Annotated in this window: 42 protein-coding genes and 1 tRNA gene (2 of these 43 only partly in view); 23 read left to right on the top strand and 20 right to left on the bottom strand. The window is 64.7% G+C overall.

Going from position 1 to position 57,671, the window contains the following annotated elements:
• The 5 genes from AC07NV_RS08970 to AC07NV_RS08950 all read left to right on the top strand — a co-directional run.
• On the top strand, positions 1-390 hold the 3' end of the coding sequence (locus tag AC07NV_RS08970) for a xanthine dehydrogenase family protein molybdopterin-binding subunit (protein ID WP_495165968.1). It extends 1,899 nt beyond the left edge of the window; 390 of the gene's 2,289 nt are visible here — the last part of the coding sequence; the start codon falls outside the window, past its left edge; its stop codon occupies positions 388-390.
• Positions 387-1,382, top strand: coding sequence for a ferrochelatase (gene hemH, locus AC07NV_RS08965; RefSeq protein ID WP_495165967.1), 996 nt, complete (start codon positions 387-389; stop codon positions 1,380-1,382). The genes AC07NV_RS08970 and hemH overlap by 4 nt, the downstream gene beginning before the upstream one ends.
• A gap of 95 nt (positions 1,383-1,477) precedes the next feature.
• On the top strand, positions 1,478-3,028 hold the full coding sequence (locus AC07NV_RS08960; protein ID WP_495165966.1) for a DUF1963 domain-containing protein: 1,551 nt from the start codon (positions 1,478-1,480) through the stop codon (positions 3,026-3,028).
• A 119-nt stretch (positions 3,029-3,147) separates the two neighbouring features.
• Positions 3,148-3,870, top strand: a complete 723-nt coding sequence (gene phbB / locus AC07NV_RS08955) for an acetoacetyl-CoA reductase (RefSeq protein WP_495165965.1) — start codon at positions 3,148-3,150, stop codon at positions 3,868-3,870.
• 176 nt (positions 3,871-4,046) lie between these two features.
• Entirely contained in the window at positions 4,047-4,283 is a 237-nt protein-coding gene (locus AC07NV_RS08950) for a ribbon-helix-helix domain-containing protein (protein ID WP_495165964.1), read from the top strand.
• Here the strand turns inward: AC07NV_RS08950 and AC07NV_RS08945 are convergent.
• From AC07NV_RS08945 to AC07NV_RS08930, 4 genes are all read right to left on the bottom strand, one after another.
• Entirely contained in the window at positions 4,280-4,678 is a 399-nt protein-coding gene (locus AC07NV_RS08945; RefSeq protein WP_495165963.1) for a hypothetical protein, read from the bottom strand. The two genes, AC07NV_RS08950 and AC07NV_RS08945, sit on opposite strands and share 4 nt — an antisense overlap.
• 5 nt (positions 4,679-4,683) lie before the next feature.
• Positions 4,684-5,547 (bottom strand): ATP-grasp domain-containing protein, encoded by an 864-nt coding sequence (locus AC07NV_RS08940; RefSeq protein ID WP_495165962.1) that lies wholly within the window; start codon positions 5,545-5,547, stop codon positions 4,684-4,686.
• A complete protein-coding gene (locus AC07NV_RS08935; protein ID WP_495165961.1) occupies positions 5,547-10,250 on the bottom strand; it encodes an NAD-glutamate dehydrogenase in 4,704 nt (1,567 codons plus the stop codon). The genes AC07NV_RS08940 and AC07NV_RS08935 overlap by 1 nt, the downstream gene beginning before the upstream one ends.
• 164 nt (positions 10,251-10,414) lie before the next feature.
• Positions 10,415-11,761, bottom strand: coding sequence for a PAS domain-containing protein (locus AC07NV_RS08930; protein ID WP_495166016.1), 1,347 nt, complete (start codon positions 11,759-11,761; stop codon positions 10,415-10,417).
• A 320-nt stretch (positions 11,762-12,081) separates the two neighbouring features.
• Between AC07NV_RS08930 and AC07NV_RS08925 the strand changes: the two genes are divergently transcribed.
• Positions 12,082-12,522 (top strand): DUF983 domain-containing protein, encoded by a 441-nt coding sequence (locus tag AC07NV_RS08925; protein ID WP_495165960.1) that lies wholly within the window; start codon positions 12,082-12,084, stop codon positions 12,520-12,522.
• Positions 12,479-13,882, top strand: a complete 1,404-nt coding sequence (locus tag AC07NV_RS08920; protein WP_495165959.1) for an aminotransferase-like domain-containing protein — start codon at positions 12,479-12,481, stop codon at positions 13,880-13,882. The genes AC07NV_RS08925 and AC07NV_RS08920 overlap by 44 nt, the downstream gene beginning before the upstream one ends.
• A 7-nt stretch (positions 13,883-13,889) precedes the next feature.
• On the opposite strand, the gene AC07NV_RS08915 is transcribed toward AC07NV_RS08920, so the two are convergent.
• The 4 genes from AC07NV_RS08915 to AC07NV_RS08900 all read right to left on the bottom strand — a co-directional run bounded on the left by AC07NV_RS08915 (position 13,890) and on the right by AC07NV_RS08900 (position 22,276).
• Entirely contained in the window at positions 13,890-15,938 is a 2,049-nt protein-coding gene (locus AC07NV_RS08915; protein WP_495165958.1) for a glycoside hydrolase family 97 protein, read from the bottom strand.
• Complete coding sequence (locus AC07NV_RS08910; protein WP_495165957.1) at positions 15,938-17,548, bottom strand: alpha-amylase family glycosyl hydrolase; 1,611 nt, start codon at positions 17,546-17,548, stop codon at positions 15,938-15,940. Before AC07NV_RS08910 ends, AC07NV_RS08915 begins: the two co-directional genes overlap by 1 nt.
• Before the next feature lie 47 nt (positions 17,549-17,595).
• Entirely contained in the window at positions 17,596-19,401 is a 1,806-nt protein-coding gene (locus tag AC07NV_RS08905; RefSeq protein WP_495165956.1) for an alpha-amylase family glycosyl hydrolase, read from the bottom strand.
• Between the two features lie 121 nt (positions 19,402-19,522).
• Positions 19,523-22,276 (bottom strand): TonB-dependent receptor, encoded by a 2,754-nt coding sequence (locus AC07NV_RS08900; RefSeq protein WP_495165955.1) that lies wholly within the window; start codon positions 22,274-22,276, stop codon positions 19,523-19,525.
• Between the two features lie 322 nt (positions 22,277-22,598).
• On the opposite strand from AC07NV_RS08900, the gene AC07NV_RS08895 reads away from it, so the two are divergent.
• Together AC07NV_RS08895 and AC07NV_RS08890 are read left to right on the top strand one after the other, a co-directional pair.
• The gene (locus AC07NV_RS08895; protein WP_495165954.1) at positions 22,599-23,633 is read left to right on the top strand and encodes a LacI family DNA-binding transcriptional regulator; all 1,035 of its coding nucleotides are present in this window, start codon (positions 22,599-22,601) and stop codon (positions 23,631-23,633) included.
• A gap of 238 nt (positions 23,634-23,871) precedes the next feature.
• Positions 23,872-25,380, top strand: a complete 1,509-nt coding sequence (locus tag AC07NV_RS08890; RefSeq protein WP_495165953.1) for an MFS transporter — start codon at positions 23,872-23,874, stop codon at positions 25,378-25,380.
• On the opposite strand, the gene AC07NV_RS08885 is transcribed toward AC07NV_RS08890, so the two are convergent.
• The 5 genes from AC07NV_RS08885 to AC07NV_RS08865 all read right to left on the bottom strand — a co-directional run bounded on the left by AC07NV_RS08885 (position 25,377) and on the right by AC07NV_RS08865 (position 32,865).
• Positions 25,377-26,786 carry an efflux transporter outer membrane subunit gene (locus AC07NV_RS08885; protein WP_495165952.1) on the bottom strand — a complete coding sequence of 470 codons (1,410 nt, stop codon included), beginning with the start codon at positions 26,784-26,786 and terminating at the stop codon, positions 25,377-25,379. The two genes, AC07NV_RS08890 and AC07NV_RS08885, sit on opposite strands and share 4 nt — an antisense overlap.
• A gap of 11 nt (positions 26,787-26,797) precedes the next feature.
• Positions 26,798-29,989: an efflux RND transporter permease subunit gene (locus AC07NV_RS08880; protein WP_495165951.1), complete on the bottom strand. Its 3,192-nt coding sequence runs from the start codon at positions 29,987-29,989 to the stop codon at positions 26,798-26,800.
• A 173-nt stretch (positions 29,990-30,162) separates the two neighbouring features.
• Positions 30,163-31,434: an efflux RND transporter periplasmic adaptor subunit gene (locus AC07NV_RS08875; protein WP_495165950.1), complete on the bottom strand. Its 1,272-nt coding sequence runs from the start codon at positions 31,432-31,434 to the stop codon at positions 30,163-30,165.
• Positions 31,435-31,822: 388 nt separating this feature from the next.
• Positions 31,823-32,434 (bottom strand): TetR/AcrR family transcriptional regulator, encoded by a 612-nt coding sequence (locus AC07NV_RS08870; RefSeq protein ID WP_495165949.1) that lies wholly within the window; start codon positions 32,432-32,434, stop codon positions 31,823-31,825.
• A gap of 50 nt (positions 32,435-32,484) precedes the next feature.
• Positions 32,485-32,865 (bottom strand): OsmC family protein, encoded by a 381-nt coding sequence (locus AC07NV_RS08865; RefSeq protein ID WP_495165948.1) that lies wholly within the window; start codon positions 32,863-32,865, stop codon positions 32,485-32,487.
• Between the two features lie 257 nt (positions 32,866-33,122).
• Between AC07NV_RS08865 and AC07NV_RS08860 the strand changes: the two genes are divergently transcribed.
• From AC07NV_RS08860 to AC07NV_RS08840, 5 genes are read left to right on the top strand one after another with little or no spacing between them, the layout of a single operon-like run.
• Positions 33,123-35,348, top strand: coding sequence for a TonB-dependent receptor (locus AC07NV_RS08860; RefSeq protein ID WP_495165947.1), 2,226 nt, complete (start codon positions 33,123-33,125; stop codon positions 35,346-35,348).
• 2 nt (positions 35,349-35,350) lie between these two features.
• On the top strand, positions 35,351-36,562 hold the full coding sequence (locus tag AC07NV_RS08855; protein WP_495165946.1) for a cytochrome P450: 1,212 nt from the start codon (positions 35,351-35,353) through the stop codon (positions 36,560-36,562).
• Positions 36,559-37,443: a helix-turn-helix domain-containing protein gene (locus AC07NV_RS08850; RefSeq protein WP_495165945.1), complete on the top strand. Its 885-nt coding sequence runs from the start codon at positions 36,559-36,561 to the stop codon at positions 37,441-37,443. Before AC07NV_RS08855 ends, AC07NV_RS08850 begins: the two co-directional genes overlap by 4 nt.
• Before the next feature lie 12 nt (positions 37,444-37,455).
• On the top strand, positions 37,456-38,568 hold the full coding sequence (locus AC07NV_RS08845; protein WP_495165944.1) for an NAD(P)-dependent alcohol dehydrogenase: 1,113 nt from the start codon (positions 37,456-37,458) through the stop codon (positions 38,566-38,568).
• A 27-nt stretch (positions 38,569-38,595) separates the two neighbouring features.
• A complete protein-coding gene (locus AC07NV_RS08840) occupies positions 38,596-40,026 on the top strand; it encodes an aldehyde dehydrogenase family protein (protein WP_495165943.1) in 1,431 nt (476 codons plus the stop codon).
• 294 nt (positions 40,027-40,320) lie between these two features.
• On the opposite strand, the gene AC07NV_RS08835 is transcribed toward AC07NV_RS08840, so the two are convergent.
• Both AC07NV_RS08835 and AC07NV_RS08830 read right to left on the bottom strand, forming a co-directional pair.
• Complete coding sequence (locus AC07NV_RS08835) at positions 40,321-42,021, bottom strand: sulfatase family protein (RefSeq protein WP_495165942.1); 1,701 nt, start codon at positions 42,019-42,021, stop codon at positions 40,321-40,323.
• Positions 42,022-42,055: 34 nt separating this feature from the next.
• Positions 42,056-44,320 carry a TonB-dependent receptor gene (locus AC07NV_RS08830; protein ID WP_495165941.1) on the bottom strand — a complete coding sequence of 755 codons (2,265 nt, stop codon included), beginning with the start codon at positions 44,318-44,320 and terminating at the stop codon, positions 42,056-42,058.
• A gap of 242 nt (positions 44,321-44,562) precedes the next feature.
• On the opposite strand from AC07NV_RS08830, the gene AC07NV_RS08825 reads away from it, so the two are divergent.
• Together AC07NV_RS08825 and AC07NV_RS08820 are read left to right on the top strand one after the other, a co-directional pair.
• Positions 44,563-45,258: a CerR family C-terminal domain-containing protein gene (locus AC07NV_RS08825; protein ID WP_495165940.1), complete on the top strand. Its 696-nt coding sequence runs from the start codon at positions 44,563-44,565 to the stop codon at positions 45,256-45,258.
• 159 nt (positions 45,259-45,417) lie between these two features.
• Positions 45,418-47,223, top strand: a complete 1,806-nt coding sequence (locus tag AC07NV_RS08820) for a diguanylate cyclase (RefSeq protein WP_495165939.1) — start codon at positions 45,418-45,420, stop codon at positions 47,221-47,223.
• A gap of 39 nt (positions 47,224-47,262) precedes the next feature.
• Here the strand turns inward: AC07NV_RS08820 and AC07NV_RS08815 are convergent, their stop codons facing one another.
• Positions 47,263-48,027, bottom strand: coding sequence for a sulfite exporter TauE/SafE family protein (locus AC07NV_RS08815; RefSeq protein ID WP_495165938.1), 765 nt, complete (start codon positions 48,025-48,027; stop codon positions 47,263-47,265).
• A 411-nt stretch (positions 48,028-48,438) separates the two neighbouring features.
• Between AC07NV_RS08815 and AC07NV_RS08810 the strand changes: the two genes are divergently transcribed.
• The 4 genes from AC07NV_RS08810 (at position 48,439) to AC07NV_RS08795 (ending at position 51,738) form a co-directional block, all read left to right on the top strand.
• Positions 48,439-49,338, top strand: a complete 900-nt coding sequence (locus tag AC07NV_RS08810) for a LysR family transcriptional regulator (protein WP_495165937.1) — start codon at positions 48,439-48,441, stop codon at positions 49,336-49,338.
• A 215-nt stretch (positions 49,339-49,553) separates the two neighbouring features.
• On the top strand, positions 49,554-50,183 hold the full coding sequence (locus tag AC07NV_RS08805) for an HAD family hydrolase (protein ID WP_495165936.1): 630 nt from the start codon (positions 49,554-49,556) through the stop codon (positions 50,181-50,183).
• A gap of 14 nt (positions 50,184-50,197) precedes the next feature.
• A complete protein-coding gene (locus tag AC07NV_RS08800; protein WP_495165935.1) occupies positions 50,198-51,328 on the top strand; it encodes an alanine racemase in 1,131 nt (376 codons plus the stop codon).
• 14 nt (positions 51,329-51,342) lie between these two features.
• Complete coding sequence (locus AC07NV_RS08795) at positions 51,343-51,738, top strand: RidA family protein (protein WP_495165934.1); 396 nt, start codon at positions 51,343-51,345, stop codon at positions 51,736-51,738.
• Positions 51,739-51,869: 131 nt separating this feature from the next.
• Here AC07NV_RS08795 and AC07NV_RS08790 read toward each other — a convergent pair.
• Positions 51,870-51,943 (bottom strand) — tRNA-Cys (locus tag AC07NV_RS08790).
• 266 nt (positions 51,944-52,209) lie between these two features.
• Between AC07NV_RS08790 and AC07NV_RS08785 the strand changes: the two genes are divergently transcribed.
• The 3 genes from AC07NV_RS08785 (at position 52,210) to AC07NV_RS08775 (ending at position 54,899) form a co-directional block, all read left to right on the top strand.
• On the top strand, positions 52,210-52,872 hold the full coding sequence (locus tag AC07NV_RS08785) for a protein-L-isoaspartate O-methyltransferase family protein (protein ID WP_495165933.1): 663 nt from the start codon (positions 52,210-52,212) through the stop codon (positions 52,870-52,872).
• Positions 52,873-52,907: 35 nt separating this feature from the next.
• Complete coding sequence (locus AC07NV_RS08780) at positions 52,908-54,395, top strand: TolC family outer membrane protein (protein ID WP_495165932.1); 1,488 nt, start codon at positions 52,908-52,910, stop codon at positions 54,393-54,395.
• A gap of 78 nt (positions 54,396-54,473) precedes the next feature.
• Positions 54,474-54,899 (top strand): DUF2497 domain-containing protein, encoded by a 426-nt coding sequence (locus AC07NV_RS08775; RefSeq protein ID WP_495165931.1) that lies wholly within the window; start codon positions 54,474-54,476, stop codon positions 54,897-54,899.
• Here the strand turns inward: AC07NV_RS08775 and nudC are convergent, their stop codons facing one another.
• The 3 genes in view from nudC to AC07NV_RS08760 are tightly spaced (each overlapping or abutting the next) and all read right to left on the bottom strand, a layout consistent with a single transcriptional unit that may run on beyond the window.
• Positions 54,900-55,769, bottom strand: a complete 870-nt coding sequence (nudC, locus tag AC07NV_RS08770) for an NAD(+) diphosphatase (protein ID WP_495165930.1) — start codon at positions 55,767-55,769, stop codon at positions 54,900-54,902. It lies immediately after the preceding gene.
• Positions 55,769-57,055: a serine hydrolase domain-containing protein gene (locus tag AC07NV_RS08765; RefSeq protein ID WP_495165929.1), complete on the bottom strand. Its 1,287-nt coding sequence runs from the start codon at positions 57,053-57,055 to the stop codon at positions 55,769-55,771. Before AC07NV_RS08765 ends, nudC begins: the two co-directional genes overlap by 1 nt.
• A protein-coding gene (locus AC07NV_RS08760) for an A/G-specific adenine glycosylase (RefSeq protein WP_495165928.1) crosses the window boundary here: on the bottom strand, positions 57,052-57,671 show its 3' portion. It continues 451 nt past the right edge of the window; only the last 620 of its 1,071 coding nucleotides appear in the window; the start codon falls outside the window, past its right edge; its stop codon occupies positions 57,052-57,054. Before AC07NV_RS08760 ends, AC07NV_RS08765 begins: the two co-directional genes overlap by 4 nt.

The raw sequence follows: 57,671 nt of genomic DNA, 5'->3' as shown, positions 1-57,671 counted from the left end.
CATATCGCGCTGATGGCAACCGCACGGCAAAGCGAGCGCGGGCTGCAGGTCGAGCAATTGGTCGCGGTGGTCGACGCCGGGCGGCTGGTGAACCCCGCCATTGCGCGGCAGCAGATCGAGGGCGGGCTGATCTTCGGCCTTGCCGCGGCGGTTGGCGCGACGACCGACTATGAAGGCGGCGTCGCGACCGCGCGCAAACTTGGCCAGCTTGGTCTGCCCGGCCTGTCGCAGACCCCGCAAATCCTGGTCGAATTTGTCGAGAGCGACCGGGAGCCCGGCGGCCTTGGCGAGATTGGCGTGCCCGTCGTCGCCCCCGCAATCGCCAATGCGATGTTCGCCGCGACCGGCCGCCGCATCCGCCGGATTCCGCTGTCGGCGCACCCGCTGTGACCCTGCCCCCTGACCATCCCGCGACCGTCGAGCCCCGCATCGGCGTGCTGCTGGTGAACCTTGGCACGCCCGATGCGCCCGATGCGCCGTCGGTGCGGCGCTATCTGGCGGAGTTTCTGTCCGACCGCCGCGTCGTCGAAATTCCGCAAATCCTGTGGCAGCCGATCCTGCGCGGCATCATCCTGACCACACGGCCGAAGAAATCGACGCACGCCTATGCGCAGGTGTGGACCGATGACGGATCGCCGCTCGCCGCGATTACGCGCACGCAAGCCAATGCCCTGGGGGCAGCGTTCGGAGAAACGGTACAGGTCGCCTATGCGATGCGGTACGGCGAACCCGCGATCGGCGCGGCGATCGATGCGTTGAAATCATTGGGATGCGAGCGGATTTTGATCGCGCCGCTTTATCCGCAATATTGTGCGGCGACGACGGCGACGGTGGTCGATGCCGTCGGCACGCATCTCAAGACGCTGCGCTGGCAACCAACGCTTCGTTTCCTGCCGCCCTATCACGACGATGCCGCCTATCTCGATGCGCTCAAGACGTCGGTCGAGACGGGACTCGCGGCCCTCGACTTCACGCCCGATGTCCTTCTGGCAAGTTTTCACGGCATGCCCGAGCGCACGCTGCAGCTCGGCGATCCCTATCATTGCCAGTGCCAGAAAACGGCGCGCCTGCTGGCGGATGCGCTCGGCCGCCCGGTCGAGGTGGCTTTCCAGTCGCGCTTCGGCCGCGCCAAATGGCTCGAACCCGCGACCGATACCCGCCTCGAACAGCTGGGCCGCGAAGGCCGCAGTGTCGCCATTTTCGCCCCCGGCTTTTCGGCCGACTGCCTCGAAACGCTCGAAGAGCTGGCGATTCGGGGCAAGCAGCAATTCGAAACCGCGGGCGGGCGGCATTTCGCCTACCTCCCCTGCCTCAACGCCGATGCGCCCGGCATGACGATGCTGCAGGCGCTCGTCCGCCGCGAACTGGCCGGATGGCTCTGAATCGCGGCCGCTTACCAACTGTTTAGGTCCATGCGCTAAATTGGTCCGACGCGGCGCCGAAACGGCCCGGCCCGGCACGAATTTGGAGGTACGTCATGAACGAGCTCGAATCGGCAGGGTTGGCGCTGGCCGGGGCCACGCTGGCCTTTCTGGCGGTCGTCTTCGCCATCTGGTGGCTTCGCCGTCCGCGCACCGCCCCCGCCGCGCCGCGCCCACCGCGAGCACCGGGTGAGAGCCGTCTGCCGAAACTGTCGCGTCGAGCGGAGCCAAAGCTGGAAGAGGTCGAAATCTCCCCGTCGCGGCTCGCGCGGATCAGCCGCAAAGCGCCGTTCGAAATGCCGGCCGAGGCGGAATATGTACCCGAACCCCAACCCGCCGCGGCTGTCGAACCGGCCGAGATTGCGTTGGAAGCGATGATTTCCGAGGTCGAGGAAGAAGCGCACCGGATCGAGACGGCGCACGCCGAAGAGGTGTCGCTGCGCCTTGTTCCCCAAATTCCGCCGCGCGACGCGATATCGACGAACAGCTGGCTTGGCGGCCGTCCGCGGCTGCCCGCGGGCATGGAATGGCCGAAGATCGACGGGCAGCCTGCGGACTTCCTCGCGCAGATCAGCTGCGCCGACCTGCCCCGCGACCTGTGGGGCGGGTTGGGACCGCGTGACGGCACGCTCGCTTTCTTCATCCACCGCCGCAACTATGACATGCGCGTCCTTCATCTGCGCGACGGCGGCGCGCCCGTTGCCGCCCCCTTCACGCTCAACGACCCCGAGGGCTGGTTCGGCCCGCACGGCGGCCTCGGCTTTGGCGATCTCGCGTCCTTTGCCGCGCGCGCCTTTCCCGAATGGCCCGTCGACCTCGTTGCGGTTCGCCCCGGCGAACCCGATCCGCGAAACGACAACGATCCGAACGAGCCGGGCAGCGCACTCTACAGTCGCGGCTATGACATCGCTGACCCCGCCTTCCACCCGTTCGACTGGGGCAGCATGACCGCGATGGTCGCGCTGCTAGAGATGCGGCTCGACCGGTTGATGCCAGAGACCATGCCCCCGACCGTTACCGACGAGGAAGACGTTGCCGAACTGAAACGGTGCGCCGCGATCAATGTCGAAGCGCGCGAGCGTGCCGAGGAAATTATCGCGATCGTCCATGACAGCGCCGCCCGTGCGGCCTTCTCGCCCAGCGACGCAACCGCGGTGATGGCGGCGCTGCACGCGATTCGCTGGGCCAAGCCGGTCCCGACAGTCGATCCTGAAACCGGCGCCACGCAGATCGAGACGATCGTCCTGCCGCTGACGACACACCGCGCCGACGCGAATTTGTGGGTGCATGACTATCAGACGATCTTGTTCGATCGCGCGAAACACGCCTGGTGCGCCAGTCCCGACCATCTTTCGGCCCCGGCGCGCGCCTTTTACGAACCCTATTGGCAGGATCTTGCAGAGCGCGAGATGGCGGCAATGGGGCATGAACCCTTTCGCCACATCCATGATTATGACGAAGAGCGCGACGCGGTGCTGATCGAGTTGCCGACCAGCGGGTTGATGAGCCGGGTGTTCGGCGACTGCGACAATCTGGTGGTCACCATCGGCAAGGCCGACCTTGCCATCGGCGACTTTTCAAAGCTGCGCGTCCAGGTGAGCAACTAGCTGGCACCGGCCCCCCGCCTACCCCCTGAATAGCTTTGCGATTGACGTTCCGGTAAACTTGCAGCGCTCGCTCGCGCGGCCTAGTCATGTTGCCATAACTCTGTGGGAGAGCAGTATATATGGCACGTATCGCAATCGTCACCGGCGGCAGCCGCGGCATCGGAGAGGCGATCAGCCTCAAGCTGCAGGAACAGGGCGTCACCGTCGTCGCCAACTATGGCGGCAATGACGAAAAGGCGCGCGCTTTCACCGATCGCACCGGCATTGCGGCGATGAAGTGGGACGTCGGCGACCATCAGGCGTGCCTCGACAGTTGCGCGCGAATCGCCGAAGAATTCGGACCCGTCGACATCGTCGTCAACAATGCCGGGATCACCCGCGACGGCACCCTCGCCCGCATGAGCTATGGCGACTGGGACGACGTGATGCGCGTCAACCTCGGCGGCTGTTTCAACATGGCCAAAGCGACATTTGGCGGCATGGTCGAACGCGGCTGGGGCCGCATCGTCAATATCGGGTCGATCAACGGGCAGGCGGGCCAATATGGCCAGGTCAATTATGCCGCCGCGAAATCGGGCATCCACGGCTTTACCAAGGCGCTGGCGCAGGAAGGCGCCAAGAAGGGCGTGACGGTCAACGCGATCGCGCCGGGCTATATCGACACCGACATGGTCGCCGCGGTGCCGCCGCAGGTGCTCGAAAAAATCGTCGCGAAGATCCCGGTCGGGCGCCTGGGCCAGGCCGACGAAATCGCGCGCGGGGTTGCATTCCTGTGCAGCGAGGACGCAGGCTTCGTCACCGGATCGACGATGTCGATCAATGGCGGGCAGCATATGTATTGACGATGGCAGGCGCGTAACCGAGGCGTTCGCGTAGCGGACGACAAGGTTAGGCGCCGGTGTCGCGCAGCGGCAGCCATCGGCACGGCCAGCGGGGCGGACGACCTCAAGTCGGCCGAACCCGTCTGACGTCACGGCGGCGGCTTTGCCGTCGCGCGCCAAGCCGCTACATATCGGCGATGACGTTCCCCCTCCATCCCCCGGTCAAACGATCGGTCACCATCGCGGGTCACCCGACCTCGATCAGCCTCGAACCGATGTTCTGGGACGCGCTGGAGGCCGAAGCCGCGCGGCAGGCGCTCCCTGTCAACGCGCTCGTCGCGCGGATCGACGTCGAGCGGATGGAAGCCGACGACCCACCGAACCTGACGTCGGCGATCCGGCAGTGGTTGTGGCGGGGTCGGGACGCTAGTTAGCTAGGCTTGGAAGGCTCCAACTCTTCGATCTCTTCACTGAACCGCCCCCGCTCGGCCATCAAATCGCAGACCCGCTTCGCAATCGGCTCGATGCGCGCCGGCCAGCCCGTCGAAATCAGTTGATCGTCGGTCATGTCGCGCGGCGTGTCGGTGCATGCCTCATCCAGTGCATGACTGACTTCGATCAACATCGTCTCTTCCGCTTTGGTCAATGTCGAGAGTGCCGGAAATTCGCCATCGTCGCGGTGCGGTATCCAGTCGTAGAAATTCTCGAAATAGTTTTTGAATCCGGCTTCGCGTACTCCCGCCTCACCATCTGCCAAGGTTTCGACGGCTTCGATGATCCGGTTGCGTATGCGCTGATCCAGCAACCGCTCGGAAACGCGCTCTGTCATCTCGACTACCCCACCAAAGCTCGTGCCACCGCAGTACCGAACGCCGCGCCCTTGTCGGGCGCATGATGCAGGAACAGCGATGGCTCGATCAGTTCGAGTTCCATGATGTGGAGCTTGCCCACCGCGTCGCCGACCATATCGACACGCGCGTAGACCGGAGGGGCGGGAGCGGCCGCCAGCGCCGCCGCAGCGAGGGTCTGCGCCGCATCATTTGCATCCCACGCCGTCTCTCGCCCGCCAAACTGCTCCTGCACGCGGAAATCGCCGGAGGCAGGGCGCTTGACGATTGCGTGGCTGAACTTGCCGCCGAAGAAAAAGAGCGAATATTCGCCCTCGGTCAATATGCCGGCCATCAGCGGCTGGACGAGGCGGCGCTCGCCCAACGCATCGGCGGGGACAGGCGTGCCGGGTGCGACGCGGTGCGTGCCATCGGCGCCGCCCGAGATCGCGGGCTTGATGACAAGTTCGTCGGCCCCGAGCGCAGCGCGCGCCTCGGCGAGGCGCGCGCCATCAAGCGAGGCGACCTCGACCGTCGGCACCACCGCAACGCCCTTTGCGCCGAGTTCGGCCAAATAGGCCTTGTCGCTGTTCCAGCGTAGCACGGGTACCGGATTGACCACCGGCAATGCCTCAGCCTCCAGCCGGTCGAGAAGTGCATACCAGCCCGCAACATCGCGCTGATAGCCCCAGACGAAGAGCGGCAGGACCAGATCATAGCCCGACAGATCGCCGGGATCGGTCCATTCCCGTTGCTCGACGATCAGCCCGGCAGCGGTCAGCGCCGCCGCCTTGCGGGCAAAGGCGGGCTGCCACTTTTCGTAATAGTCAGGCGCCGGGACGAGGATCGCGACGCGGGGCTGGAACGGCATTACCGTCCCAGCAATCCGCGCGCCTGCCCTGCGATATGCGAGAGCATCGCGCCGTTCGGGTTCGGGATCGTCCGCGCCCGCTCGACCGTCGCGCGGAACTGCTCGACCCGCGCCGCGTGATCGGCGAGCCATTTGGTCACCGCCGTGTCGAGGTCGCCCTTCGGCAGCCCGGCCAGGAAGCTCAGGCGCATCTGCTGGAAATCGCGCGCGAGGCTGTTGACCAGCAGGCGTTCCCACGGATCGGCGGGGCTCATATGCGCCGCCAGCGTCTGTGCCCAGTCGAGCCCGAGCGCTTCGCCCAGATGGGTGAAGGCATGGGTCACCGCAATCTCGTCGTCGCCGCGCCGTTCGGCGAGGTCGACGATGCCGATCGCGCCGTCGGTCTTGAACAGCCGGACAACCGCGGCGGTCAGCGGCTCGGGCGCACCGGCGTCGAGCAATTGCTGGGTCAGGCTGTCCCACTGGCGCTTGACCGACGGGCTGAGCAGCGCGTCGACCCCTGTCATCAGGCGGTCGACCCCAGGTTCGAGCCGTGCGACGACCGGGCCCGGCTGCGACAGCGTCTGGGTGACGCGCAGCAGATCGGCCATCTGCGACGTCATCGCGGAGGCAGCCTGCGCGAAGAGCGAGAGGCGGACGGCTTCGTCGATCTTCGCTGCATCGAGCGCATCCCAGATCGCGGGCATTTCGAGCAAGCGTTCGACCGCGACAAACGCCGCGGCGATATCGCCGAGCGCGCAGCCTTCCTCTTCGACCAGCTCGAACGGATGGACGATGCCCATGCGGTTGATGATGCGGTTCGCGATCTTCGTCGCGATGATTTCGCGGCGTAGCTGGTGATCGGCGATCGCACCGGCAAAATCACGCTGCATCTCGGCCGGGAAGGCCGCCGCAAGGTCGCTACCGAGCGCCGGATCGTCGGGCAGGTCGCTATTCTCGATCGCCTCCTGCAACGCAAGCTTCGCGGTCGACAACAGCACCGCAAGTTCGGGGCGCATCAGCCCGCGCCCTTCGGCGGCGCGGCGAAGCAGTTCGTCGTTCGCCGCCAGCCCCTCGACCTTGCGGTCGAGCCGGCCCGAGGCCTCGAACGTTTCCATCAGCCGAACGAGCGACGGCACCGCCGCCGATCCGCCCTTTTCGGCGATCGACAGCGCAAGCGCCTGCAGCCGGTTATCTTCGAGCACCAGCGCGGAGACATCGTCGGTCATGCGCACGAGCAGCGCGTCGCGCGCCTCCTGCGCGAGGCGGCCTTCGGCCATCTCGCGGTTGAGCGCGATCTTGATATTGACCTCGTTATCCGAGCAATCGACGCCTGCGCTGTTGTCGATGAAGTCGGTGTTGATCCGCCCGCCCTTCGCCGAGAAGGCGATGCGCGCAGCCTGCGTGGTGCCAAGGTTCGCGCCCTCGCCCACCGCGCGGACGCGCAGATCCTCGGCATCGACGCGCAGCGCGTCGTTGGCGGGATCGCCGACCTCGGCGTTATTCTGGCTCGCGGCCTTCACATAAGTGCCGATGCCGCCGAACCACAGCAGGTCGACCGGCGCCTTGAGGATCGCCGAGATCAGCGAGCCGGGATCGATTTCCGACACCGAAAGGCCAAGCAGCGTCTGCACTTCGGGGCTGAGCGTTATGCTCTTCTGGCTGCGCGGGAAGATGCCGCCGCCCTTCGAAATCAGTTTGGCATTATAATCGGCCCAGCTCGATCGCGGCAGATTGAACATCCGCTCGCGCTCGATCCAGCTTTTCGCCGGATCGGGATTGGGGTCGAGGAAGATATGGCGATGATCGAACGCGGCGGTCAGCTGAAGCGCTTTCGACAGCAACATGCCGTTGCCAAACACGTCGCCCGACATATCGCCGCAGCCGACGACGCGGATCGTGTCGGTCTGCACATCGACGCCCATTTCGGCGAAATGGCGCTGGACCGAAAGCCATGCGCCGCGCGCGGTGATGCCCATCGCCTTGTGATCATAGCCCTTCGAGCCGCCGCTTGCGAAGGCGTCGCCGAGCCAGAAATCGCGTTCCATCGCGAGCGCGTTGGCGACGTCGGAGAAGGTCGCGGTGCCCTTGTCGGCGGCGACGACGAAATAGGGATCGTCACCGTCGTGGATCACGACGCCCTTTGGATGCACGACCTTGCCCGCCACCAGATTGTCGGTGATCGACAGCAAAGAGCGGATGAAGATGCGATAGCATTCGGTGCCTTCGGCAAACCACGCATCGCGGTCGAGCGACACGTCGGGCAGCGCCTTGGGATAGAAGCCGCCCTTCGCGCCAGTCGGCACGATGACGGCGTTCTTGACGCGCTGCGCCTTCATCAGCCCGAGGATTTCGGTGCGGAAGTCGTCGCGGCGGTCGGACCAGCGAAGGCCGCCGCGCGCGACGGGGCCGGCGCGCAGGTGGATACCCTCGACCCGCGGCGAATAGACCCAAACCTCGCGCCACGGCAGCGGCTTGGGCAGGCCGGGGACGAGGCTCGAATCGATCTTGAACGCCAGCGCCTCTTCGGCGGCGGGTGCAAAGGCATTGGTGCGCAGCGTTGCGCCGATCACCGCGTGGAACAGGCGCAGGATGCGATCTTCGTCGATCGACTTGATGTCGGCAAAGCCCGCGAGGATGTCGGCTTCGAGCGCCTCGGCACGCTTCGCATCGCGTGCCTTTGGATCGTGGAGCGCCGAGAAGCGTTCGATCAGCGCGGCGGTCAGCGCAGGCGCATGGCGCAGCGCGCTGACGACCGTGTCCATGCCATAGGCCGATCCGCCCTGACGCAGATAGCGGAACCAGGCGCGCAGCCAGACGATCGCACGCGGATCGGTCTGGTTGGTAAGCACCAGTTCGTTGAACGCGTCATTTTCGGCCTTGCCATCGAGCACGGCAGCGATCGCGCCTTCGAGAACTTCCGCATAGGGGAGCAAAGCTAGCTCATCGACGTTGGCCGGCAGCCGCAGCGTGAAGTCGTGGATCACGATCGCCGGCTCGTCATCGCCTTCGGTTCCCGGCGCGCGGCTCTGGCCAAGCGCGGTCGGAATTTCCTCGAGCACCTCGAAACCGAAATGTTCGAGCGCGGGGACAACGTCCGAGAGCGCGAGCGGACCCGCCGCGCTATAGACCTTGAGCCGCAGCCGGTCGTCGCCGTCGAGGCTCTTGCGTGCCAGCCGGACGCTGCGCGGGTTTTCGGCATCGAGGTCGCGCAGGCGAAGGATGTCGCGCGCGGCTTCCTCGGGATTATAGAGATTGCGGTAGTTGGGCGGGAAGGTCGGCGCGAAGCGCGCCGCAAGAGCGGCCGCGCGCCCCGGGTCGCCCCGCTTGGCGAGTGCCGCCTCGACCTCGGGCTGCCAGCCGCGCACCATCTGTTCGAGCTGCGCGTTGAGCGCCTCGGTGTCGGGCACGACACCGCCGCTGCGCAGATCGAGCGTGAAGCGGAGCAACGCCGCGCCGCCATCCTCGAGCACCATCGTCCAGCCGATGACACCCGCCTTCGCTTCGCGCACGAGCAGCGCTTCGACCGCGATCCGGCGGCCGGTCGACACTTCGTCGCGCGGCAGCCAGACAAACACGAACAGATGACGGCCGAGCGCGCTCTGCACCGTTACCAGCTTCGGCCGCGGCCGGTCGGTGATCGACATCGAGGTGAGCACCAGCTCTTCGAGCGACGCCGCATCGAACGCGATCAACAGATCGTGCGGCAGCGCAGTAAGTGCGTGGGCAAGCGCCTTGCCCGCATGGCCAGTCGGATCGAAGCCGAACTTTGCCATCAGCGCCTCGAGCTGCGCGCGCAGCACCGGCACCTTCGCCGGCGGCGCCGACAGCGCCGCGCTGGTCCACAGACCGGCGTGGATCGACAGGCGCTCAACCGTCTTGCCCTTCACTTCGGGAACGATAACGAGGTCGAGCAATACGCGGCGGTGGACCGCCGACAACCGGTTCGACTTGATCAGGAGCGGGGCCTGGCCACCCTTGTCGAACCAGGCGAAAGCGGCTTCGAGCGCCGCGGGCGACAGGAGCTGGCTTTCACCGCTCTCGCTGACGCCCAGCGAATCCTGCACCTTGCCATCGCGCGTACGCCATTCATGGCCGAGCTGGGTCATCGCCCCGCCCTCGAACCAGCGCAGCAATTCTGCAGCTTCACCCTCGACGCGCATCGCAGCATCGGCGAGCATTGCGGCGCGCATCGCCCGCCAGTCGCGTACCGCGGCACGCACATCGCGCAGTGCCGCCTCAAGTCCATCGAGCAAGCGCCGACGCGCCCGCGCATCGCCGCGCTCAAGCTCCATATAGATGACCGATTCGCGGTCCGGACCTTCACCCGCTTCCAGCAAATGTCCCTTGGCATCGCGCTTCACCGGGACGACGGGGTGGAGGATGCGGTGGACCGCCAGTCCTTGCGCCGCGACGGCCTGCGATGTCGAATCGACAAGGAAGGGCATGTCGTCGTTGATGATGACGAGGCGCATCCGGCGGTCGGTGCCATCAGCAGCCATCGGTTCCAGCAGCAGCGACGGCGTTTCGGCGGCGCGATCGAGCGACGCGCGCGCCGCAAACTCGCCCGCGTCGGCAAGCGCCGTCTTGTCCATGTCGTCGCCCTCACCAGGCAGCGCGCTGCCCCGCAAAGCCGCCAGATAGGCAGTGGCTATTTTCTGGGGAATTTTGGCGGTGGAGGGGGTCGTGTCCGTTTCCGGCGTGTCGGACAAATTTTGAGACATAAAATGCAGCATCCCGAACAAAATGAGGGGATCCCAGCCGACGATCGGCGGGGGCCCGTTCGCTGCGGACCCCTATGCGCCTGTGGCGCGCGCGGCTCAAGGCCTCGTTCGCGCGTCCGCGTTAAATTATTTCAATTTTTGGTTTGTCTGTTGCGTGAACGCTCTCAGCCGGCTGACGTAATCGGGACCGCCTTGCGCGCGAGCTTCGCGACAAGTGCCGGATCGTCGGCCGCCTTGGCGACGATGCCTATGCAACCGCCGGGCATCGCACGCGCAATCAGCACGACGAATTCGGAGTCGCCGGCATCATGCTCGATAATCAGGGCGGGATGCGCCTGGCGCAGCGCTTCGAGTTTTTCGTCGGGCCGCTCACCGGCATCGTCGACGGGTTTGCGGCGCGCCCGCGCATCCTTGACCAGCCCCTTGAGCCCGCCCGGATAGCGATCTAGATAGGCCGCAAGTTCGCCGCGGCCGACGCCTTCGTCCTTCGCATGACCAAGCACGCAGGCATATTCGGCGAGACGCGTCTTGTCATAGGTTGCCCCGAACACCAGCTTCACCACCGGCGTCATCGGCGCGCGATCCTGCACCGCCAGCCCCGCATCGTCCAGCAAGGCAGCGAAGGCTTCGGGCTGCTGCTCCGCGACCAATGCGAAATCCCACGCCTTGCCGACCGCCTGATAAAGCGCGCCACGGCTCCGGCTGTCGGCGGCAATCGCTTGCTCGGCCGTCTCGCGTGCAAGTGCAAGCCAGTCGGCGAGTTCAGCTTCTTCGCCGGGCTCGACCGGCACCGCGTCGTCATAGTTCGCAATGTCGGCGCCGGTCGTGATGGCGACGCTTTCGTCCAGAGCGGCAAAGCCCGGCGCAGCGTCACGCTCGACTTCATGATCGAGATGTTCCGAATCGGGGCCGTCGGCCCATACGGGCACCGGCGCGGTGAGCGGCGGCGCACTGCGCAGCGCCTGTTCGACCGACAACTGCAACTCCTCCGCCTGATCGACGGGGAGCGCTTCCTTCCAATTGATCACGCCCATGATGAAATCGATCGTGTCGTCGTCGGATGAGAAGGGCAGCAGGATACCTCGGTACATGATAGTTGCGCCGCGATCGTTGACGAACTCGGCCTCGAAGCCGATCGGCGCGCGGTTGGCGATGATCTGGAGATAATGGTCGGTCAGCCGTGACAGCAAGGAACGGCCGGGGATCTGGCTGATATAATGAACATCGTCGTCGATCTGCGATTCTTCGCGCAGCTTGTCGCCGAGGAAGGCGATACCGGGATTTTCCACGCCGGCGGTGAAATCGAGCAGCACCGCATTCGATCCGAAATCGGCGCGGTCGAGATCGAGGTCCTCGACCGAGGGATAAGCGCGGTCGGCGAGCAGCGAAGCCCAGTAATTATAGGCCCGCACCTGCATCCGCCGTTCGTCGACGCCGACGGCCGCGGGCGCATCGATCGCCCCGTCATCCTGGTCGTGGCTGCCCGAAAGCAGTCCGCGCATGCTGTCCATCATTTATCCCCAGTCGCAAACATTCGGCAATGTCATGCACCGGAACTGGTAAAAGCGGCGTAAACGATGACGAATGGAGCCCCCGCGCCAATCGCCCCGCCAAATGGCGTCTAGGCAGTCGCCCGGACAAGACTCACCTCAAATCGGCGCATCCCTCAATCCAATATGCATGGATATTATTGCATAATATTCCATGCATATTTTCATGCTTCTCATTTATATGAATGTTTTTAATATGTTATGATAGCATTTCTTTCCGCGCCTTCATACCATACATAAGTTGTGCATGGTATTTATGTATGCGCCCCTAGGAGGCAGGAATGACAAGCGGTGATGTTGGCAACGCAAAACTGCGCTGGATATTGTGGGCCGGATGGAACGGAAAATGCCCCGAATGCGGCAAGGGCCATATGTTCCGCTCGTGGCTGAGACTCGCCGATCGTTGCGACAATTGCGGACTCGACTTCAGCTTTGCCGCACCCGACGACGGTCCCGCCTTCTTCTCGCAATGCATCGTCGCCTTTCCGCTGACCTTTGTGATCGTGTGGTTGCAGATCGTCTACAGCCCGCCGCTCTGGATCCATCTGGTCTTTTCGATCCCGGTGATGGTCATCGGGTGCGTGCTGCCGCTGCGGCCGATCAAGGGCTGGCTGGTCGCGTCGCAATATGTGAACAAGGCACAGGAATCGGGGACCGAGCATTTGTGGGCGAAGCTGAATGCGCGCGAAAGGGACGAAGCGGACGAACGGCGTGGCGGATGATGTCTGGACGCCCGACATCACCGGCACGGCGGGCCCCAAATATAAGGCGGTGACCACCGCGATTGCCGCTGCCGTCGCGCGCGGCGACCTGCGGCACGGCGACCGTCTACCGCCGCAACGCGACCTCGCCATCCGGCTCGGGATCGATCTCACCACCGTCACCAAGGCTTATGACCTCGCGCGGCAGCGCGGGCTGATCGTCGCGCGCGGCCGCGCCGGCAGCTTTATCAGCGAAGAAGCCCGTACCGGCCAGGCCGCAACCGCGGCACAAAGCGACATCGCGATGAACAGCCCGCCAATCCCGGTCGAAAGCCGCCTGACCGACGCGATGGCTTCGGCACTCGCCACACTGGCCCGGACCGACAACCTCGCGCGGCTGCATTATCAGCGGCCGGGCGGCGCGGCGGCGGACCGTGAGACCGGCGCCGATCTGCTGGCGCGCACCGCCCTGTCGTCTTCGGTCGAACAGATCATCGTCACCGCAGGGGCACAGAACGGCCTGCATGCCATTGCGTCGACGATCCTGAAGCCCGGCGACCGGGTCGCATGCGGACATTTCGTCTATCCGGGCTTTGCCGCGACCGCGCGGCGCATGGGAGTCACGCTCGTCCCACTGGCGGAGATGACCGCCGAAGCACTGGAGGCTGCCCACGCCGACGCGCCATTGCGCGCACTGTATGTCGTTCCGACCAACGACAATCCCACCACAGCAACGATCGCGGTCGAGGAGCGGCGCGATATCGCAGCCTGGGCGCAGGGTGCAGGCGTCCGGATCATCGAGGACGACGCCTATGGCCTGCTGCCCGATACGCCGATCCCCGCCATCGCCAGCTTCGCGCCTGAGATCAGCTGGTATATTGCGAGCGCGGCCAAGATCATTTCGCCCGCGCTGCGCGTCGGCTTTGTCCGGGCGCCGGGGGTGGCCGAGGCCATGCAGCTCGCGTCATGCCAGCATGAAAGCGCCGTGATGGCGCCGCCGCTCAATGTGGCGATGGTTTCGCTATGGCTCGCCGACGGCAGCTTTGACCGGCTGGTCGACGCGGTCCGCAAGGAAGCGATATGGCGGCAAAAACTTGCGCGCACGGTTTTGGGCGAGACGCGCTATGCCGCGCATCCCCAAGGTTACCACCTCTGGCTGCCGCTTCCCGAAGACACCAGCCCCGACATGCTTGCCGCCGCGCTCGCGCTCGACGGGCTTTCAGCCGTGATGTCGGACCGTTTCGCAGTCGGTCCCGGCGCGCCGAGGGCGATACGCGTCTCACTGGGCGGCACGATCGATCGGCGCGGGCTGTCGCGCGCGCTGCACCGGCTCGCCGCGCAGCTCTGGTCGCCCGGCGGCGCGGTCAACAATATCGTCTAGCGACGGCCTATTTGCCGGGATGGAGGCGGATCGCCGCGCCGCCGCCGGGAGCGAGCCACAGCTTGTATGTATCCCCCTTCTTCACCTTGATCGTTTCATAGGCGATCCTGTGCCGGGCGTCGGTGAGATAGGTCGCGCCCGCACCGTCTTTATAGACGGTGGCGGTGTAACTCTTGCCCGCATCGAGGAAATCGAAGTTCAGCGTCAACGTGCGTTCGGTGGCGTCGTTGACCCCGCCGACATACCAGTCGGCGCTGTTCCGGTCCTTGCGCGCAAAAATCGCATAGTCGCCGACCTCGCCCGCGATCAGCCGGCTGTCGGCCCAGTCGGCGGGCACGGCCTTGATAAATTCCAGCTCGCGCGGATGCGCCTCCAGATTCTCGACGAAGTCGGCGGCCATCTGGATCGGCGAATAGATCGCGAGATACAGGCCGAGCTGCTTCGCGAGCGTCGAGGCGAAGGGCGCCTTGTTCGCTCCCTCGAGGCTCAGCACCCCCGGCGTGTAATCCATCGGACCCGACAGCATGCGCGTATAGACGAGCGTCGGTTCATGGTCGGGGCCGCCGCTCGCGAAGGCGCTCCACGCATTATATTCCATGCCCCGCGCACCCTCGCGTGCGACCCAGTTCGGGTAAGTGCGGCGGAGCCCGGTATCCTTGACCGGTTCGTGCGGATTGACCGCGATCTTGTACTTCGCCGCAGTCTGGACGACCTTCAGATGGTGCTGCACCTGGCGCTGGCCGTCGTGCCATTCCATCGCGGTCGAGCCCGGCGTCTCGCCCGCCGCGACGATGCCGCCGGCATCGGCGACATAGCCGGTCTTCACCGCCTTCACCCCGAGCTGACCGTACAGCTTCATCGCGTCGTCGAGTTGCTCTTCATAGACCGCGATATTGCCGCCGGTCTCATGATGGCCGATCAGCGTCACGCCCTTTTTGCGCGCATAGTCGGTGACCGCCTTCAGGTCGAAATCGGCGGTGGGTTGGGTGTAGCTGAACTGGTCGCCATGACCGAACCAATTGCTGTCCCAGCCCTTGTTCCACCCTTCGACCAGCACGCCGCCAAAACCGTGCTTCGCGGCAAAGTCGATATATTGCTTGGTCCGTTCGGTCGTCGCGCCATGGTTCGGACCCTCCGCCCAGCTCCAGTCGCCGCGGATCATCCCCCACCAGATACCGATATATTTCATCGGCTTGACCCAGCTGACGTCGCCGAGCTTGTTGGGTTCGTTGAGGTTGAGTTCGAGGTCGCTTTCGACCAGCCCCGCCGCATCGTCGGCGATGCGGATCGTGCGCCAAGGCGTGTTGCACGGCAGGTCGCGAATCACCCGCGCACCGCGCGACGAAGGCGACAGCGTCGAGCGGAATTTGCGCCCCTCGGCGCGTTTGAACCACATGCCCGAATAATCGACCAGCGCCGCCTCGTGGAACGCCAGATGTGTGCCGTCGTCGAGGCGCATCGTAATCGGCGTATGCGCGGTCGCAACCGCATCGATCGGCGTCTTCTGGTAGATTTGCTCGTAACGGTTCCACTCGCCGCCAGTGATCCACCAGGCGGTGCCCTCGGGCGCGATGTCGAATTCGGTGACCTCGTCGGCGATCTTCGCGGTCTTCAGCCCCGCCTGCTCGGGCAGTTCGTAGCGAAAGCCGATGCCGTCGTCGAACAGGCGAAAACGGACGTTGATCGTGTGGCCGCCCCAGCTTTCATGCTGACGGAAGCGGACGAGCAGTTCGTTATAGTGATTGCGCACGAAACGGCGCTCGCCCCACGGCAATTCCCATGTCGTGTCGGCGTCGGCCTTTTCAGCACCCTCGATCGAAAACCCGCCTTGCAAGCCGATCCCGTCGGTCAGGATGAAACCGAGCCTCGACGGCGCAATCAGCAGCTTGCCCTTGCGCGACAGCGCCCAGGTCGGCCGCTGGTCGCTATCGGTCGAGACGGTAAGCGTGATGCTGCCGTCGGGCGAGGCAGCGATTTGCGACGGCCGGGAGTCCTGCGCCATGGCGGGCGCGGCCGCGGCGGCGAACAGCGAAACGACGGCGAGCAGGCTACGCATCAATTGGTTCCTTCAAGATTCAGCCAGAGGGTGCCGCATGGCGGCAGCGCGGCCGCATCTGCGCCATTGAGGGCAACGAGTGGGGTTCCGCCAACGGTGTGCGCCGCGATGTCGATCGGGTTACCGCCGAGGTTGAACAGGCAACGGACATGCTGACCGTCGGCGATCCGGTCGAAGGCGAGCAGGTCGTCTTCGGCAACCCAGCGCGCATCGCGCCCGAGGCGCAGCGCCGGGTGAGCGGCGCGCAGCGCGACCAGCTCGCGCGTCAGGTTGAGCAGCGATTGCGGGTCCTGCTGTTGCCGGTCGACCGCGAGGTCGCGGTGCGCGGGGCCGAGCGGCAGCCACGGATCGGCGGGCGAAAAACCGGCGTTCGCTTCGCCGGCCGCCCACGGCAGCGGCGTCCGTGCACCATCGCGCGACAGCGTCAGCGGCCAGTTCTTGAGCGCTTCGGGGTCCTGCACCAGTTCGAACGGGATATCGACCTGGTCGAGCCCGAGTTCCTCACCATTATAGATGATGATGTTACCGCGCAGCGCGCAGAGCAGCGCCATCTTCATCCGCGCATAAGCGGCGCCGTCGACGCCTTCGGGGGTCCAGCGCGACACCGCGCGCGGCGCGTCGTGATTCTCGAACGCCCAACTCGGCCAGCCGAGCCCCGGCGCGTCGGGCCATTGCTCGGCTGCCTCGCGCACCAGCTGCGGCGTCAGCCGCTCGGCATAGAGGAAGTCGAAGCCATAGGCGCTGTTGAGACGCCGTGTCCCCGCGGTGAACAGCTTCATCTCGCGCACCGCATCGTCGCCGCCGACCTCGGCCACCGTGAAGCTGCCCGGATATTCATCGGTCAGCGCGCGGATACGTTCGAGGAACAGGGCGATGTCGGGGTGCGACTGGTTATAGATTTTCTGCTGGAAATCGAACGGCCGGGTGCGAACCTTGTTCGACGGGGGCGCCGGCGGATTGTCGCGGAGTTCGGGGTCGTGCATCGCGAAATTGATCGCATCGATGCGAAAGCCGTCGACGCCGCGGTCGAGCCAGAAACGCGCGACGCCGAGCAGCGCGTCCTGCACGTCGCGGTTGTGGACGTTGAGCTGCGGCTGGGTACCGAGGAAATTGTGCATATAATATTGGCCGCGCCGCGCGTCCCACGTCCACGCCGGGCCGCCGAACACCGACTGCCAGTTGGTCGGCGGCGAGCCGTCGGGTTTGGCGTCGGCCCAGACATACCAGTCGGCCTTGGCATTCTCGCGGCTCGCGCGGCTTGTCGCAAACCATGCGTGCTGGTCCGACGTATGCGCGAAGACGAGGTCGGTCGTGACCTTCAGCCCCAGCGCATGCGCGCGCGTCACCAGCGCGTCGAAATCGGCGAGCGAGCCGAAGATCGGATCGACCCCGCAATAATCGGCGATGTCATATCCGAAATCGTCCATCGGCGAGGGATAGAAGGGCGACAGCCAGATCGCATCGACGCCCAGCGATGCGATATAGTCGAGCCGCGCGGTGATGCCGGCAAGGTCGCCGATGCCGTCGCCGTTCGAATCGGCGAAGCTGCGCGGATAGACCTGATAGATCACCGCGCCCTTCCACCACGGGTTCGCGGCGGCCGCGTTCAAAGGTTCGTCCTGAACTAGGGGCTGGTTCGTCGTCACAAGGGTTCCGCTTATTCGCTGGCCTGGCAGATGATCGTGCCGAAGGCGGGGAGGGAAAGATGGATGCTGCCCGGCGCGGCGGGCCGTGACGGACAGGAACCGTGGAGCGCGGTAAAGCCTGCACTTTTCATATCGATGGCAATGTTCGCCGACAACGGCGCCGCAGACGTATTATAGGCCAGCAGCACCTCGCGTCCGGTGTCGGGATCGAAGCGCGACACGGCGAGCAGGCCGGGCTTTTCGGAGAAGGCACGGACCTTGGTGATGCCGCGGGTCAGTGCCGGCGCCTTGCGGCGGATGTCGGCCAGCGCCGCGATATGGCGATAGAGCGGGTGCGCGGGGTCGAAATTCGCGGCCGCGGTCGTCGCATCGCTGCCGATCAGATCATTGTCGTTATAGGCGGCGACCTTCGAGGCGAACATATCCTCGCGCGCAAGCTGGTCATTGCCGTCCGAAACAAATCCCTGCTCGTCGCCATAATAGATCGTCGGCACCCCGCGCAGCGTCAGCATCAAACTGTGCCCGAGCATCACCCGCTGGAGCAGTTCGGCCTCGCTTGCCTCCGGGTTCGCTTGTTTGACGAACATCGCGAAGCGGCCCATGTCGTGATTGCCGAGGAAGGTCGGCAGCTGAAGCGCCGCCGCCGCGCCGCCCTTGTAGAGCAAGTCGCCGTCGAACAACTTGGCGAACTGGTCGGTGCCCTTCGTCCCGCTGACCGCATCGATCGCCGCACGCGCGAAGCCGAAATCGAGCACTGCAGGCAGCCCCGCCGCATGGGTGTAGCGGGCGAGCGCGCCCGGATCGACCGCATCGACATAGACCTCGCCGAAGATATGGAAATTCGGGATGCCCCGCGCCTTCGCGCGCGCCAGCATCGCGGGAACGAACGCCTGCCAGAATTCGGGGTTCACATGCTTGGCAGTATCGATGCGGAAGCCGTCGATGCCGAACGCGTCGATCCAGCGGCCATAGATGTCGATGAAGCCCTGAACAACGCGCGGATTCTCGGTCGCGAGATCGTCGAGCCCGGCAAAGTCGCCATAAAGTGCGGACTCGCCAACCCAGTCGCTGTTGCCGCGATTGTGATAATAAGCGGGGTCGTTAAGCCAGGCCGGAACCTTTGCCCTCTCCTCGCCCTTGGGGACGACCGGGGTGTAAGCGAAGGCCGGATCGGTCAGCTTCTTCCAGTTCTCTGCGTCGGCGACATGATCGCCCGCGAAGCCCGGGTTGATCGGCGCGCCGCCGATCCCGCCGCGCCGCGAAAAGGGATAGCCGGCGATCGCGCGATAAGGGAAACCCTCCGCCTCGCCTTCCTTGTAGCGGATCACGTCGGCGGTGTGGTTGGCGATGATGTCCATATAGACCTTCATGCCCTTTGCATGCGCCGCGTCGACGAACGCCTTGAACTCGGCATTGGTGCCGAAATGGGGGTCGACCTGCGTGAAATCGGTGACCCAATAACCGTGATAGCCCGCGCTCTCGTCGCCCTTCGGCCCCTGCACCGGCTTGTTCTTGAAGATCGGTGCGAACCAGATCGCAGTCGTCCCCATGCCCTGGATATAATCGAGCCTTTTGGTCAGGCCCGCCAGGTCGCCGCCATGGAAAAAGCCCTTCGCGGCGGGATCATAACCGGTCTGGAGCCGGTCGCCCTTGAGCCCGCCGCGATCATTCTTTGGATCGCCATTCTCGAAGCGATCGGGAAGGACAAAATAGATGATCTCGTCCTCGGGCGGCCGCTGGCGATAATCGCCGGCTGGGGCTGCTGCGGGCGCCCCACCCGCGAGGCTCAGCGCAATCATCGATGCGAAAAGGCTCATGCGGGCGCGCCTGCCGTGCCATGTTGTGCGATGAAAGACTCGCCCACCCTGTCCACTTCCTCTCTTGCCCGCGCGTTCGGCGCCGCCGCCGACGGAGCCTCAGCCCCGCCGGCGTGCCGTGTCAGAACTTGTAGGTGATACCGGCCATGAAGTTGCGACCATAATTCTGATAGTCGCGGATCTGGCGCGGGTCATTGTTGTAATAGGTCACGAAAGGCTCGTTCGTGAGGTTCGATGCCTGGAGCAGGATGCCCAGGCCTTCGAGCGTACCGCCCTGGAAGGTATAGCCGACCTGCGCATCGACGACGAACTCGCTCTTGGCCATGAACACGTCGCGGGCGAGGCTGATGGTCGAAACCTCGGCGAGGAATTTGGAGCGGTAACGGCCCGACGCACGCACCTGAAAACCGTCCTTTTCGAAATAGGCGGTTCCGTTCAAGACCCATTTCGACAGGCCCGGCATCGAGATCGGGTCGGGCCCGCTTTCGCGCACGCGGCTCTTGGTAAAGGACGCGCTGCCGAGCACCCCGAAGCCGTCAAGCGATTGGGAGAGGTTTGCGAAAGGCAACGAGAAGGATGCTTCGGCGCCATAAACGCGGCCGGCATTGCCGTTCAGCCATTGCTTGCTGAGCCCGGTACGCGTGCCGGCCGTTCCGCCGTCGGGAACCTCGAAGTCGGTAAAGTCGAATTCATTGATCTGGCGGTAGATATAATTTTCGAGATATTTGTAGAAACCGCCCAGCGAGACATAACCGCCCTGGCCGAAATATTTCTCCAGCCCGATGTCGACCGTATCGGCCATCAGCGGACGCAGCTTCGCATTGCCCAGATCGAGCGACCAGGGCGAGGCGTTGATGTCGGTGTTACCCCGCTTCGACGTATCGAAATTGACCCCGCCGCCCGGCTTCAGCTGATCCATGCGCGCGCGCGCCAGCATGCGCGCGGCGCCGAAGCGCAGGAAAGTGTTGTCGGCAAACTCGACCGACAGGTTCAGGCTCGGCAGGAAGTCGGTATAGGTGTCGCCGTCGGTAACCGGCGTCGACTGGGTTACACCGCCCACGACCTGGGCATAAAAGCTGGACCCCGTCTGATCCGAATGAACGATCTGGAGGCCGACATTGCCGCGGATCGGCGTGCTCCCCGCATCGGCGTCGAAATTCGCCTGGACGAAGCCGGTCAGGACCTTTTCGCGGATCGTATAATCGTTGAAGACGCGCGCCGGATCAAAACCGGCCCCATCGGTCAGCCTGTAATTGTCGTCGTTGTAGAAACGCCAGCTGTCGAACGCGACCATGCCGGGGATACCGATGAAATCGAGCGACACCGGGTCATAGAGATAATCGGCGGGCACCGCTGTGTTCGCCGGATAATTTTTGCTGGTCAGCACGAAGCCGCGATCGTCGAGGCTTTTCTTGCGGTCCGAATAATTAGCGCCGACGCGCAGGCTGCTGAGCACACCGTCCAGTTCCTGCGTCGCCTGCAGGCGGAGCGACTTCAGCTCATCCTTGATCCGCGGCGTGTTGACGAAGCCGTCCTGGCAGTTGGGAACCGCACCGCCACAGCTGTTCCAGCCCTGCGGATCGGTGATCACGAACAGATTGGGATCGGCATAGTCGAGCGAAGGGTTGAACATGATGCCCCCGTTCGGGCGCATTTCGAAACCCAGCGCGGTTTCGCGCGCGCCGACGCCCTGGCCGCGGCCGGTGCCGAGATAGATTTCAAGATTTTCCTCGGTTTTCTTGAGCCGCGAATAGCCAAGGTCGAGTTCGAGCGTCAGCCTGTCATTGGGCTTGAACTTCGTGTTCCATCCCCCCGCGATGATCGTCGAAGTGCGATGGACGACATCGTTGCGCATCACCGCCTCGGTGCCCGACCAGACACCCTTTGTTACCAGCCCGTCTTCGATGGTGAAGCCCGGCAGCAGCGTCGAATTGCCCCACGCGAGCGGGAACTCGACCCCGCGCAGCCGCTGCTCGTCCTTGAACTTCGACCAATAGCCGTCGATCGTCGTGTGGAATTTGTCGCTGGGTTCCCATTCGATGACCGCCATCACGCCGTCGCGCTTCAGCTCGTTCGATTTCACATAGGGCTTGGCGCCGCCGATGATGAAAGCCGTATTCGTGCCGTCGGTCGCCTCGGGATAGCCCCAGGCGTTGAAGCGTTCCTCGGCGGTCGGCGACTGCATCCGCGCATAGCCGATCGCCCAGCCGAGCGTGCCGTCGGCATTCTGGTCGATATAGGAGATGTTGGCGCGATACCCCTTGTTCGAAATATCGGGATTGAGCTTGCCGAGGTCGTTGATCTCGAAGCGCGCACCGACCGCGAGGGCGCGCTTGCCGTATGCGAGCGGACGCACCGTCCGCATATCGATCGTGCCGCCGAGCGCCTGCCCGATCAGCGACGCGTCGGGGGTCTTGTAGACGACGGCGCCGTTGAGCAGTTCGGACGGATATTGGTCGAGCTCGACGCCGCGGTTGTTGCCCGCCGAAACCTGTTCGCGGCCGTTGAGCAAAGTCGTGGTGAAGTCGGGAGCGAGGCCGCGGATCGACACGACATTGGCGCGGCCGTCGAGCCGCTGCGTCGCGAGGCCCGGCAGGCGCGACAGCGATTCGGCGATCGACAGGTCGGGCAGCTTGCCGATGTCTTCGGCCGAGATCACCTCGACGATCGAGGTGTTCGCCTTCTTCGCCTGAACCGAATTGTTGATGGCGCCGCGGATGCCGCTGACGACGATCTCGCCTTCGGCGGGAGCCGCGTCGGCGACCGGTGCCGTGTCGGCATCCTGTGCCATCGCCACGCCCGGCAAGAAAGCGGTCAAGGCAAAGCCGAGCGCCATGGCGCTGGCACCGCGGCGAAGACTGGTCGTCCTGGTCATTTGAAACTTCCCCTGCTGCGATGGGCGGTCTGACCGGCGACGGCAAAAGGGGGCGGCATTCGCGCCGCGCAGCATCCTCTCATCGAAGCGTGGGTTTTCCCATCTCGGCTTTGCAATTGGAGCCAATCGCCGGGCGCGGCCAGTGGGTATACGTATACGCATATTATGCAGCCGGGCGCTCTGTCACCGGAATGACACGCTTTTCCCGGCCTCGGACGCCGCGTTCGGCGGTGTGCAAATTCTTGGCATCGGCCGGAGCGACGGCTAGGTTCACGCCCGAAGCAACGGTCAACGACAAGGCCGCCAAGACAGGGAGATCAGCATGGGGCGCCTGCCCTCGGCCAAGCCGACTAGCTTCGACATCGCCTATCTGGCGGGCGTGTCGCAACCCACCGTGTCGCGTGCGCTGCGCGGCAGCAAATCGGTCAGCGCCGCCACCCGCGCCAACATCGAACGCATCGCGCGCGAGCTCAACTACACGGTCGACAAAAACGCATCGAGCCTGCGCTCGCAGCGCACCCACACGCTTGCCCTGCTTTTTTTCGAGGACCCGACCCCCGACGAATCGATGATCAACCCCTTCTTTCTGTCGATGCTGGGGTCGATCACGCGCGAATGCGCACTGCGCGGTTACGATCTGCTCATCAGTTTCCAGCAGATGCACAACGACTGGCACGTCACCTATCAGGACAGCCATCGTTCCGACGGGATCATCCTGCTCGGCTATGGCGATTACCAGCTCTACCTCACCAAGCTCGAGCATCTGGTCGAGATGGGGACGAAATTCGTGCGCTGGGGTTCGGTGTCCGGCGACGGCATCGGGCTGACCGTCGGATCGGACAATGTCGGCGCGGGCGAACAGGCGGGCGAACATCTGATCGAGATCGGGCGGCGAGATATCGCCTTCCTCGGCGATGCGTCGGATCATGCCCCCGAATTTCAGGACCGCTACACCGGGCTCTGCCGCGCGATGCGCGCCGCGGGCGCCGAGCCCGACCCGGCGCTGCAGCGCGACGCGGTCTCGTCGGAGGAATCGGGCTATGCGGCGGCAAAGTCGCTGCTGGCCGGCGGCCAGCCCTTCAACGCGGTCTTTGCCGCGAGCGACCTGATCGCGATCGGCGCGATGCGCGCGCTGGCCGAAGCCGGGCTGCGCCTGCCGCAAGATGTTGCGATCATCGGCTTCGACGACATCCCCGCCGCCAGCCTGACCTCGCCGACGCTGACCACGGTGATGCAGGACTTGAAAAGCGCGGGGACGCTGCTCGTCGACGCCCTGCTCGCTCGCATCGATGACCGGCCGGTCGAACAACGGATGCTGCCCGCGCGGTTGATCCGGCGGCAGAGTACGGCGGTTTAGGGAAGCGTCGCGGGACGGCGTTGGGGTGGTGCCCCGTACCCCGCCTTCTTTCTTTCCAGCATCGCGGAAGACAAGGCAGGCCCCGGGTGACGATAGGGTCAACGTCCGCTTCCGGTCATCGGCCGATTCTCCACGTATTCGTATACGTAGCCCCGCCAAGCTTGCCCTGCCGCCGTCCACGCTGCAACACCGGCACCCGACGAGAGCCGCGAGACGCGGCCCGGTGGGGAGACGCGTGATGGACAAGCCGCAGCAAGGCTTTGCCGGCCTGTGGAATATCAGCTTCGGCTTTTTCGGCATCCAGATCGGCTTCGCGCTGCAAAATGCGAATATGAGCCGCATCTTCCAGTCGCTCGGCGAAGATATCGAGAAGCTCCCCGGCCTCTGGATTGCGGCACCGCTCACCGGGCTGCTCGTTCAGCCGATTATCGGCCATATGAGCGACCGGACCTGGCTCGGCCGGCTTGGGCGACGCCGCCCCTATTTCCTTGCCGGCGCGATCCTCGCCGCGATCGCGCTGTTCGCGATGCCCGAAAGCCCGGCAATCTGGTTCGCAGCGATGATGCTGTGGATTCTCGACGCCTCGCTCAACATTTCGATGGAGCCGTTCCGCGCGTTCGTCGGCGACATGCTGCGGCGCGACCAGCACAGCGTCGGCTATGCGGTACAGACCGCCTTCATCGGCGCGGGCGCGGTCGTGGGATCGCTGTTCCCGGCTTTGATGGAAGCGATGGGGGTCGCCAATGTCGCGCCGCCGGGGCAGATTCCCGACACGGTGCGCTATGCCTTCTGGTTCGGCGGGCTCGCGCTGTTCCTGTCGGTGCTCTGGACTGTCGTCACGACGCGCGAATATGATCCGGGCGAGATGGCGACCTTCGAGGCGCAAGATCGTCACGCCGAAGCACCCGCGATCCGCGCGCTCGCCTCGCACAGCTATGCAGGCAGCCTGGGATGGATGGCGGCGGGAATCGCGGTCGTCGCCATCCGGTTCGAGTTTGCACTGCTGCGCGAGGTGCTGCTGCTCGGCGCGCTGCTGATCGGATATGGCCTCGCAAGCATTCTCGCCATCGCGCTCGCCCGCGCGGGGAACGAGAAGAATATGCTTTCCAGCATCGTCGGCGATTTTTCAGGGATGCCCGAGTTGATGAAGCGCCTTGCGCTCGTCCAGTTCTTCAGCTGGTCGGCCTTGTTCATCATGTGGATCAACACCACCCCGATCGTCGCCCAATATCATTTCGGATCGACCGACGCAGCCAGCGCCACCTATCAGGACGCGGGCAACTGGGTCGGCGAGTTGTTCGCCATCTATAACGCCGTCGCGGCGATCGCGGCGCTCACCTTGCTCCCCTGGCTGTCGGCGCGGATCGGGCAGGCACGCACACATATCGTCGGGCTCGTCTGCGGCGCGATCGGTTACGGCAGCTTTTTCCTCCTGCGCGACCCGGGTCATTTGATCGCGAGCGAGATTTTCATCGGAGTCTTCTGGGCGTCGGTGCTCGCAATGCCCTATGCCATGCTCGCGTCCAGCCTGCCGCAGGCCAAGCTCGGCATCTATATGGGGTTGTTCAACGTCTTCGTTGTCGTACCCCAATTGCTCGTTGCGACCGTCATGGGATCGATCATGACGGCCTTTTTTCCCGGCGAGCCGATCTACACCATGGCTTTTGCCGCCGCGACCTTGCTGCTCGCCGCGCTCGCGATGCTGCGCGTCGTGCCGCTGGTCCCGGCGGAGGCGACGGCCGCCTAGGTCGACCAGCCGCCCGCAAGCGCGCGGAACAGCGCGATCTGGCGCCGCGAAATCTGTCCGTCCTGCTCGGCCAGGGTCGCTTCGGCCTCGGCGAATGTCCGCTCGGCGTCGAGCCATTCGAACGAATCCGACGCCCCTTCCTCGCGCTTGGCGCGGACGATCCGCGCGGCGCGTTCGGACTGGTCGCGTGCGGCGCGCAGCGCCTGCCGCTGTTCGAGCGAGCGGGCGTAAGATGACAGTGCGGTCTCGGTTTCCTCGAGCGCGCGCAGCACCGTGCCGTCGAATTCGGCAAGCGACGCCTGCGTATCGGCCTCGGCCGCGGCGATGCGCGCGCGCGCGGGTTCCTGATTGGGGAAGGCCCAGTTGAGCAGCGGCCCGAGCAACCAGCGAATCGGCCCGCCGCCGAAGATGTCGCCGAAGCCCGACCCGGTCGAACCGGCCGAGCCGCCGAGCGTGATGCGCGGATAAAGATCCGCCGTCGCGACGCCGATGCGCGCGGTGTCGGCGGCAAGGCGGCGCTCGGCGGCGCGAATGTCGGGACGGCGCTTTAAGAGCGCCGCCCCATCACCGACCGGGATGGGATCGGTGATTTCGAGGCTGATGTTGCGGTCGCCGGCGATGGCGGGCAACGCGGCAGGTGCACGACCGGTCAGAGTCGCGAGGCGGAAAAGCGCCGCCTGCCGTTCGGCCTCGATGGAGGGAATATCTGCGGACCGCTGGTCGCGCAGCGTCGTGATGCGCGCAAGGTCGAGCCCCGTCGCCATGCCGACTTCCTTGCGCCGCTGCGTCAGCTTCACTTGCTGGTCGAGCAGCCCGACGATCCGCCGCGCGACGTCGAGCCGCGCGGCGCCCGAGGCGGCATCTGCATAGGCTTGCGTCGTGTCGGCGGCGACGATCACGCGCACCGCGTCGGCATTGGCCTCGGCAGCGGCGGTGTCGCCGCGCGCGGCCTCGACCGAGCGGCTGACGCGGCCGAACAGGTCGACCTCGTAAGAGACGTTGAGCCCGACATCGACCGCCCAATCCTCGCGGTCGGCGCCGGGCAGCCGCTGGCCTTCGGGGCTGCGGCCATAATTGGCGCCGGCGCCGATCTGGCCCTGCGGCAGCCGGTCCGCCCGTGCACCGCGAAGCGATGCGCGGGCGCGCGCGATGTTGGCAACCGCGACGCGAACGTCGGTGTTACTGGCGAGCGCATCGGCGACGAGCCCGTCGAGGACGGGATCGTCATAGAGCCGCCACCAGTCGCCCGCGACCGGCGCGAGCGACACCGCAGGGCTGTTCGCCGAGACGAACGGCCCGGTGGCGACGGGTGCCGACGCCGATTTGGGCTCGGCATAGTTGGGGCCGACGGCGCAGGCGGCGAGCGCCAGAGCCGAGGCGGCGGTGAGGATATTGCGAAGGATCATAATCTTGCTCCTTATTCCGCCGGAACCGGCAGCGCGGTCCCGTGGTCGTCCGACCCGCGCCGGGCGCGCCGCTCGGCCGACCAGTGGCTGAGCGAGCGTGCGACGACGTAGAAGGTCGGGGTGAAGATGAGGCCGAACGCCGTCACGCCGAGCATGCCAAAGAAGACCGCGGTGCCGAGCGCCTGGCGCAGCTCGGCCCCTGCCCCGCTTGCGATCAACAGCGGCACGGCGCCGAGGATGAAGGCGAAGCTGGTCATCAGGATCGGGCGCAGACGGTCACGCGCGGCACGCACCGCGGCTTCGACCGGCGACAGGCCGTCCTGTTCCTCGGCCTGTTTGGCGAATTCGACGATCAGGATCGCATTCTTCGCGGCCAGCGCGATGAGCACGACGAGCCCGATCTGCGTCAGGACATTATTGTCCATACCGCGCAGATTGACCCCGACCATCGCCGCCAGCAGACACATCGGCACGATGAAGATGATCGCCAGCGGCAGCATCAGGCTTTCATATTGTGCCGCAAGCACGAGGAAGACGAAGACCACCGCGAGCGCGAAGACGATCCCTGCGGTGTTCGCTGCCGCCTTTTGCTGGAAGGCGATGTCGGTCCATTCGGTGCCGTAGCCCGCGGGCAGCGTTTCGGCCGCGATCTTTTCCATCGTCGTCAGCGATGCACCCGACGAGGAACCGGGAGCGGTGTCGCCGTCGATCTCGACCGCGGGGAAGAGGTTATAGCGCGTCACGCGGTACGGCCCCGTGCGATCCTCGAAATTCGCGACCGATCCGATCGGCACCATGGCACCCGAGTTCGACCGCGTCTGGAGATTGGCGATATCGGCAACGGTCTGGCGATAGGGCGCATCGGCCTGCGCGGTGACGCGATAGGTGCGGCCGAGCAGGTTGAAGTCGTTGACGAACGCCGAACCGAGATAGACCTGCAACGCTTCGAACACGCGTTCGGGCGGTACGCCGAGCATATTGGCCTTCGCCCGGTCGATATCGGCAAAGACGCGCGGGTTCGTCGGGTCGAAGAAGGTGAAGACGTTCGCGAGACCCGGGGTCTGACCCGCCTTGCCGATCAGATTGTTCGTTTCCTTTGCGAGCGCCGCATAACCGTTCCCGCCGCGATCCTGGACGATCATCCGGTAACCGCCCGCCGAACCGATGCCCTGGATCAGCGGCGGCGGGATGATGACGATCTGCGCCTCGGTGATATCGGCCGTGTTGGCGCGCGCCTGATTGATGATGTCGTCGAGCTTGACCCCCAGCTTCCCCCGCTCCTCGAAAGATTTGAGCGGGAAATAGGCAGCAGCCGAGTTCGGCGCGAGCGTCTGCGACGGGCCGTCGAAACCCGCGAGCATGACCGAACCGAGGACACCCTTGATCGGCAGCACGCGGCCAGCGACTTTCTTCAGCACCGCGTCGGTGCGTTCGACCGAAGCGCCCGAGGGCAGTTTGGCCACGACGAGAAAATAGCCCTGATCCTGCGCGGGAATAAAGCCCGTCGGTGTCGCCCAGAACACCCCCGCCGTCGCAGCGATCAGCGCCGCATAAGTGACCATCATCTTCTTCGGCGCGCGTACGAGCCGGCTGGTCAGCGCAGCATAGGCATCGCTCATCCGTTCGAAATTGCGGTTGAAGCTGTCACCAGCGCGGCGCAGGAGCTGCATGCCCTTGCCTTCGCCTTCCGGCTCCGCATGCGGGCGCAGCAGGATCGCCGCGAGCGCGGGCGACAGGGTGAGCGAGAGGATCAGCGAGATGATCGTCGCGGTCGAGATCGTCACCGCGAACTGCTGATAGAAGGCACCCGACAGGCCGGTAAGGAACAGCGTCGGCACGAACACCGCGCAGAGCACGAGCACGATCGCGACGAGCGCACCCGACACTTCGTCCATCGAGGTGCGTGCGGCTTCGAGCGCGGACATGCCGCGTTCGAGGTTGCGCTCGACATTCTCGACGACGACGATCGCGTCGTCGACGACGATGCCGATCGCGAGCACCAGCCCGAACAAAGACAGGTTGTTGAGGCTGTAGCCAAATGCCGCGAGCACGACGAAGGTCCCGATCAGCGACACCGGAATCGCGAGCACCGGAATGATCGCCGCCCGCCATTTCTGCAGGAAGACGAGAATGACGATGACGACGAGAATCACCGCCTCGAACAGGGTTTCCATCACGGCGTCGATCGACTGGGCGATGAATTCGGTGGGGTTATAGATGACGCGATATTCGAGCCCCTTGGGGAAGCTCTTCGACGCCGCCGCCATTTCGGCTTCGACGGCCTGCGCCGCCGCGAGCGCGTTCGAACCGGGGCGCTGGAAGGTCGCAAGGATGACCGTCGGATCTCCCGACAGATAGGTGTTCGAATTATAGTCCGCCGCGCCGAGTTCGACGCGCGCGACGTCGGACACGCGGACCTGCCGCCCGTCGGCATCGCTGCGGATGACGATATTGGCAAAATCCTTGGGATCGGTCAGGCGGCCCTGCGTTTCGACGTTGAGCTGGAAATCGCTGCCATTGGCATAGGGCGGCTGGCCGAGCGAACCCGCCGCGACCTGAACATTTTCGCGGCGCAGCGCGGCGACGATCTCGCCTGCCGTCAGATCGAGCGCGGCGGCGCGGCCGGGATCGATCCACACGCGCATCGCATAGTCGCGGCTGCCGAACAGGCGCACGTCGCCGACGCCGTCGATGCGCGAGAGGCGGTCGCGCAGCTGGGTCAGCGCATAGTTGGAGATATAGGCGCGATCGAGCGACTTGTCGGGCGACACGAGGTTCACGATCAACAGGAAGTCGGGCGACGTCTTGCGCGTCACGACGCCAAGCCGCTGCACCGTTTCGGGCAGACGCGGGGTCGCGATCGCGACGCGGTTCTGCACCAGCACCTGCGCGGCATCGAGGTCGGTGCCGATCTTGAAGGTTACGGTGATCGTGACATTGCCGTCGCCGGTCGACTGGCTGCTCATATAGAGCATGTTGTCGACGCCGTTGATTTCCTGCTCGATCGGCGCCGCCACCGTGTCGGCGACGGTTTCGGCCGAGGCCCCGGGATAGCTTGCCGAAACGGTTACCGTCGGCGGGACGATGTCGGGATATTGCGAGACCGGCAGGCCGATATAGGCGACCGCGCCGACGATGGTGATGATGACAGCGAGCACGGCAGCGAAGATCGGCCGGTCGATGAAAAAGCGGGATAGGCGCATGGGAGAGCCCCTGTTCTATGTCTAAATCCAAACCTCCCCCTCCCGCTCGCGGGAGGGGCAGCGAGATCTGCGAGCATGCTCGCCAGTCGCAGCGGGGTGGGGCCATCGGCCTTGGGGGGACACCGACAGCCCCCACCCCACCCCTCCCCCGAAAGGGAGGGGCTTAATTCAACTCACTTGGTGAAGGTCGCCTGCGCCGACACCGGTTCGACCGCAGCAGCCGCGCCCTTTTGGGGTGCCGAAGCGGCGATCTTGCCCGCCTTGGTCACCGCCTTGGTGCCGGGACGCGCGAACTGGTAACCGGTGATGACGACCTGATCGGTCGGCGTCAGACCCGAACGGATGACACGCAGGCCATCGACTTCGGGGCCGAGTTCGACGGGCTTTGCCGCGACCGTTCCGTCCTTGCCGACGACATAGACAATCTTGCGCGCCTGATCGGTCTGCACCGCGGCAGCGGGGATCAGCAGCGCACGGCTCGTCTGTCCGGTCGACAGGCGCATGTTGCCGAACATGCCGGGAGTCAGGAACATCTCGGGGTTGGTAAAGCTGGCGCGGGCGCGGATCGTGCCCGAGCGCGGATCAAGACCATTGTCGGTGAAATCGAGCTGGCCCTTCCAGCGATAATCGCTTTCGTCCTGCAGGCGGACCTCGACGGTCGCGCCCTTTTCGGCGGCTTCGCGCTTGGCCTTCAGGAACAGGGCTTCGGAGCCCTGGAAGCTGAAATAGATCGGATCCATCGCGTTGATCGTCGTCAGCAGCGTTCCGCCGGCGTCGCCCGCGGACACGAGGTTGCCCGCATCGATCTGGCGATCCGAAATGCGACCGCTGAGCGGCGCGCGAACGACAGTGAATTCCACGTCGAGCGAGCGCGCCGCGATGCGGGCGTCAGCGCCTGCAAGCGCCGCGTTGGCTGCGTTGACGCGGGCCCGAAGCCGGTCGATCTCGCTCTGCGAAACCGCTTCGACATCGACGAGGCGCCCGGCGCGGTCGAGTTCGAGCCGCGCGAGTGCGAGGTCGCTGCGCGCGCTGGCGGCCGAAGCGCGCGCTTCGGCGAGCGCGGCGCGATAGGGACGCGGGTCGATCGTGAAGAGCGGCTGGCCCTTGCGGACGATCTGCCCGTCGGTGAAGTGAATCGCGGTAATCGCGCCCGAAACACGCGGGCGCACCTCGACCGCTTTGCTCGCCTCGAAACGACCGATATATTCGTCCCACAGCGTCACATCGCGCGCGATCGGCGCTGCGACGGTCAGCACGGGAGCCGGAGCCGCGGCGGCTTGCGGTGCACCGTCGCGGAGCAACCACCAGGCGCCGATGACCAGCACGAGCAGTGCGCCGATCCAGGCGGCGCGGCGACCGCGGCCGGGATGGAGGAGTGTGTTGAGTTCGCGGCGGACCTTCGCGTCGGCGGGGTCGAGCTTTTCGATCGGGGTGTGGACGGTCATGGAGTGCCCTCTTCTTTTCGTTCGGTTCGGTTGCGCGCGAGGCGCAGCGGGTCACGGCACCGAAAGCGCATGCCTTCGGTTCGGTCTTGAAACAGTCCTCATGCTAGACGGCCCTCTTCGAAGAGGACGGCCGCCTCCGGTCGCCCGCATCCTCGATGCGCGCGCCGGCTCCCTGTTATATCTTGTGGACGAGCGCCAACGGACGCCCGACCGGAACAGGACCCGCTCCCGGGAAAATATTCGATGATGATGGTTCCGACCGCCGCACGATCTTTGTCACGCAGCGGTCGGTCCGGGGGGGAGAGCCCTATCTTTGTATACCGAGTGGTATATAAGTTATGTTGCGATGCGTCAAGGGCATTCTGTACCGGGCAGTAAAATTTTTCTTCTAGCGCCCCGGCCAGAGCTTCAGGCTGGTTTCGACCAGCCGTTCGAGTTCGGCGTGCGTCGCGCCCGCGCCCGCCTGTACCGCCATTCCCTGATTCACCGCGGTGAGGAACGCAGCGAGACCATCGGGGTCGGTGTCAGGGGGAAAATCCCCTTCTTCTTTCGCCCGCGCAAAACGTTCGAGCATCGCGCGCTTTGCCGTCGCGCTGCGCGCGACGACCGCTTCGCGGATGCATTCGGCTTCGGCACCGCAGGCGACCGAGCTGATCACGCCCAGACAGCCGTTCGGATTTTCCGGGCAACTGTACATTTCGAGCGCGCCGTGCATCAATCGTTCGGCCACGCCGCGTGCGGTCGGCGCGTCGAGCGCGGCGCGCATATAGTCGGTCTTTTCGCGCTCATAGAGATCGAGCGCCTTGTTGAAGAGCGCTTCCTTGTTACCAAAGGCGGCGTAAAGGCTGGGCTTGGTAATCCCCATCGCCTCGGTCAGGTCGGCCATCGACGCGCCCTCATAGCCTTTGCTCCAGAAGACGCGCAGCGCCGCCGCCAGTGCGCCATCGACGCAGAATTCGCGTGGACGGCCTTTGGTGGCCGGAAGGGAATCGATTTCCATAACGGCTGGTATATAAGTCGTGTTTCCGGGCTTGTCCAGTGGCAAGCCCGTCACGCGAGCCGCGTGTGGATCGGCAAGCCGCCCTTCAGCGTCAACGTTACGGGCGTGCGCTCGGCAATGTCGGCAAGCCGGGCCATCTGTTCATCGTCGAGCCCGGAAATGGTCAGCACCCGGTCAACCTGCAATCCATCCCTGTTCTCCAACCGCAGACCGACCTCGACCGATGCGAGCGGCCAGCCCTTGCGGTCGGCATACATGCGCAGCGTGATCGCGGTGCACGCGCCCAGGCTGGCGAGGAGCAGGTCGTAGGGTGCCGGTCCTGCATTCTTGCCGCCCAGTGCCGCCCCCTCGTCGGCAACAAGGTCGTGGCCGCCAACCGAAATCTCGGTGCGATAATGATCATTGCCGATGCGGGCGGTGCCATGTGCCATGAATTTGTCCTTTGCGTGTCTGCGACACACCTCTCATCCCGTCCCGGCACGCAAACGGCAAGCGGAAACCCATCCGCCACGGCCGGTCCGTTTTTCAATGATTGTCCGGAAATCGTACGGCCGTTCCGGACGATGTTTCTGCGAACAAGAAATGTCAAAACTCGTTGCAAGGCGCGCTAAAGCCAATCGGGACGCGCCGTCCTAGCTTCCCTCTTCGACAGGGCTCGCAGAAGCCCCGACTTTTTGGGAGAAGGACTATGGCAGCTTCGTCATTTGCGCGCGCCATTCTGGCTGCGCTCGCCGTTTCGACATCGACTTTCGCCATGGCGCAAGATGCGCCGCCGACCGCGACCGACAGCGCCGCGAGCGAGGGCGATATCGTCGTTACCGCTCAGCGCCGCGAACAGTCGCTGCTCGACGTCCCGCTCGCGGTGACCGCGCTCGGCGGCGATACGCTGGCCGACCGCGGGATCACCAATTCGGCGCAGCTCGGCGACGCGGTCCCGAACCTCCAGATCAACAGTCCTTATGGGAACACGCAGCCGAACTTCTCGCTGCGCGGCATCGGGGTCGCGAACGAATATAACAGCAACCAGGCCTCACCGGTCGGCGTCTATCTCGACGACGTCTATCTGGCGCCGCGCACCAGCCACGGCATGGGGCTGTTCGACCTCGACCGGATCGAGGTGCTGCGCGGGCCGCAGGGGACGCTCTTCGGGCGCAACACCACCGGCGGCGCGATCAACTTCATCACCAAGAAGCCAGGCCTTTCGGGTACCAACGGCTATCTGCAGGTCGGCTACGCCAATTTCGACACCTTCACCGCGCAGGGTGCCGCCGAGGCGACGCTCGCCGAGGATGTCGCCGGGCTCCGCCTCGCGGTCAATTACGCCAAGGGCGACGGGCAGATCAAAAATGTCTTCGCCGGCGGGCGCGACGCCGCATCGATCGACACGCTGCAGGGCCGCGCCTCGCTGCGCGTCAAACCCACCGAGACGCTCGACATCGTGCTGCGCGCCTATGCCGGGCGCGACCGCGGGACGCAGGCGGCGGTGCACGGCCTCGAACCCTTCCGCACCGGGCTCGGCTTTTTCGAGACCAACGAGAATCGCATCGGCGACAATCGCACCGACGCGTGGGGCTTTTCGGCGAATATCGCCCTCGAACTGAACGATAGGCTCAGCCTGACGTCGATCACCAGCTATGATGGCGGCAAGCAGAACCTCCAGCAGGCGGCCGACGGCGCGCCGATCGATGTCCTCGATATCAACTGGCGCTCGAACTATCGCCAGTTCAGCCAGGAATTGCGCGGCAATTACGAGGGTGACGGGCTGACCTTCGTCGGCGGGCTCTTTTACGGCTGGGACCGCAACATCACCAACAACAGCTTCAACCTGCCGCTGCCGCCCGCAGGCGGATTCTTCCAGCATTACCGGCAGGTCCGCAAAAGCTACGCCGTGTTCGGGCAGGCCGATATCGACCTCGCCGACCGGCTCGTGCTGACGCTCGGCGCGCGCTACACCAAGGACAAGTCGCGCTACGACGATGCCTTCGCTTATCTGTTCGTGGGCGGGGTCGACGATGTGCAGACGCCGCTCGCGACGACGGTGCCCTGCCCGGGGGTCGCGGGAACCTGCCCCTATGATCCCGCCGCGCGTTTTGCGCTTGCCGATACCAACAATGCGCTGACCGGCCGCGTGGCATTGAGCTACAGCTTCGACGGCGGCCCGCTCGTCTATGCGAGCTACAACCGCGGCTATCGCGCGGGCGCGGTCAACGGCGGCGGCTATACCTCGTCGAGCGGGATCGGCTATATCGAGCCCGAACGCGTCAACGCCTATGAAATCGGGATCAAGGGCCGCGCGGGCGGGCGCCTGCTCACCTATGCCGCCTCAGCCTTCTACTACGACTATTCGAACCAGCAGTTGCAGGACACGCGCGCCGGGCCCGTCTCCTTCCTCGTCAACGCGCCGTCGTCCGAAGTCTATGGTTTCGAGGTCGAAACGACGCTGCGCCCCACCGACGGCTTCCGCATAGATGCCTCGCTCGGCTGGCTGCATTCGAAATATAAGGAGCTGACGCTGCAGGGCGCCGACCTGTCGGGCAATTCGCTGCCCTTCGCGCCCAAGCTCACCGCGCAGCTTGGTTTCGAATGGGATGTCGTCGATCTGGCGGGGGGCAAGATCACTTTCGCGCCGAATGTCGCCTATTCGAGCCGCCAATATTTCTCGCCGTTCAACGAGATCGATGCGCCGGGCACGCCGCAGGTGAACAGCGAACTGCAACAGGGCGCCAATGCCAAGGTCAATGCCTCGCTGAGCTGGAGCAACGACGCGCTGACGGTCCGCGCGTTTGCGAACAATATCTTCGAGCGCAAAACCTATGGCTATGGCCTCGACCTGCGCGGTGCAGGCTTCCCGTACAACTTCCTCGTGCCGAGCGCGCCGCGCACTTATGGCGTCAGCCTGCGTTACAGCTTCTGACGATGACCAACCTCAAGGATCCCGATCTCTATGTCGGTAGCATGCCCTATGCCGAGCTTGCGGCGCTGCGCGCTACGGGCTCGGTCCACTGGAACCCCGAAAGCGATGGCGCGGGGTTCTGGGCGGTGCTGGGATTCGACGATATCGTCGCCGTGTCGCGGCAGGCCGACCTCTTTTCGTCGGCGCACGAAAATGGCGGGCACCGCATTTTCAACGAAAATGAGGTCGGGCTGACCGGCGCGGGCGAGTCGGCGATCGGTATCCCTTTCATCTCGCGCGACCCGCCGACGCATACGCAGTACCGCAAATTCGTGATGCCCGCGCTGTCGCCCGCGCGGCTGGAAGGGATCGAGGCGCGCATCGCCGAGCGTGTCGAGCGATTGTTCGCCGATGTGCCGCTGAACGCGAAGGTGGATATCCTGCCGCTCCTCACCGTCCCGCTGCCGCTGCTCACCCTCGCCGAGCTGCTCGGCGTGCCGGCCGAGATGTGGCACGATCTCCACCGCTGGACCGATGCTTTCGTCGGCGAGGACGACCCCGATTTCCGCCAGTCACCGCAGGCGATGCAGGCGGTGATGGGCGAATTCATCGGCTTCGCTTCAGCCCTGTTCGAGGAACGCCGCGCCAACCCCGGCCCCGATATCGCATCGTTACTCGCGAACACCGAAATTCATGGACAGCCCGTCCCACTCGGCGATTTCATCGGCAATCTGATCCTCGCGCTTGTCGGCGGCAACGAGACGACGCGCAATTCGATCAACCACAGCCTGATCGCCTTCGCAAACAATCCCGATCAGTGGGATGCCATCCGCGCCGACCCCGGCCTGCTTCCCAACGCGGTCAAGGAAATGGTCCGCTACGCGAGCCCGGTGATCCATATGCGCCGCACCGCCACGCGCGATACCGAGCTGGGCGGGCAGGCGATCCGCCAAGGCGACAAGGTCGTCGTCTTCTACCCCGGCGGCAATCGCGACCCGTCGGTCTTTCCCGATCCCGACGCCTTCGACATCGCGCGCCCGATCCGTCAGCATCTCGCCTTCGGCGCGGGGGTGCATGTCTGCGTCGGCTCGCGCCTCGCCGAAATGCAATTGCGACTCGCCTTTGCCCAAATGGCGCGTCATGTTCGGCGCATAGAGATTATGGGAGAGCCAGTCCGCGTGCGGTCGAACTTCATCAACGGCTTCAAGCGGCTCGATGTCAGGCTGATAGCGTGAAACAGGACGGCGTCTGGGACAATAAGGAAATCATCTGCGACGTCCTCGGCCGCGCGCCCGACGTCGAGATGGGATCGTTTGGCGATGGCTGGTCGCTCTGCCGCTGGCGCCAGTTCGTCGGCAGCTACACCCTTCCCGCGCTGCCGCAGCCGATCTTCACCGTCCATGTCGCGGGCAAACCGCAAGTGAAGACATGGGACCGCGACGGCTGGACCGAAACGAGCTCGATCCCCGGCTGCGCGACGATCGTTCCCGCAGGGATGCCGACCGGTTGGCTTGTCGATGGCGAGCTCGATGTCGTGACCTTGTCGATGTCGTCGGATGTGCTGGCAGGCCAGCCGCACGCCGAACAGTTCAACAAGATGCGCTTCGCCTTCGCCGATCCCTTGGGCGTCGCGTTGACCCGTCAGATATTGTCCGAGCTCTACGCGCCGCAGGCCGAGGAGCGCACCGCCTATGTCGCGGCGATGGTGAATGCGCTGAAGGCGCATATCCTCTCGGGTCCGCCCGCGCACGGCAACCCGACCGAAATCCCGGTGTCGGATTTCTCGGCATACCGCCTCCACAAGATCATGAATGCCGTACTCGCCAATCCCGCCGAGGAGCATAGCCTCGAGGCGATGGCATCGGTTGCCGGGGTCACCCCGTCGCACTTCTGCCGCCTGTTCAAGAAAGCGACGGGCATCTCGCCGCATCAATATGTGATGAAGGCGCGGCTCGATCGCGCGCAGCAGATGCTCGTCCAGACCGATCTCAGCCTCGCCGCCTTGTCCGAGGCGACAGGGTTCACCAGCCAGAGCCATTTCAGCCGCGCGTTCCGCGCCTGGTTCGGCATGGCGCCGAGCGACTATCGCCAGCAGGAACGGCGCGGCCTTCACTGAACGGAGAAGAGAATGACCGAAGCGACGGCGGCCGTGGTGCGTCAGCCCGGCGGCGATTTCACGATCGAGACGATCGAGGTGGAAGCGCCGCGTGCGGGCGAGGTTCGCGTGGCGGTAGCGGGCGTCGGCCTTTGCCACACCGACCTGATCTTCCGCGACCAGTTCGCCCCCTTCGCGCTCCCTGGCGTGCTCGGCCATGAAGGCGCCGGGGTGATCGAGGCGATCGGCGAAGGCGTCGAGGGTCTGAGCGTCGGCGACGCGGTCGTCGTCGGCTTTTCAAGCTGCGGCGCCTGCCCGCGCTGCGACGAGCATTTGCCGAGCTATTGCCAGAATTTCGTGCCGCTGAACTATGCCGGGATGCGGCTCGACGATGGTTCGACCGCTTATGCCAAAGGCGACGAACGCATCACCTCGCATTTCTTCGGCCAATCCTCCTTTTCGGCGCTCACCGTCACGCGCGCGCGCAATGTCGTGAAGGTCGACACGTCGAAGGTCGCGCTCGAACTGCTTGGACCGCTGGGCTGCGGGTTCCAGACCGGCGCGGGCGGAGTGATGAATTCGCTCGCCTGCCCTGCGGGATCGAGTATCGCGATTTTCGGTGGGGGGCCAGTGGGTCTGGCCGCGGTAATGGGTGCGGTGATCCAGGGGTGCGAAACGATCATCCTTGTCGAACCGATCGCGGCACGGCGCGATATCGCGAAGGACCTCGGCGCGACGCATGTCATCGACCCTGCCGAAGCTGGCGACCTCGCCAAAGCGCTCCGCGCGATCGTCCCGGCCGGGCTCGACTTCGCCTTCGATACCAGTGGCGTGGTGCCTGTCATCGAGGCCGGGCTCGCCGCACTTGGCAGCCATGGCGCGATCGGGCTGGTCGGGGTGCCGTCGAAGGCCGATGCCGCGATCAGCGTCAATGTCGCCGCGCTGATGACTCCCGGCCACCGCATCATCGGGATCATCGAGGGCGACAGCGATCCGCAAAGCTTCATTCCCGAACTAATCGCGCATCACGCCGCGGGGCGCTTCCCGTTCGACAGATTGATCCAGACCTTCCCGCTGTCCGCGATCAACGAGGCGCTGGCCGCGCAGGCGCGCGGCGAGTGCATCAAGGTCGTGCTGATACCCTGAAAACACCGATAAAGCTGGAGAGAGACAATGGATTTCGACCGCAACTATGCGATGCTGATCGGCGGCAAGCCCGATAATGGCAGCGCAAGCTTCGACGTGCTCAACCCTGCAACCGAGCAGGTCATCGGCAGGGCTCCCGATGCCGGCCAGGACGACCTCGACCGCGCCATCGCCGCCGCCCGCGCGGCGTTCCCCGGCTGGGCGGCCACCCCGATCGAGGACCGCAAGGCGGCGCTGACCGCAATGGGTCAGGCGATCATGGCCAATGCCGACGCCTTCAAACGCCTGCTCACCGCCGAACAGGGCAAGCCGCACGCCGAGGCCGAAGGCGAGGTCATGGGCGCGGGTTACTGGCTGATGGGCGCGGCGAGCCTCGACCTGCCGGTGACGGTCAACGAAGACAGCGACGAGCGGTACAGCGAGACGCGCCACCTCCCACTCGGGGTCGTCGGCGCGATCGCGCCGTGGAATTTCCCGTTGCTGCTCGCGATGTTCAAGGTTGGCCCGGCGCTGCTCGCGGGCAACTCTATGGTGCTCAAACCCTCGCCCTTCACCCCGCTGGCCACGCTGAAGTTCGGCGAACTGGTCAAGGAGATCCTGCCGCCCGGCGTCCTCAACATCGTCACCGGCGGCGATGCGCTCGGGCCGTGGATGACGAGTCATCCCGGCTTCGACAAGATCAGCTTCACCGGCTCGACCGCGACCGGGCGGCGGGTGATGGAATCGGCGGCGCCGACGCTCAAGCGCGTGACGCTCGAACTCGGCGGCAACGACGCCGCGATCGTGATGCCCGACGTCGATGTCGAAAAGGTTGCCGAGGAGCTGTTCTGGGCCGCATTCCGCAACAATGGCCAGATCTGCATCGCGACCAAGCGCATGTATGTGCACAAGGATATTTACGAACCGCTGAAAGACGCGCTCGTCGCCTATGCGAAGACGGTGAAGGTCGGCGACGGGTCCGAACAGGGAACGCAGATCGGCCCGATCAACAACGAGGCGCAATATGCCCGCGTCCTCGACCTGATCGCCGATGCAAAGGCCAAGGGTTATACATTTCTTGTCGGCGGCGAGGCGGCCGATGTGCCGGGCTATTTCATCCCGGTCACCATCCTCGACAATCCGCCCGAGGACAGCCGCATCGTGCAGGAGGAACAGTTCGGTCCCGTCCTGCCGCTGATCAGGTTCGACGATTTCGACGACGTGGTCGCACGCGCCAACGCCAGCGACTATGGCCTCGGCGGATCGGTGTGGGGACAGGACGAGGACAAGGCGCTGGAGATCGCACAGCGCATCGCGAGCGGTACCGTCTGGGTCAACGAGACGCAGCATCTTTCGCCCACCGCGGCCTTCGGCGGAATGAAACAGTCGGGTGTCGGCGTCGAGGGCGGGCTGGAGGGTCTGCTGGAATATACGAACGCCCAGACGATCGTGCGCCGCAGGAAGATCGCGGCCCCGTGAAGACCCGCCTCGGTTATGTCTTGAACCGGCGGCCGAAAATTCTACATTAAGCTTATCGTCAACAAGCGAAAGGAGGTGGTCGAATGTCTCATTGTCACACGCCGCATGCGGCAGATTTGAGCATGACCTTCCTCGCGGGGGTCCAGCTCGGCTAAGCTGTCCGCGACAGGCAAGACAATGGAAGGGCTGCTCCGGAAGGCGCAGCCCTTTGTTGTTTCGATTGCCGCAGGGCGCGCAATCGATTTTTGCAAAGCGGCGTGAAGCTGCGTCGCCGAGCCGCGCTGCCCCCTACTCTCAGCCGGGCAAGGGACGATTATACATCTCTGTCGGCCCCGGATATTCGCTTCCGTCGTCCGTGCCGACTTCCCGCGCGATCAGCGCGTTGACCATGGTGCTGAGACGCAACAGGTTGCGCTTCTGATCGGGCCGCGATGCCAGATTCACCAGTTCATTGGGATCGGCCTGTGTGTCGTATAGCTCGAGATCGTTGTTCCCCGACAGCTGCGCCCAGTTTCGCGGCTGCTGATGATGCTCCGGGGCGAAATAGCGCGCAAATTTCCAGCGGCCGTCGTGGACCCCGCGGTGCAGCCGGCGGCGCGACAGGTCGAAGCGTTCGGCGAACGCGGCGGTGGCGGGCTGGCCTGCCTTGGGCGCCCACCCATAACCCACCGCATAATTGAACAAATGTCCGCGAATATCGCGTTCGGTCCGCGCATCGGGGTCGGTCAGCAGCGACGTGACATCGACGCCCGGCAAGTCTGGATAATGGTCTTTCCGCCAGCCCGCATCCTTGCCGCCGAGCGCCAGCAGCGTCGGCGCGATATCGACCGCGCTCATCAGGCGGCGCGACCGGCGCCCGCCCGCCACGTCGGGATGAACGATGATCATCGGGACATTGGTTTCTTCGCGATAGATTGTGCCGCCCTTCTGCCGCATGCCGTGCGCGCCGCCGCGCTCGCCATGATCCGAGGTGAAGACGATGACCGTGTTCTCGAGCTGCCCGCTCGCTTCCAGCGCCCACAACAGCTGGGTGATCCGCCGGTCCATGTCGCGGATGCAATTGTAATAATAGTTGCGGAAGCGGCGCCACGACGCCTCATCGCCAAGGTCCATCGCGCCATAGGTGCGGATGTTCGAAGCGGCGATGCCGCGATGCGCCTCGGGCTTGCCGCTCAGATCGTCGCGATAAAAGCTTTCGGGCAGCTCGAAACCATTGTCCTCGGCATAGAGCGGGTCGCCAGGCTCGCGGCGTAGCGGTCCGAGAAGATAGGGATGCGCCCGCGACGCCGTCTGCTTGCCGGTCGCGTCATAGAACATGATGTCATGCGGATTGAGCAGGCCGACAACCATGAACCACGGCTTGCCGGCCGCCTTGTCGCGCTCCTTGAAATCGAGGATGCTACGCGAGGCATCGGCGGCGATATATTGATCATGGCGATAGCCGTCCCACGTCAGGCCGACGGCTTCGCCATCGAACCCGTAATCGTCGAACCCATATTCCTCCATGGCATGCTCGGTCGCCGGATAGATCGTGCCCGAAACCTGATTCCAGTTCCGCTTCTCGTTGATCGGCGAAAGGTGCCATTTCCCCTTGTAGCTGGTGTAATAGCCCGCGGCCCGCATCATGTGGCCCAGCGTCGGCAGATCGGTCGGCAGCACCGGATCGTCGGCGCCGCTCGAGTTCAGATAGATACCCGTGCGCTGCGTGTGATGCCCGGTGAAGATCGTCGAGCGCGACGGGCTGCACGGCGTGGTCTGGACATGGTAATTTTCGACAAGCGTGCCGCGCGCCATCAGTTCGCGATGCCCCGGCAGCTTTTCGAGCAGTCCGGCGGGGAAGCTCGCAACGCTCTGCTCCTGATCGGTGACGATCATCAGAACATTGAGCTTGCGGCCGTCCGCCGCGGGGGCGCCTGCCCGTGCGCCGGACGCCGCGAGCACTCCGGCCCCGCCCATGCCGCCAACGAATGCGCGGCGTCCAACAGTCCAAACCATCTCGCGGCCTTTCCGTGTCAAATCCATGTGTTGCCTAGAAACGAAGCACCGCTTCCAGATTGACCGTCCGCGGCGGGTTGATCATCACGACATGGCTGTTCCCGCCGAGCAGAGGCGTGTTGATCGCCTGGCTGAACGTCACCTTGTTCGTGAGATTGCGCCCGACGAGCGCGAGTTCCCACGCACCGTCCTCCTTGCGAATGGCAAGGCGCGCGTCGACCTTCGCATAGCCCGGCTGCGCGTTCAGCGGGTTCATGTCGCCCTGCAGATAGGATTTCGACGTGTAATCGGCCGCGCCGCGCGCGCTGACGATCAGGCCGTCCGCCACCGGCACGTCGAACTGCACATATCCCGATGCCTTCCATTCGGGCGCGCGGGTCAGGCGCACGCCCGAAAGATTGTTCGTGGCGGGCAGGCAGGTTGCCGGCGCGTTGTAGAGGCAAGGCCCACCCGGATAGTCGTTATATTTCGCGTCGAGATAGGCGCCGGTTGCCCCGAGGCTGACGATCGAGCTGGGCCGGTACCGTGCCTCGACCTCGACACCTTGCGCCGTCGCCTTGGCGGCGTTGCCGGTGATGAAGGCCGTGCCGTTGTACGATGACACCTGCAGATTGGCGAAGCGGGTGCGGAACAGCGCGATGTCGAGGTCGAGCTTGCGATCGAACAGGCGCATCTTGGTACCGAGTTCCCACGCTCGCGCGCGTTCGTCATCGAAGTCGAACCGGCCGTTGTTGTTGCGGATATTGTATAGGAGCAGCCCGTCGTTCGACAGGAAGCCGCCGCCCTTGGTCCCCGTCGCATAGCTGACATAGGCCGAGACCGCCGGGCTGAATTCGTAGCGGAGACGCAGCGAATAATCCCATAGCTTCTCGGTGCGGCTGCCGCTGATATCGAAATCCAGATTGTTCGCGGGGATGCGCGGTCCGACATTGGTGCTGATCCCGCGCGCATCCTTCTTTTCATGGCTGTAGCGCAGGCTGCCGCTGAAGGTCAGCGCATCGGTCAGGTCCGCCTCGACGATCGCAAAGGGCGACAGCGACCAGGACGACTGGGTAAAGCCGCGCTTGCCCTCGGCCTGCGGCAGCGTCGTCCCGACCAGATTGCCGTTGTAGCTGACGAGTTGCAGGATATCGAGGTCGGCGTCGGTATAGGTGGCGCCGAACGCAAGGTTGATCCCGGCGGCGACGTCGCGCGATACACGCAGCTCCTGGAAGAACTGGCTGCTCTCTTCGGCTTGCAGCGTGTTGAGCAGGTTGATCGGCCCGGGGATGGTGTTGAACGTGCGTTCCGAATCCACCGCCTGATACGCGGTGATCGACGTGACCGACCAGTCGCCTGGGGTCCAGTTCATCGTCATCGCGCCAGTGCGCGATTTGGTGACGTCATATTCCTTCGGAAAGCCGCGGCTGAACCGCCAGAAGCCGGGCTTATCCTGCGCCGCCGCGCCGCCGCTGGCATTGCGGATGACGTTGCACAGATTGCAGTTCGCATTGCCGATATTGTTATAGACCGCGTTCGACCCGTTGATCTCGTTCCGGAACCCCTCGACCTTGAGCAGGACCTCGAAATCCTCGCTCGGCTCCCACAGGATCTGGGCGCGCCCCGACCGGTATTTCGACCCGTTGTCGTCAAAGCCGGTCAGCCGGTTTTCGATATAGCCGTCGGCCTGTCCGGCACCACCGCTCAACCGCACGCTCAGCGTGTCGCTGATCGGCCCCGAGAGATATCCGCTGAAATTCATCCCGCCTTGCGCCAGTTCGGTGCCCGCGCGGAACTCGGCCTGAAAATCGCGGGTCGGACGGCGCGTGATCATGCTGATCGCGCCGGCATTGGTATTCTTGCCGAACAGCGCGCCCTGCGGTCCGCGGACGACCTCGATACGCTCGACATCGAGGAACGGCACCTGCAACGACCGCGCACGGCTGGAATAGACGCCGTCGACGAACAGCCCGACCGATTGCTCGAACGCCAGATTGTTCGCGCCCGACCCAAGCCCGCGGATCGTGATGGCGTAGTTGCCGTTGGTGTTATCGATCTGAAGATTGGGAACCGATGACTGGAGATCGGTGAACAGACGCTGCCCCTGCTGCTCGATCGCGGCCCCCGTCACGACGCCCACCGAAATCGGGACTTCCTGCAGCGTCTGGGGACGGCGCGACGCGGTGACGATAATGTCGTCATTGCCCGCCGTTTCGGTTGCCCCGGCCGCCTCGGCATCCTGCGCCGCCGCCGGATGCGCGGCGGCAATCATCAAGGTTCCGGTGGCAAGCGCCGTCAAGGTCCGGTGGTGGCGTGTCATCCCTCTCTCCCATGTTCACGGCCACTGTTCGGCAGCGCGGTCCGGGCGCCCTCGACTCCATGGCCTTTCCTATTATGTATCAACTGATATATTTTGGCATCGCAAAAATCAATAGTATTCTAAGTATTTTTTGAACAAGCACGTAAAGCTCGATATTCCGCCGAAAACCCCGCGTTTGCCAACCAGCGGACAATTGCTTTACGCAGGGCAAGTTCGATGCGGCGACAGTTTTGAGGTTGATCATGACGATGGGAGATTCGGTCGAGGTGCCCGTTGCGCAGCCCGGGAGAGACGCGGTGTCGAATGCGTCGCGCAAGGGCGATCAATCGCGCCAGCGCATTCTCGAGGCCGCTCTGATCGAATTCGGGGCGGCGGGATTCCGCTCCACGACCACACGGCGTATCGCCGAACGGGCAAGCACGACGCTTCCGCCGCTGAACTATTATTTCGGCAGCAAGGAAGGACTTTATCGCGCCTGCGCCGAAGAGATTGTGTCGCGCTATGGGCAAGCCACGCATGACGCCGTGGCAAGAGCCAGGCAAACGATCGAGTCTCCGTCGGGGCCGGAGGAGGCGCGCGAAACGCTCAAGAATTTGATGGCGGCATCGGTCGAACTGATTCTCGGCAGCGACGCCTATATATTGGGTAACGGAATCATTGCCCGCGAGCTCGCCGAACCGGGCCCGGCGTTCGAGATTTTCTATGACCGCCTGTGGCTGCCCGGCATCGAGCGCAACTCGGCCCTGGTCTCGCTGATCAAGTCCGAACCCCGGATATCAGCCGAATCGCGTGTGCAGGCGATCCTGCTGGTATCGAGCCTCCCTTCCCTTCACACGCGAAGAATCGTTGCCCAAAGGGCGATGGCATGGCCCGCAATCGGGAGGACGGAACTGGACCTGATCAAACAGGTCCTGCATCGGCAAATCGACCAACTCTGAATATGGCTGGTCACATCAGCGTCATTTGAACCCTGGAACGGTCGGGGCAGACCCTTGGCAAGCAAGGGAGAATAAACGTACAGACGAACCGCGGCGATGGCCTTTGCACAAAGGCCAAGATTAACTTCGTTCCAATGATTGGTTCTCTAAAATCCGACCATGCGTTTAGCGACAATCACCAACTGGGCCTATGGGGCGACAGTCGTGCTGACCATCGTGTCGAGCACGACCATGATCTTCGCGTCGAATGCGCAGGATCGCGAACGCTCGGCGGTCGAACAGCGCTACTTGCTGGATCAGGCGACAGCCGAACTCGGAACCGATATTTACGCGCTGAGTGACCGGGCGCGACAGTTCGTCAACACCGAAGATCCCACCTATCTGGCGGCCTATCGCAGCGAAGTCGCGGCGCTCAAGGCCGTCGAGGATCGCATCCGTCATATCGGCGATGCCGGTGCGACGGCCGGCGAGCTCGCCGCGCTGAAGAAGGCCATCGCGCTTGCCGACACGCTCCACGACGAGCAGGAAACGGCACTCAAGGCCTTTGAAAGCGGAAACGCCGTCGTGGCGCGCCAGATATTGTTCGGCGCCGAATATGAACGGCAGCTCGACCGCGCCGAGATCGAGGTTCAGCGTTTCCAGGACCGGCTGGACAGCCGCATCGAAGCGCAGGTGTCGGAAGCGACCGATCTTTCGCGGTTGTGGAAGCGCATATCCGAGGTCGTGCTGGTGCTGACGGCGCTCCTCGTCCTGTTTGTGCTCTATTTCATCTTCAAGCAGCGCGTCCTGCATCCGGTCGTGCGGCTGAGCGATGTCGTCAACCGGCTGGCGGTGCAGGATTATGCCGCCGAACCGCCCGAGGTCAGCCATATCGACGAAATCGGCGACATGGCGCAGGCCATCCGCATCTTCCGCGAAAATGGCCTCGAACGCCAACGGCTGGAGGCCGAGCGCGATACCGACCGTAGCATGCGCGACCTGTTGTCGCGGATGACGCAGCGAATGCAGGGGTGCGACACGCTCCACGACCTGCAGGAAGTCGTCCAGCGCTTCGTTCCCGAGATCGCACCGGGGCTCCCTGGACGTCTCTACCTGCTCGACAGGCAGCGTAACCTGGTGGTCGAGGCGTGCGGCTGGCTGGGTCCGGTCCGGTCCGGCGACCAGTTTTCGGCGCTGTCGTGCTGGGCGCTACGGCGCGGACTGCGGCACCGTCCGGCGGGGGACAATGTCGATGTCCCCTGCGACCATATCGAGTGGGACGCAGACCATCCGGTCGACACCCTCTGCCTCCCGCTCACCGCGCAGCGCGAAACACTGGGCCTGCTCTATTTCGAAATGCCGATGGGCGACGCGACACGCAGCGCGGCGCAGTTGATCTATTTCGACATGCTTGCCGAAAATATCGGGCTGGCGGTCGCCAATCTTCAGCTCCGCGACACGCTACGCGAAATGGCGATGGCCGATTCGCTGACCGGCCTCGCCAATCGCCGGCAACTCGGCCATGTGCTCGAGACGCAATTCGCGCAGGCCGGGCGTCTCGGCGAACCGCTCGGTTGCCTGATGATCGACGTCGATCATTTCAAGCGGTTCAACGATATCCATGGCCATGAGGCCGGCGACGCCGTTCTCGGTGCCGTCGGGCAGGTACTGGCCAATGTGACGCGCGAAGCGAACCTCGCCTTCCGGTACGGCGGCGAGGAATTTCTGGTTCTCCTCCCCGGGCTATCGCTCGCACAGGCAGAGGAACGTGCGCAGGATATCCGCGCCCACATCTCGGCGCTGGAACTGGGACATGGCGGCAAGGACCTTGACCCGATCACGGTATCGGTCGGCATCGCCGTCGCACCGGATCATTGCGGCTTCGACCGTCTGGTACGGACCGCCGACGCCGCCCTGCTGCGCGCCAAGACGCTGGGGCGCGATCGCGTGGAAATGGCCCAGTTGCGCAAGGCAGCCCGGGAATAACAGGGCGGAAGAAATGCCCCCCGGGGCCGATGGCCCGTGTCAGCTGGTCAGCAACTTCAGGCCCGAAAAGAGAAGCACGGCCGCGAGCGCCGGGCGCAGCAGATGATCGGGTGCGCGGCTGGACAAGAGGCTGCCGACGATCACACCCGGGATCGACCCGACGAGCAGACTGGCGAGCAGCTGGAGATCGACATCGCCATAGAGCCAATGTCCCGACCCCGCCACCAGAGCCAGCGGAACGGCGTGCGCGATGTCGGTGCCCACGATCCGCGAGACCGGCAAGGTCGGATAGAGCATCAGCAAGGCGGTGACGCCGATCGCTCCCGCGCCGATCGACGAGATCGAAACCGCGATCCCGATAAACGCCCCGAGCATCACGGTCGGCAGCAGCGCGCGCCGGTCGCCCGGACCTTCGTGCCGCTGCGCGAACCGCATGAGCCGCCCCTGAAAGAGCGCCGCGAACGCCGTCAGGATCAGCATACAGCCGAGAAACAGGATGATGACATGCTCGGCGCGAGCGCCGATTTCCCCGAGCCCCTGCAGCGCGACGACCGACAGAACGGCAGCCGGGATCGATCCCGCGGCGAGACGGCGAAAAATATGCCAGTCGACCGTATCGCGCCAGCCATGGACGGTGCTCCCCACCGTCTTCGTCAATGCGGCAAACAAAAGGTCGGTGCCGACGGCCGTCTTCGGATTGACGCCGAACATCAGCACCAGCAGCGGCGTCATCAGCGACCCGCCCCCCACACCCGTCAACCCGACCATGATGCCCACCAGCAAACCTGCGGTCGCGTGCATCATGTCGACATGCTCGAAAAGATTTTGGAGCAATCCAATCACCCGGAAATCGGCAGACCCTTTCGACCTTCTGCCGGGGAGGACCGGGCCTGTCGAATGAATTTCCTGTCACCGGGCACAATCTGCCTGCAATGCCAGAGCAGGCTGGCTTTAGGTGGACTTAATCGCTGTTCCCCCGCGAAGGCGGGGGAACACAAGACGTCAGATGAAATCGAACATCTGAGGTTCGATTGCCAGCCACGACGCGCGCCATTCCTCTCATCGCCGATCCCGAAACGATCATTCCGCTTTCATTCGATCATTTGGCGAATAGATTGGCGCGGGCAGCCGCCCGCGCCATCCGATCGCCGGCGGCGCTACTCTGGACCGGTTTTTCTCCTGGAGCTCCGAAGAGCGTAACGATGGGCGTGAACGATGGAAATGGCGTGGCTTGAAGATCTGGGTGCCCTTATCCGCGTGGGGAATTTCTCGCGCGCCGCGGCGGAGCGCTGCGTCACGCAACCGGCCTTCAGTCGCCGTATCCGGGCGCTGGAAGAGTGGCTCGACGTCGAACTCGTCGACCGCAGTACGCATAAAATGACACTGACGCCCGCCGGCGAGCGCTTCGCGGTGATCGCCGAGACGGTTCTGCGGGACGTCGAGCATGGACGGCGGGAAGTTCAGGAAATTGCGGGAACATCGGCTTCGACGATCAAGATTCTGGTCACCCACGCCCTCGCGCTCAACTTCTTCCCGCAGTGGCTCGCGACGCTGCAAGCGAGGGCGGATTCGGAGATTCCGATCCAGCTGACCGCCGACAATATGGGTGCATCCGAAAATATCATGCTGACCGGAAAGGCGCATTTCTGCCTGTGCTATTTCTATCCCGGCGCGGCGTCGGTTCTCGATGGTGCCGGCTTCCAGTCGATATCGCTCGGCCCTGACGCGCTTGTGCCCGTCAGCGCGCCCGGCGGCAGCGACGGGGCGCCGCTCCATTCGATCACCGGCGGTGCAGGGGGAACGGTCAATCTGCTGGCCTATGGAGAAGGATCTGGCATGGGCCGCATCGTGTCGGCGATGTTCGAGACGAAGGCGATCCCGGTCAGCTTTGCACCGGTCTTCACGTCGCACACGCTGGTCCTCGCGCGGATGGCCAGGGACGGGAAAGGGCTTGCCTGGCTGCCGCTCAGCATCGTTGCCGACGATCTGGCGAAAGGCACATTGGTCCGGGCGGGCGATGCTGTCTGGGATATTCCTGTCGATGTCCGGCTCTATCGGCCGCGCAGCCGGCAATCGCAGTCGGCCGAAGCCTTCTGGAAGCTGGCCGCCACCTAGGCGCTATCTCATCCCGCTGCGCGAAACCGCGGCGATCGACCGGCCCGTGCTTACGCAGCGGCATCAAACCATCAGCAACAGGCATTAGCCGACACAAGCCAGTCCTTGGTAATCGCCAACGACCTTGAGCGGCATGACCCGAAATCGCCCGGCAACGGGTCCGGACCCGTGCACGCCCGAATTCGGACAGCATAACGGAATCTGGATTTTACTGCATGAAACAAATCGCTTCCATCGAAGCCATACTCTTCGACCTGCTCACCGCGCTCCTCGATTCATGGTCGGTCTGGAATCACGCGGCCGGGTCCAGCGCCGACGGACTACGCTGGCGCCGCGCCTATCTCGAACTGACCTATGGATGCGGCGCCTACCGGCCCTATGAAGACCTTGTTCGCGAGGCGGCGGCCGTAGCGGGCGTACCCGTGTCGGCCGCCGATGCCTTGACCGCGCACTGGAACACGCTCCGCCCCTGGCCCGAAGGCCCCGGAGTGCTGGCAAACCTGAGCGCACGCGGCATCAAATTGGGTGTCGTCACAAACTGTTCGGTCGCCCTCGGACGGCGGGCGGCGGAGCGGGTCGGTGTTCCCTTTGCCGCCGTCGTGACCTCCGAAGAGACGGGTTATTACAAACCGCGGCCCGAATCCTATCGCGCCGCGCTCGACCGGCTCGGCACCGATCCCGCCCGGACGCTTTTCGTTGCGGGCTCGCCGGCGGATATTCCCGGCGCGGCGGGTGTCGGCATGCCCGTTTTCTGGCACAACAGGGCGGGGCTGCCTTTCGTCGCCGATGCGGCACGCCCCTTTCTTATCGCCGATACGCTGGATCCGCTCGGAGCACTCGTATGAAGGATTGGGCCCATATGTTCGAGGGATTGAATACCCCGCACCTGCTTCTCGATGCGGATCGACTGGAGCGCAATGCTGCCCGCATGCGCGTCCGCTGTGACGCGCTGGGCGTTACGCTCCGCCCGCACCTCAAGACCGCCAAATCTGTCGACGTCGCGCGCATCGCTGCCGATGGCGGGCAAGGACCGATCACCGTCTCGACACTGGCCGAAGCCGAGCATTTTGCCGCGGCGGGCTGGCGCGACATCCTCTACACCACCGCGATCGCGCCCACGAAACTGGCCCGCGCCGAACGGATCCAGCGCGAGCATGGCGCACGCCTGCTGTTCGTCCTCGACAACAGCGATGCGGCAGCGGCCATCGGGAAAGAGGCGGCTTCGCTCGGCGCCCGCTTCGGCATCCTGATCGAGGTCGATTGCGGCGAGCACCGCAGCGGCGTCGCCCCCGCATCGGACGAGCTTGTCGCCATCGCCGACACGATTCGGGGCTGCGCGCCGCAGCTGGAGCTGATGGGTGTGATGACCCACGCCGGGCATAGCTATGCTTTCGACGATCCGGCCGCGATCGCGGCGCTGGCCGAGGTCGAGCGGTACGCAGCGGTCGCCTCCGCCGAACGGCTGCGATCGCGTGGCCACGCGTGCCCCATCGTCAGCGTCGGCTCGACACCCACCGCGCTCTTCGCCGACCAGCTGTCCGGCGTTACCGAAGTGCGCGCCGGCATTTACCTGTTCTGGGATCTTGCCCAATTGTCACGGGGCATGTGCGCCGAGGACGATCTGGCAATCTCCGTGCTGGCGACGGTGATCGGCCACCAGCCCCGCGGCCCCAGCCTCATTCTCGACGCCGGCGCCCTCGCCCTGTCCAAGGACGTCGGCGCCAACCGCTTCATGCCCGAAGCAGGCTATGGACTGGTCTGCGACGCCGCAACGCTGAAGCCGCTCGGTTCGCTGGCGGTCACAACGGTGCATCAGGAACATGGCAATGTCCCGGTTCCCGACGAAAGCTGGTTCGCACGCCTGCCAATCGGCAGCCTCGTTCGAATTTTGCCCAACCACGCCTGTCTGACCTGTGCGGCCTATGATTCCTATGCTGTATTGCGTGCCGGACAGCTGGCCGGACAATGGTCCCGCACGGGTGGATGGTAATTTCGGAGATCGACATGAGCGTTCAGAAAATGACAGAAATACGCTGCGCGGACGCCCCCGCCCCCGGCGGCCATTACGCCCAGGCCATGCTGCACGGCGACACCCTCTATGTTTCGGGACAGCTTGGTGTGACGAGCGCGACCCCGGATGCCGGAAATGTCCCGATCGCGGAACAGGTGGCATTCGCGCTCAACAACATCGCGGCGATCGGCCGCGTGGTGGGCGCGCAAATCGACGACATCGTCCGATGCACGGTGTACGTAACAGACATCGCCCATTGGGACGAAGCGAACCGGGCCTATGCGGCCTTCTTCGGATCCCATCGCCCGGCCCGCTCCATCGTTCCATGCAACCCGCTCCACTTCGGCGCACTGGTCGAGATCGAGGCCGTCATCGCTGTGAGTTCCTGAGGCAGGGCCGGGCTTCGGACGTAAAAGCCCGGTCGTTCCATAAAGGCCGGCGCAGACAATCGATGATCGCCGATACACCACTGGAAAACAGGTGAATTTCAACTGTCCGCGATCACCGCCGGACAGGATTTTGGAGGCCCGAGCCGGAATCGAACCGGCGTGCGCGGATTTGCAGTCCGCTACGTCACCACTCCGCCATCGGGCCTCATGCCAGATTGCCGCATCCTGAGTAGACGGGCCGGGTGTTGGACGGCGCCGCTAGTGAGCGGCTTTCGCGATCTTGTCAAGGATTCGCCAAAGCGCCCCCTTTGATGCCGCGCGTGCCGTGCGATGCGGGCTTGGCTGTCCGGCCGTTGGCAGCTATGCGCGGCGGATGTGCGGCTGCGGGGCTGTATTACCATTGCAATACAGCATGGCTTCGGCTAAAGCTGCCTGCAACAAGGTGATGCCCCAGGGAATCGGAAAAGGCTGATGGCGACGAAGTTTAGCGAAATCACGGCTGCGGACATGCGGTCCGCCATGATCGACAGCCAGCTCAGGACCAACGACGTCATCGATCCGGCCGTGATCGGCGCGATGGCCGCGGTGCCGCGCGAGGCGCATGTGCCCGCCGCGCTCGCCAGCGTTGCCTATACCGACCGCGCGGTTGCGCTGGGGCATGGCCGCGCCCTGAACGCACCGCTGGTGACCGGCCGAATGCTCGTTGCGGCGGCGATCCGTCCTGGCATGCGCGTGATGCTCATCGGCAGCGCCACGGGCTATACCGCCGCGCTGCTCGCGCGACTCGGCGCCGAAGTCCATGCCGTCGAAGAACAGAGCGACCTGATAACCGCGGCACAAAGCGCCCTCACCGACGAAAATATCCATTGGATCGCGGGACCGCTGATCGCCGGAGCGCCCGGTGCGGCGCCGTTTGACCGCATCATCATCGAAGGCGCGATCGAGACGCTGCCCGACGCGCTTGCCGACCAGCTCGCCGAGGGCGGCAAGCTGGTCGCCGCGCAGCGCGAGGGCGCCGTCACGCGGCTGGTTCAGGGTATCAAGGCTGGCGGGGCTATTCCGCTACGCAGCTTCGCCGACATGGACGTCGCGCCGCTGCCCGGCTTTGCCGCGCCGACAGGCTTCAAATTTTAAGGCGGCATCCCTCTTTGTTTCAGGCTGACATCTTTATGCTCGATACCGATAAGAAACAGCCTCTTCGCCGTGCCCGCTGGCTCGCCGGCCTTGCGGTCAGCGCGCTGGTGCTGGCGCCTGCGGCGCAAGCCGAAACACTTCAGGACGCGCTGGCCAAGGCCTATGAGAACAACCCGACGTTGACCGGCGCGCGCGCCGGACAGCGGGCAAACGACGAAAATGTTCCGATCCAGAAGGCGCTCGGCCTGCCCGAGGTCGGCGCCCGCGTCGACTATCAGGAAAACCTGGTGCTCCCCGGCAACGCCTTTTTCTCGCCCAAACGTTCCATGACCGTCGGCGGGCAACTGACCGTCCCCATTTATCAGGGCGGCGCGGTGCGCAACGCTATCAAGGCCGCCAAATTTCGCGTCGAGGCTGGTCAGGCAGATCTCCGCGCGACCGAGGCGAGCATCTTCTCGCAGACGGTGGGCGCCTATATGGATGTCATCCGCGATCAGGCGATCGTCCAGCTCAACCAGAAGAATGTCGCGGTCCTGCGCACCAATTTGCAGGCGTCGAGCGACCGCTTCGAGATCGGCGACCTGACGCGCACCGACGTTGCTCAATCCGAAGCACGGCTCGCGCTCGCGGAGGGCGATTTGCGCACCGCCGAATCGAACCTGATCGCCAGCCGGGAATCCTATATCCGCCTCGTCGGCGATGCGCCGGTCGATCTGCAACAGCCGCCGGCGTTGCCCAATCTGCCGGTGACCGCCGAGGAAGCTGTCGCGATTGCGCTGAACAACAATCCCGACATCGAGGCAGCAAACCAGCTCGTCAATGCCAGCCGCGCCGATATCGGCGTCGCGCGCGCAAGCCGCCTGCCCAAATTGTCGGCGACGACCAATGGGGGTTACACCAACAATCTGAACTCGATACCGCCGGCGAACACCACCTCGGAAAATGTCACGAAGAGCGCGCAGGCCGGCCTCTCGCTGACGGTTCCGCTGTTCCAGGGTGGACGTCCTTCGGCGCAGGTGCGCCAGGCACAGTCGCGCACCAGCCAGGCAATCGAAAATTATGTTGCCACTGAACGCAGCGTGATTGCCCAGACGCGCGGGGCCTATGCCGCATGGCAGGCGAACGAGCGAATCATCACGGCAACCCAGCAGGCGGTAAGCGCCAACGGCCTGTCGCTGGAGGGTGTGCGCGCCGAAAACAGCGTCGGCACCCGCTCGATCCTCGACATATTGAACGCCGAACAGGAATATCTGAACACGCAGGTGCAGCTCGTGTCGGCACAACGCAACTCCTATGTCGCCGCCTTCTCGGTCCTTGCCGCAATGGGCAAAGCCGAAGCGCGCGACCTCGGCATCGAGGGCGGCGCGCTCTATGATCCCGAAGTCAATTACAAGCGCGTGAAGGGGCAAATCTGGGATTGGGCCGACGATCCGGCACCGCAGCAAGTCGCGACCGATACCCGCGCCGTTCCGGCAGCCACCGCAGGCGTCCCCGTGGGTCCGCCGTCGCTGTCGCCACAATAAGGCTTGGCAAAGCCCGCCCCGAACCGGTAAGAAGATGGTTAATTGCCCTGTATTCGTGGGGGCTGAGGGGGCTGATTGATGGGCGACATGTCGCGGGAACCGTCGATGGAAGATATCTTGTCGTCGATTCGGCGCGTGATTGCTCGTGACGAGGCGCCCGGCGCCGTTCGCGAAACGCGGCCCGTCGAAGCCGACGATATTCTCGATCTTCAGGACGAAGAAGACGGCATCCGTGCCGAAGCCGCGCCGGTTGCCGACGAACTCGTCTCCGAAGCAAGCGCCGATGCGGCGCGCCAGTCGCTCGAAGCACTGACCGCGGCCATCGCGCCCGCGGTTGCGGCTGTGGCCGTATCCACGCCTGCCGCTGCAGGCCGCACGATGGAAGACGTTGTCCTCGACGCGCTGCGCCCGATGCTCAAGGACTGGCTCGACACCAATTTGCCGCCGCTCGTCGAGGCGATGGTGGCGAAGGAAATTACCCGGATCACCGGGCGGCGGATTTAACTAACCCGCCCAATCCTCCAGCAGGTAACGCGCGATCGCCAACGGCGGCGGCGCCATGAACGGCGCGCCGATATCGCCCGCGAGCGCCGCGCGAACCTCGTCCTTGTCCACCCACATCGCCGCCTCGATCTCGGTCGTATCAAGCGTCAGCGCAGGGTCGTTCGCGACCGCGCGGCAACCGATCATCAGCGAAGACGGGAACGGCCACGGCTGGCTCGCCACGTAAGACACGTCCGAAACGCGGATCCCCGCCTCCTCGAACAATTCGCGCGCGACCGCCTCCTCCAGCGATTCGCCGGGCTCGACGAACCCCGCAAGCGCCGAGAAGAAGCCCGGCGGGAACCCGCCCTGTCGCCCGACGAGCACGCGGCCCTCGCATTCGGCGAGCATGATGACCACGGGGTCGACACGCGGAAAATGTTCGGCGTTGCAACTGCCGCAGCGCCGCCCCCAGCCACCACGGAACAGATCGGTCGGCGATCCGCACACCGCGCAGAAGCCGTGCCGCGCGTGCCAGTCGACGAGGCTGCGCGCGCCGCCGTAGAGTGCGGCATCTTCGCCCGAGAGCAAAGGCAGAAGCCGCATCACCGTGCGCGACCGCGCATCGATCCGTGCGCCAGCCGGCGCTTCGCGGACGAAATGCGGAATTCCGGCATCGTCGATCCCGAGCAGCATCAGCGCGCGTTCGTCGGCAGGGTCGAGCGGCTCCCACAAGAGCCCGCCCCCCTCGCCGGGCACGAAATCGATGCCGTCGAGCACGAGGCAGCGTGCACGTGGATCGACCGCCGCGGCGGCAAACGCTTCCGCATTGGTGCGAAGCTGATCGGCGCGGTCGAGCCACGCGCCGGTGAATCCGAGCGGCAGCGGCATCAGCCCACGACATCCTTGAAAAAGGTTTCGCCGAACCTGCCCTGGAACGACACCGCATCGGGCGGCATGATCTGCGTATAGCCACCGACGCGATAACCAAGCTTGCGGTGGACGAAGCCGATCGTGCCCGCAGCGCCAGCCCAGCCGAAGATTCCCTCGCCACCCGGCGAGGTTGGCAGCGACACGCGCCCACCCGCGCCGAAGCCCTGCCCGTCGATGAAGGTTCCTTTGCGGTCGACGCTGTCGGCAATGAGGTTCGACATCGCAAGTCGCGCGGTTTCGGCTTTCATCACCCGCACCCCGCCAGTTTCGCCTTCACCGAGCAGCATCGCAAGGAAGCGGTCATAATCGCGCGCGCTCGACACCAGACCGCCGCCGCCAAACGGATAGGGCGGCGGATCAAGATAGATTGAACTCGCGGCCGGATCGAAAGGGATCAGCGCCCCGCCGAACGGCGCATAATTGCTGGCGAAGCGCCCGACATCCTTCGCGCCGACCATGAAAGCCGTGCTCGTCATCCCGAGCGGATCGAACAACCGCGCTTTCAGGAAAGCGTCAAACGCCTGCCCCGACACGACCTCGATCAGCCGCCCCATCAGGTCGAGGCTGATCGAATAGCTCCACTTGGTGCCGGGTTCATACACGAGCGGCAGCGCCGCGAGCCGGTCGGCCATCACCGCAAGGCTCGGGGCGGGCGTCACCGGCGCGAAGCCCGGTATCGGCAGGCGGCTCGCCTGCCCGCCGACGATACCCGCGTCGTCATAGGCCTTTTTGATCGGGCCTTTCTGGATGATATTATAACCGAGCCCCGCCGTGTGGGTCAGCAGTTGGCGCACCGTGATCGGACCTCTTGCAGGGCGAACGTCGGTGATCGAGCCATCGGCCACATTCTGCACCTGCATCTTCGCAAAGGCGGGCAGGAAGTCGGAGATCGGCTGATCGAGCTTCATCTTGCCGTCTTCGATCAGCAGCATCGCGGCAATGCCGGTGACTGGCTTGGTCATCGAATAGAGGCGCCACAGCGTGTCGGGGCCGACCGGGGTCGACGAATCGTTCGACTGCACCCCGGCGCCGAAAAACACGGGCGCCTCTTGTCCCTTGCCGATCGCGGCGAGCGCGCCGGCAAGCTCACGCCGGTCGACGAAGCCTTTGATGAACGCATTGGTCGCGGGATAGAGTCCCGCCCCGTCGACCTTCCACGCGAGCGCGGCGCGCGGCAGCAGCGCCGCGGCTCCGCCCAGCGCGATGCCGCCCATCAGCGCCCGGCGCGAAACCATCATATTCATGTGCGTCTCTCCAGCATCATCTTGTCGACCAGCTTGCGATAGAGCGTCGGCAGCCCGGCCGCGTCAAGGTCCGAGATCGGCCACCATTCGCCTTCCGCTGCGGCACCGGCGGCTTCGGGGGCGGCTTCGGGGGTCGCTTCGCGGCGCACCAACGCCAGCGTGAGGTCGAAATGGGTGAAACCATGATCGACGCTGACGATAACCGACTCGGCCAAACCCGACTCCGGCGCGCGCGCATCGGCCCAGTCGCCGCCGGGTAGCGCACGCATTCCGCCGAGCATGCCCTTGTCGGGGCGCCGGACGAGCCAGATTTGCGCATCGCGCTCGATCCAGTGCGCGACGCCATGGCGATGCGGCTTCGCCTTCTTCGGCGGCTTGACCGGCAGATGATCGATATCGGACCTTCCCCGCGCGCGGCAGTCGGCCATCAACGGACAGATCGCACACGCCGGACCACGCGGCGTGCAAATGGTCGCGCCAAGGTCCATCAGCGCCTGCGCAAAATCGCCGGGCCGGTCCTGTGGCACGAGCGGCACCAGCGCGGCGCGAATCTCGCGCTTGGCCATCGGCAGCGGGGTTTCGATCAGCCGGTGACGTGCCGTCACCCGCTCGATAT

The sequence above is a fragment of the Sphingopyxis sp. GW821-FHT10B01 genome (genome assembly GCF_059415685.1).
The sequence above is the reverse complement of the archived record's forward strand: the minus strand, read 5'-3'. Positions and strand labels throughout refer to the sequence as shown.

Excerpts from the sequence above, each read along its gene's own strand:
- AC07NV_RS08820 (WP_495165939.1), top strand. The coding sequence starts at position 45,418 with ATGCGTTTAGCGACAATCACCAACTGGGCCTATGGGGCGACAGTCGTG.
- AC07NV_RS08825 (WP_495165940.1), top strand. The coding sequence starts at position 44,563 with ATGACGATGGGAGATTCGGTCGAGGTGCCCGTTGCGCAGCCCGGGAGA.
- AC07NV_RS08865 (WP_495165948.1), bottom strand. The coding sequence starts at position 32,865 with ATGGCACATGGCACCGCCCGCATCGGCAATGATCATTATCGCACCGAG.
- AC07NV_RS08940 (WP_495165962.1), bottom strand. The coding sequence starts at position 5,547 with ATGCCGTTCCAGCCCCGCGTCGCGATCCTCGTCCCGGCGCCTGACTAT.
- AC07NV_RS08925 (WP_495165960.1), top strand. The coding sequence starts at position 12,082 with ATGACAAGCGGTGATGTTGGCAACGCAAAACTGCGCTGGATATTGTGG.
- AC07NV_RS08945 (WP_495165963.1), bottom strand. The coding sequence starts at position 4,678 with ATGACAGAGCGCGTTTCCGAGCGGTTGCTGGATCAGCGCATACGCAAC.
- AC07NV_RS08900 (WP_495165955.1), bottom strand. The coding sequence starts at position 22,276 with ATGACCAGGACGACCAGTCTTCGCCGCGGTGCCAGCGCCATGGCGCTC.
- AC07NV_RS08845 (WP_495165944.1), top strand. The coding sequence starts at position 37,456 with ATGACCGAAGCGACGGCGGCCGTGGTGCGTCAGCCCGGCGGCGATTTC.
- AC07NV_RS08920 (WP_495165959.1), top strand. The coding sequence starts at position 12,479 with ATGCGCGCGAAAGGGACGAAGCGGACGAACGGCGTGGCGGATGATGTC.
- AC07NV_RS08835 (WP_495165942.1), bottom strand. The coding sequence starts at position 42,021 with ATGGTTTGGACTGTTGGACGCCGCGCATTCGTTGGCGGCATGGGCGGG.
- phbB (WP_495165965.1), top strand. The coding sequence starts at position 3,148 with ATGGCACGTATCGCAATCGTCACCGGCGGCAGCCGCGGCATCGGAGAG.
- AC07NV_RS08915 (WP_495165958.1), bottom strand. The coding sequence starts at position 15,938 with ATGCGTAGCCTGCTCGCCGTCGTTTCGCTGTTCGCCGCCGCGGCCGCG.
- AC07NV_RS08950 (WP_495165964.1), top strand. The coding sequence starts at position 4,047 with ATGACGTTCCCCCTCCATCCCCCGGTCAAACGATCGGTCACCATCGCG.
- AC07NV_RS08860 (WP_495165947.1), top strand. The coding sequence starts at position 33,123 with ATGGCAGCTTCGTCATTTGCGCGCGCCATTCTGGCTGCGCTCGCCGTT.
- AC07NV_RS08935 (WP_495165961.1), bottom strand. The coding sequence starts at position 10,250 with ATGTCTCAAAATTTGTCCGACACGCCGGAAACGGACACGACCCCCTCC.
- AC07NV_RS08895 (WP_495165954.1), top strand. The coding sequence starts at position 22,599 with ATGGGGCGCCTGCCCTCGGCCAAGCCGACTAGCTTCGACATCGCCTAT.
- AC07NV_RS08885 (WP_495165952.1), bottom strand. The coding sequence starts at position 26,786 with ATGATCCTTCGCAATATCCTCACCGCCGCCTCGGCTCTGGCGCTCGCC.
- AC07NV_RS08960 (WP_495165966.1), top strand. The coding sequence starts at position 1,478 with ATGAACGAGCTCGAATCGGCAGGGTTGGCGCTGGCCGGGGCCACGCTG.
- AC07NV_RS08765 (WP_495165929.1), bottom strand. The coding sequence starts at position 57,055 with ATGAATATGATGGTTTCGCGCCGGGCGCTGATGGGCGGCATCGCGCTG.
- AC07NV_RS08795 (WP_495165934.1), top strand. The coding sequence starts at position 51,343 with ATGAGCGTTCAGAAAATGACAGAAATACGCTGCGCGGACGCCCCCGCC.
- AC07NV_RS08780 (WP_495165932.1), top strand. The coding sequence starts at position 52,908 with ATGCTCGATACCGATAAGAAACAGCCTCTTCGCCGTGCCCGCTGGCTC.
- AC07NV_RS08830 (WP_495165941.1), bottom strand. The coding sequence starts at position 44,320 with ATGACACGCCACCACCGGACCTTGACGGCGCTTGCCACCGGAACCTTG.
- AC07NV_RS08880 (WP_495165951.1), bottom strand. The coding sequence starts at position 29,989 with ATGCGCCTATCCCGCTTTTTCATCGACCGGCCGATCTTCGCTGCCGTG.
- AC07NV_RS08815 (WP_495165938.1), bottom strand. The coding sequence starts at position 48,027 with ATGATGCACGCGACCGCAGGTTTGCTGGTGGGCATCATGGTCGGGTTG.
- AC07NV_RS08775 (WP_495165931.1), top strand. The coding sequence starts at position 54,474 with ATGGGCGACATGTCGCGGGAACCGTCGATGGAAGATATCTTGTCGTCG.
- AC07NV_RS08890 (WP_495165953.1), top strand. The coding sequence starts at position 23,872 with ATGGACAAGCCGCAGCAAGGCTTTGCCGGCCTGTGGAATATCAGCTTC.
- AC07NV_RS08810 (WP_495165937.1), top strand. The coding sequence starts at position 48,439 with ATGGAAATGGCGTGGCTTGAAGATCTGGGTGCCCTTATCCGCGTGGGG.
- AC07NV_RS08875 (WP_495165950.1), bottom strand. The coding sequence starts at position 31,434 with ATGACCGTCCACACCCCGATCGAAAAGCTCGACCCCGCCGACGCGAAG.
- AC07NV_RS08840 (WP_495165943.1), top strand. The coding sequence starts at position 38,596 with ATGGATTTCGACCGCAACTATGCGATGCTGATCGGCGGCAAGCCCGAT.
- AC07NV_RS08930 (WP_495166016.1), bottom strand. The coding sequence starts at position 11,761 with ATGGACAGCATGCGCGGACTGCTTTCGGGCAGCCACGACCAGGATGAC.
- AC07NV_RS08905 (WP_495165956.1), bottom strand. The coding sequence starts at position 19,401 with ATGAGCCTTTTCGCATCGATGATTGCGCTGAGCCTCGCGGGTGGGGCG.
- AC07NV_RS08870 (WP_495165949.1), bottom strand. The coding sequence starts at position 32,434 with ATGGAAATCGATTCCCTTCCGGCCACCAAAGGCCGTCCACGCGAATTC.
- AC07NV_RS08855 (WP_495165946.1), top strand. The coding sequence starts at position 35,351 with ATGACCAACCTCAAGGATCCCGATCTCTATGTCGGTAGCATGCCCTAT.
- AC07NV_RS08805 (WP_495165936.1), top strand. The coding sequence starts at position 49,554 with ATGAAACAAATCGCTTCCATCGAAGCCATACTCTTCGACCTGCTCACC.
- AC07NV_RS08800 (WP_495165935.1), top strand. The coding sequence starts at position 50,198 with ATGTTCGAGGGATTGAATACCCCGCACCTGCTTCTCGATGCGGATCGA.
- AC07NV_RS08785 (WP_495165933.1), top strand. The coding sequence starts at position 52,210 with ATGGCGACGAAGTTTAGCGAAATCACGGCTGCGGACATGCGGTCCGCC.
- nudC (WP_495165930.1), bottom strand. The coding sequence starts at position 55,769 with ATGCCGCTGCCGCTCGGATTCACCGGCGCGTGGCTCGACCGCGCCGAT.